General features: G+C 49.1%; 52 protein-coding genes, 1 pseudogene and 1 other annotated feature (2 of these 54 cut by a window edge). Of the genes and pseudogenes, 38 read left to right on the plus strand and 15 right to left on the minus strand.

The window, feature by feature from the left end; genetic code table 11:
• The 17 genes and pseudogenes from DR88_RS0126565 to DR88_RS31780 form a co-directional block, all read left to right on the plus strand.
• Window positions 1-243, plus strand: partial view of an arsenate reductase/protein-tyrosine-phosphatase family protein gene (locus DR88_RS0126565; RefSeq protein ID WP_071531382.1) — the 3' portion only. 192 nt of this gene lie to the left of the window's left edge; the window shows 243 of its 435 coding nt (coding positions 193-435); the start codon falls outside the window, past its left edge; the stop codon is at window positions 241-243.
• Between the two features lie 17 nt (window positions 244-260).
• On the plus strand, window positions 261-2429 hold the full coding sequence (locus tag DR88_RS04915) for a polysaccharide biosynthesis tyrosine autokinase (RefSeq protein ID WP_004149036.1): 2169 nt from the start codon (window positions 261-263) through the stop codon (window positions 2427-2429).
• 93 nt (window positions 2430-2522) lie between these two features.
• Window positions 2523-3950: an undecaprenyl-phosphate galactose phosphotransferase WbaP gene (gene wbaP / locus DR88_RS04910; RefSeq protein ID WP_025861883.1), complete on the plus strand. Its 1428-nt coding sequence runs from the start codon at window positions 2523-2525 to the stop codon at window positions 3948-3950.
• Window positions 3937-4959 carry a glycosyltransferase family 4 protein gene (locus tag DR88_RS28535; protein WP_004144164.1) on the plus strand — a complete coding sequence of 341 codons (1023 nt, stop codon included), beginning with the start codon at window positions 3937-3939 and terminating at the stop codon, window positions 4957-4959. Before wbaP ends, DR88_RS28535 begins: the two co-directional genes overlap by 14 nt.
• Before the next feature lie 39 nt (window positions 4960-4998).
• Entirely contained in the window at window positions 4999-6015 is a 1017-nt protein-coding gene (locus DR88_RS04905) for a cellulase family glycosylhydrolase (protein ID WP_004149030.1), read from the plus strand.
• A gap of 33 nt (window positions 6016-6048) precedes the next feature.
• Window positions 6049-7110: a glycosyltransferase gene (locus DR88_RS04900; protein WP_004149028.1), complete on the plus strand. Its 1062-nt coding sequence runs from the start codon at window positions 6049-6051 to the stop codon at window positions 7108-7110.
• A gap of 26 nt (window positions 7111-7136) precedes the next feature.
• A complete protein-coding gene (locus DR88_RS04895; RefSeq protein WP_004149026.1) occupies window positions 7137-8237 on the plus strand; it encodes a polysaccharide pyruvyl transferase family protein in 1101 nt (366 codons plus the stop codon).
• Complete coding sequence (locus DR88_RS28540) at window positions 8238-9398, plus strand: glycosyltransferase family 4 protein (protein WP_004149024.1); 1161 nt, start codon at window positions 8238-8240, stop codon at window positions 9396-9398.
• A 59-nt stretch (window positions 9399-9457) separates the two neighbouring features.
• Entirely contained in the window at window positions 9458-10885 is a 1428-nt protein-coding gene (locus DR88_RS28545; protein WP_004149023.1) for an oligosaccharide flippase family protein, read from the plus strand.
• Between the two features lie 45 nt (window positions 10886-10930).
• Complete coding sequence (locus DR88_RS04890; protein ID WP_004149022.1) at window positions 10931-12157, plus strand: hypothetical protein; 1227 nt, start codon at window positions 10931-10933, stop codon at window positions 12155-12157.
• Between the two features lie 218 nt (window positions 12158-12375).
• Window positions 12376-13530: a glycosyltransferase family 4 protein gene (locus DR88_RS04885; protein ID WP_004144157.1), complete on the plus strand. Its 1155-nt coding sequence runs from the start codon at window positions 12376-12378 to the stop codon at window positions 13528-13530.
• 561 nt (window positions 13531-14091) lie between these two features.
• Entirely contained in the window at window positions 14092-15498 is a 1407-nt protein-coding gene (gnd, locus tag DR88_RS04880; RefSeq protein WP_025861882.1) for an NADP-dependent phosphogluconate dehydrogenase, read from the plus strand.
• A 224-nt stretch (window positions 15499-15722) separates the two neighbouring features.
• The gene (locus DR88_RS04875; protein ID WP_004149020.1) at window positions 15723-17138 is read left to right on the plus strand and encodes a mannose-1-phosphate guanylyltransferase/mannose-6-phosphate isomerase; all 1416 of its coding nucleotides are present in this window, start codon (window positions 15723-15725) and stop codon (window positions 17136-17138) included.
• A gap of 22 nt (window positions 17139-17160) precedes the next feature.
• Window positions 17161-18531 carry an O9 family phosphomannomutase RfbK gene (gene rfbK / locus DR88_RS04870; RefSeq protein WP_004899416.1) on the plus strand — a complete coding sequence of 457 codons (1371 nt, stop codon included), beginning with the start codon at window positions 17161-17163 and terminating at the stop codon, window positions 18529-18531.
• 163 nt (window positions 18532-18694) lie between these two features.
• A complete protein-coding gene (gene ugd / locus DR88_RS04865; protein ID WP_004149017.1) occupies window positions 18695-19861 on the plus strand; it encodes a UDP-glucose 6-dehydrogenase in 1167 nt (388 codons plus the stop codon).
• Window positions 19862-20054: 193 nt separating this feature from the next.
• Window positions 20055-21062, plus strand: a complete 1008-nt coding sequence (locus tag DR88_RS04860; RefSeq protein ID WP_004144152.1) for an NAD-dependent epimerase — start codon at window positions 20055-20057, stop codon at window positions 21060-21062.
• Window positions 21063-21128: 66 nt separating this feature from the next.
• Window positions 21129-21209, plus strand: a pseudogene (locus DR88_RS31780) (hypothetical protein); the annotation flags it as partial.
• 422 nt (window positions 21210-21631) lie between these two features.
• On the opposite strand, the gene DR88_RS31075 reads toward DR88_RS31780, so the two are convergent.
• Complete coding sequence (locus tag DR88_RS31075; protein ID WP_032409012.1) at window positions 21632-21754, minus strand: small membrane protein; 123 nt, start codon at window positions 21752-21754, stop codon at window positions 21632-21634.
• 398 nt (window positions 21755-22152) lie between these two features.
• Window positions 22153-23157: an NAD-dependent epimerase gene (locus tag DR88_RS04855; RefSeq protein WP_004149013.1), complete on the minus strand. Its 1005-nt coding sequence runs from the start codon at window positions 23155-23157 to the stop codon at window positions 22153-22155.
• Window positions 23158-24232: 1075 nt separating this feature from the next.
• On the opposite strand from DR88_RS04855, the gene rfbA reads away from it, so the two are divergent.
• The 7 genes from rfbA to DR88_RS04820 all read left to right on the plus strand — a co-directional run bounded on the left by rfbA (window position 24233) and on the right by DR88_RS04820 (window position 32296).
• Window positions 24233-25000: an O-antigen export ABC transporter permease RfbA gene (gene rfbA, locus DR88_RS04850; protein ID WP_023287828.1), complete on the plus strand. Its 768-nt coding sequence runs from the start codon at window positions 24233-24235 to the stop codon at window positions 24998-25000.
• Window positions 25000-25740, plus strand: a complete 741-nt coding sequence (rfbB, locus tag DR88_RS04845; protein ID WP_002912371.1) for an O-antigen export ABC transporter ATP-binding protein RfbB — start codon at window positions 25000-25002, stop codon at window positions 25738-25740. Before rfbA ends, rfbB begins: the two co-directional genes overlap by 1 nt.
• A 15-nt stretch (window positions 25741-25755) precedes the next feature.
• Window positions 25756-27651 carry a DUF4422 domain-containing protein gene (locus DR88_RS04840; protein WP_032443983.1) on the plus strand — a complete coding sequence of 632 codons (1896 nt, stop codon included), beginning with the start codon at window positions 25756-25758 and terminating at the stop codon, window positions 27649-27651.
• A gap of 15 nt (window positions 27652-27666) precedes the next feature.
• Window positions 27667-28821, plus strand: a complete 1155-nt coding sequence (gene rfbD, locus DR88_RS04835; RefSeq protein ID WP_004149005.1) for a UDP-galactopyranose mutase — start codon at window positions 27667-27669, stop codon at window positions 28819-28821.
• Window positions 28818-29711 (plus strand): glycosyltransferase, encoded by an 894-nt coding sequence (locus DR88_RS04830; protein ID WP_004149004.1) that lies wholly within the window; start codon window positions 28818-28820, stop codon window positions 29709-29711. Before rfbD ends, DR88_RS04830 begins: the two co-directional genes overlap by 4 nt.
• Window positions 29712-30857 carry a glycosyltransferase family 4 protein gene (locus DR88_RS04825; RefSeq protein WP_025861879.1) on the plus strand — a complete coding sequence of 382 codons (1146 nt, stop codon included), beginning with the start codon at window positions 29712-29714 and terminating at the stop codon, window positions 30855-30857.
• A 122-nt stretch (window positions 30858-30979) separates the two neighbouring features.
• Window positions 30980-32296 (plus strand): glycosyltransferase, encoded by a 1317-nt coding sequence (locus DR88_RS04820; protein WP_004149002.1) that lies wholly within the window; start codon window positions 30980-30982, stop codon window positions 32294-32296.
• 103 nt (window positions 32297-32399) lie between these two features.
• Here the strand turns inward: DR88_RS04820 and hisIE are convergent, their stop codons facing one another.
• The 9 genes from hisIE to hisL form a co-directional block, all read right to left on the minus strand.
• Window positions 32400-32999: a bifunctional phosphoribosyl-AMP cyclohydrolase/phosphoribosyl-ATP diphosphatase HisIE gene (gene hisIE, locus DR88_RS04815; protein WP_004144136.1), complete on the minus strand. Its 600-nt coding sequence runs from the start codon at window positions 32997-32999 to the stop codon at window positions 32400-32402.
• The gene (gene hisF / locus DR88_RS04810; protein ID WP_004180497.1) at window positions 32993-33769 is read right to left on the minus strand and encodes an imidazole glycerol phosphate synthase subunit HisF; all 777 of its coding nucleotides are present in this window, start codon (window positions 33767-33769) and stop codon (window positions 32993-32995) included. The genes hisIE and hisF overlap by 7 nt, the downstream gene beginning before the upstream one ends.
• The gene (gene hisA, locus DR88_RS04805) at window positions 33751-34488 is read right to left on the minus strand and encodes a 1-(5-phosphoribosyl)-5-[(5-phosphoribosylamino)methylideneamino]imidazole-4-carboxamide isomerase (RefSeq protein ID WP_023341928.1); all 738 of its coding nucleotides are present in this window, start codon (window positions 34486-34488) and stop codon (window positions 33751-33753) included. The genes hisF and hisA overlap by 19 nt, the downstream gene beginning before the upstream one ends.
• Window positions 34488-35078, minus strand: coding sequence for an imidazole glycerol phosphate synthase subunit HisH (gene hisH / locus DR88_RS04800; RefSeq protein WP_008804113.1), 591 nt, complete (start codon window positions 35076-35078; stop codon window positions 34488-34490). Before hisH ends, hisA begins: the two co-directional genes overlap by 1 nt.
• A complete protein-coding gene (gene hisB, locus DR88_RS04795; protein ID WP_004149001.1) occupies window positions 35078-36145 on the minus strand; it encodes a bifunctional histidinol-phosphatase/imidazoleglycerol-phosphate dehydratase HisB in 1068 nt (355 codons plus the stop codon). The genes hisH and hisB overlap by 1 nt, the downstream gene beginning before the upstream one ends.
• Complete coding sequence (hisC, locus tag DR88_RS04790) at window positions 36142-37203, minus strand: histidinol-phosphate transaminase (protein ID WP_004149000.1); 1062 nt, start codon at window positions 37201-37203, stop codon at window positions 36142-36144. Before hisC ends, hisB begins: the two co-directional genes overlap by 4 nt.
• Window positions 37200-38504 carry a histidinol dehydrogenase gene (gene hisD / locus DR88_RS04785; RefSeq protein WP_004148999.1) on the minus strand — a complete coding sequence of 435 codons (1305 nt, stop codon included), beginning with the start codon at window positions 38502-38504 and terminating at the stop codon, window positions 37200-37202. The genes hisC and hisD overlap by 4 nt, the downstream gene beginning before the upstream one ends.
• 39 nt (window positions 38505-38543) lie before the next feature.
• On the minus strand, window positions 38544-39443 hold the full coding sequence (hisG, locus tag DR88_RS04780; RefSeq protein WP_004148998.1) for an ATP phosphoribosyltransferase: 900 nt from the start codon (window positions 39441-39443) through the stop codon (window positions 38544-38546).
• Window positions 39444-39490: 47 nt separating this feature from the next.
• Window positions 39491-39613, minus strand: a sequence feature (His leader region).
• Complete coding sequence (gene hisL / locus DR88_RS30000; protein WP_004899375.1) at window positions 39589-39639, minus strand: his operon leader peptide; 51 nt, start codon at window positions 39637-39639, stop codon at window positions 39589-39591. Its footprint overlaps the feature before it by 25 nt.
• Window positions 39640-39815: 176 nt before the next feature.
• Here hisL and DR88_RS04775 point away from each other — a divergent pair, with 176 nt between their 5' ends.
• The 4 genes from DR88_RS04775 (at window position 39816) to plaP (ending at window position 43217) form a co-directional block, all read left to right on the plus strand.
• Window positions 39816-40640, plus strand: coding sequence for an SDR family oxidoreductase (locus tag DR88_RS04775; protein ID WP_004152513.1), 825 nt, complete (start codon window positions 39816-39818; stop codon window positions 40638-40640).
• A 38-nt stretch (window positions 40641-40678) separates the two neighbouring features.
• Entirely contained in the window at window positions 40679-41569 is an 891-nt protein-coding gene (locus DR88_RS04770) for a LysR family transcriptional regulator (RefSeq protein WP_032443984.1), read from the plus strand.
• A 237-nt stretch (window positions 41570-41806) separates the two neighbouring features.
• The gene (yoeI, locus tag DR88_RS31785; RefSeq protein ID WP_096335043.1) at window positions 41807-41869 is read left to right on the plus strand and encodes a membrane protein YoeI; all 63 of its coding nucleotides are present in this window, start codon (window positions 41807-41809) and stop codon (window positions 41867-41869) included.
• Window positions 41859-43217 (plus strand): putrescine/proton symporter PlaP, encoded by a 1359-nt coding sequence (plaP, locus tag DR88_RS04765; protein ID WP_004148994.1) that lies wholly within the window; start codon window positions 41859-41861, stop codon window positions 43215-43217. The genes yoeI and plaP overlap by 11 nt, the downstream gene beginning before the upstream one ends.
• 182 nt (window positions 43218-43399) lie before the next feature.
• On the opposite strand, the gene DR88_RS04760 is transcribed toward plaP, so the two are convergent.
• Window positions 43400-43711 carry an ArsR/SmtB family transcription factor gene (locus DR88_RS04760; RefSeq protein WP_002912109.1) on the minus strand — a complete coding sequence of 104 codons (312 nt, stop codon included), beginning with the start codon at window positions 43709-43711 and terminating at the stop codon, window positions 43400-43402.
• Window positions 43712-43950: 239 nt separating this feature from the next.
• On the opposite strand from DR88_RS04760, the gene fusA reads away from it, so the two are divergent.
• Window positions 43951-46053, plus strand: coding sequence for an elongation factor G (gene fusA / locus DR88_RS04755; RefSeq protein ID WP_032443985.1), 2103 nt, complete (start codon window positions 43951-43953; stop codon window positions 46051-46053).
• 183 nt (window positions 46054-46236) lie between these two features.
• Window positions 46237-47600, plus strand: a protein-coding gene (locus tag DR88_RS30010) for an IS3-like element ISKpn1 family transposase (protein WP_085955203.1) whose coding sequence is annotated in 2 segments (ribosomal slippage) — window positions 46237-46705 and window positions 46705-47600 — 1365 coding nt in all. Because the reading frame shifts where the segments join, the coding sequence is not laid out codon by codon here.
• A 124-nt stretch (window positions 47601-47724) separates the two neighbouring features.
• On the opposite strand, the gene sbcB is transcribed toward DR88_RS30010, so the two are convergent.
• Window positions 47725-49149 (minus strand): exodeoxyribonuclease I, encoded by a 1425-nt coding sequence (gene sbcB / locus DR88_RS04740; RefSeq protein WP_004148991.1) that lies wholly within the window; start codon window positions 49147-49149, stop codon window positions 47725-47727.
• A gap of 180 nt (window positions 49150-49329) precedes the next feature.
• Between sbcB and dacD the strand changes: the two genes are divergently transcribed.
• The 6 genes from dacD (at window position 49330) to cobT (ending at window position 54941) form a co-directional block, all read left to right on the plus strand.
• Window positions 49330-50493 carry a serine-type D-Ala-D-Ala carboxypeptidase DacD gene (dacD, locus tag DR88_RS04735; protein WP_004153104.1) on the plus strand — a complete coding sequence of 388 codons (1164 nt, stop codon included), beginning with the start codon at window positions 49330-49332 and terminating at the stop codon, window positions 50491-50493.
• Window positions 50494-50669: 176 nt separating this feature from the next.
• Window positions 50670-51143, plus strand: a complete 474-nt coding sequence (sbmC, locus tag DR88_RS04730) for a DNA gyrase inhibitor SbmC (RefSeq protein WP_004144123.1) — start codon at window positions 50670-50672, stop codon at window positions 51141-51143.
• 98 nt (window positions 51144-51241) lie between these two features.
• A complete protein-coding gene (locus tag DR88_RS04725; protein ID WP_002911885.1) occupies window positions 51242-52300 on the plus strand; it encodes an FUSC family protein in 1059 nt (352 codons plus the stop codon).
• Window positions 52301-52467: 167 nt separating this feature from the next.
• Window positions 52468-52791 (plus strand): DUF496 family protein, encoded by a 324-nt coding sequence (locus DR88_RS04720; protein WP_002911883.1) that lies wholly within the window; start codon window positions 52468-52470, stop codon window positions 52789-52791.
• A gap of 314 nt (window positions 52792-53105) precedes the next feature.
• Entirely contained in the window at window positions 53106-53846 is a 741-nt protein-coding gene (cobS, locus tag DR88_RS04715) for an adenosylcobinamide-GDP ribazoletransferase (RefSeq protein WP_004144121.1), read from the plus strand.
• Window positions 53847-53873: 27 nt separating this feature from the next.
• The gene (gene cobT / locus DR88_RS04710) at window positions 53874-54941 is read left to right on the plus strand and encodes a nicotinate-nucleotide--dimethylbenzimidazole phosphoribosyltransferase (protein ID WP_004148988.1); all 1068 of its coding nucleotides are present in this window, start codon (window positions 53874-53876) and stop codon (window positions 54939-54941) included.
• A gap of 42 nt (window positions 54942-54983) precedes the next feature.
• On the opposite strand, the gene DR88_RS04705 is transcribed toward cobT, so the two are convergent.
• Window positions 54984-56093, minus strand: coding sequence for an adenosylhomocysteinase (locus DR88_RS04705; protein ID WP_004148987.1), 1110 nt, complete (start codon window positions 56091-56093; stop codon window positions 54984-54986).
• 198 nt (window positions 56094-56291) lie between these two features.
• On the opposite strand from DR88_RS04705, the gene DR88_RS04700 reads away from it, so the two are divergent.
• Window positions 56292-57023 (plus strand): HPP family protein, encoded by a 732-nt coding sequence (locus DR88_RS04700; protein WP_032444049.1) that lies wholly within the window; start codon window positions 56292-56294, stop codon window positions 57021-57023.
• A 21-nt stretch (window positions 57024-57044) separates the two neighbouring features.
• Here the strand turns inward: DR88_RS04700 and DR88_RS04695 are convergent, their stop codons facing one another.
• Window positions 57045-57434 (minus strand): tautomerase family protein, encoded by a 390-nt coding sequence (locus DR88_RS04695; protein WP_004175282.1) that lies wholly within the window; start codon window positions 57432-57434, stop codon window positions 57045-57047.
• A 115-nt stretch (window positions 57435-57549) separates the two neighbouring features.
• Here DR88_RS04695 and DR88_RS04690 point away from each other — a divergent pair, with 115 nt between their 5' ends.
• A protein-coding gene (locus DR88_RS04690) for a LysR family transcriptional regulator (protein WP_004148986.1) crosses the window boundary here: on the plus strand, window positions 57550-57671 show its start. Its footprint extends 835 nt past the window's final position; 122 of the gene's 957 nt are visible here — the first part of the coding sequence; the start codon lies at window positions 57550-57552; the stop codon falls past the right edge of the window.

The following is a 57671-nucleotide window of genomic DNA, read 5'->3' on the forward strand; positions in this document are numbered from 1 at the left end:
GGAAGGCAATTTACTCCTGCTCTAGGAGGGCAGTACGATTTAGTATTGGTAATGGAGCGTAGCCATCTAGAACAGGTTAGCCGAATTGCACCAGAAGTCCGAGGCAAAACTATGCTGTTTGGTCACTGGTTGGAAGGCAAAGAGATCCCAGATCCTTATCGTAAAAGCGACGAGGCATTTGATTCTGTATATCAGTTAATTGACATTGCCAGCCAGCGTTGGGCTGCCAAATTGAGTGGATAATTTTCAGGAAACACTGTATGACTTCAGTCACAACAAACAAACCGGCAACACCGGATTCTGATGAAATCGATCTGGGGCGCCTTATTGGTGAGTTGATCGATCATCGAAAATTAATTATTGCTATAACGACCGGGTTTACAGTACTTTCAGTACTTTATGCGCTATTAGCTACTCCGATCTACCAAGCAGATGCACTAATTCAGGTGGAGCAGAAACAGGGAAACGCGATCTTAAGTAGTTTGAGTCAGATGTTACCTGATGGCCAGCCGCAGTCAGCTCCGGAAATAGCCTTATTACAGTCTAGGATGATACTTGGTAAGACTGTGGATGATTTGAACTTACAGGCACAGGTAAGACCAAAATATTTTCCTCTTGTAGGCCGCGGTTTAGCACGAATTATGGGTGATAAACCAGGGAATATTGCTATTAGTCGCATTTATTTACCTAGTCGAGGTGATGATGAAAGTGCGCCAAAAGTTATTCTTACTGTGAAAGATGATAAACATTATCTGGTTGAGGGCGATGATTTTAGTGCTAATGGTACTGTAGGGACGTTACTTAATGAACATGGCATCTCTCTTTTAGTTAACTCAATTGATGCAAAACCGGGCGATAAGTTCACTGTTAGCCAGTTGACGAGATTGAAAGCTATTACTGATCTTCAGGAGATCTTTAGCGTTGCCGATCAAGGTAAAGACACTGGGATGTTGGAGCTAACATTAAGTGGAGATAATCCTGAGCTGATATCTCGCATACTTGATAGCATTAGCCAGAACTATTTGACCCAGAATATAGATCGGCAAGCTGCGCAGGATGCAAAAAGCTTAGAGTTCCTAAATGAACAATTGCCGAAAGTTCGTAGTGATCTGGATATTGCAGAAGATAAGTTAAATGCTTATCGCAAACAGAAAGACTCTGTTGACCTAACCTTGGAGGCTAAATCAGTTCTGGAGCAAATTGTTAATGTTGACAATCAACTTAACGGCTTGACTTTCCGTGAAGCGGAAATATCACAACTATATACCAAAGAGCACCCGACCTATAAAGCATTAATGGAGAAGCGACAAACACTGCAGGAAGAGAAATCCAAGCTCAATAAACGGGTGAGTAGCATGCCATCTACGCAGCAGGAAGTATTACGTTTGAGTAGGGATGTAGAGTCCGGTCGTGCTGTGTATTTACAGTTGTTGAATCGTCAGCAAGAACTAAATATTGCTAAATCAAGTGCTATTGGTAATGTGCGGATTATAGATAACGCAATAACTGAACCTGATCCCGTAAAACCCAAAAAAGTGTTGGTGGTTGCAATTGGCATTATTTTGGGCCTGTTTGTTTCGATCAGTCTAGTACTGGTAAAGGTTTTCTTACGTCGTGGTATTGAATCCCCTGAACAACTGGAAGAGATCGGTGTCAACGTTTATGCTAGCGTTCCAGTTTCGGAGTGGTTGGCAAAAAATAACCGTAAATCTAAGCAATTACGTAAGAATGAATCTGATGCTCTGCTCGCAGTAGAGAATCCGGCTGATTTGGCGGTTGAGGCCATTCGTAGTTTACGCACTAGTCTACATTTTGCGATGATGGAAGCCAAAAATAACGTGCTTATGATTTCCGGTGCTAGTCCTAATGCAGGTAAAACATTTATCAGCAGTAACCTAGCGGCAACTATCGCATTAACCGGGAAAAAAGTGCTGTTCATAGATGCTGACTTACGTAAAGGCTATGTATACAAAATGTTTGGCCGTAAGCAGGATAAAGGATTGTCAGAGATCTTAGCTGGACAAGTGGCTGCAGAAACAGTGATCGAAAAAGTTACTGGCGGTGAGTTTGATTATATCGGTCGTGGGCAAATTCCTCCGAATCCTGCAGAATTGCTCATGCATCCACGTTTTGAAAAATTATTAAAATGGGCAACTCAAGTTTATGATTTAATCATCATCGATACTCCACCAATTTTGGCTGTTACCGATGCTGCAATCATTGGTCGTTATGCTGGTACATCTTTATTGGTTGCACGCTTTGAAGAAAATACTGCGAAAGAAATTGAAGTTAGTATGAAGCGATTTGAACAAAGTGGTGTAATTGTAAAAGGCTGTATTCTAAATGGTGTCGTGAAAAAGGCTAGCAGCTATTATGGCTATGGCTATAACCATTATGGTTATTCTTATTCTGATAAAAAACACGATTAATTTTATACTCTGGACTCTATGCAATGTAGAGTCCACCTATTTTCTCCAGAATATTTCCCGCCCTTTTTATCTACCCGTGTCGATGAGGGAATTATGACGCATTTTTCAAAAAACGTAAGTTGTAGCGTGGCGTTGGCTTTGGCGGACTTCGTTAGCTTTGTGCTTTCGTTGTACTTGGCATTAGGAGTACTTTCGGTAACTCTACCTGATTTCCATCAGCGAGTTCCAAAAAACCAAATAGAGGGGTGGATTGGACTGCACTGGTTATTAGGGGCGTGTTGCGTAGTATGGTATGGTGTTCGTTTACGTCATTATTTTTACCGTAAAACTTTTTGGTTCGAATTAAAAGAGATATTACGTACTCTGGCTATTTTTGCAGTAATAGAAATGGCTGTGATGGCATTTGCCAACTGGTATTTTTCCAGGTATGCATGGCTTTTGACTTGGCTTTTTGCAGCTGCGTTGGTGCCTTTTGTAAGGATGTCAGTCAAATATGTGCTAAATACTTTTGGGCTTTGGATGCGTGATACCTGGATTATTGGTAGCGGGAAGAATGCACAGGAGGCATATAAAGCAATTAATAGTGAAAATAATCTGGGGTTAAATGTAGTTGGATTTATCAGCAATGCTGAGGATAATAAATTAGGCATGATGATTGATGGTATTCAAGTTATTCAGTCTGATACTACTTGGATAAAAAATATTGATAAAAGGGCACAGTTCATTGTTGCAGTTGAGTCCCACCAAAGTGATATCCGTAATAAATGGTTGCGCGAATTTATGATTCGTGGATATCGCTATGTATCGGTAATTCCAACTCTACGCGGTATGCCATTAGATAGCACTGACATGTCATTCATCTTTAGTCATGAAGTAATGATATTTCGAGTTCAGCAAAATTTAGCTAAATGGTCATCGAGAATTCTTAAGCGTACATTTGATATTGTTGGGGCTCTGGGAATAATTCTTCTTCTTTCGCCATTATTAATTTATATTAGTAGAAAGGTAAGAAAGGACGGCGGTACAGCTATATACGGGCATGAGCGTGTAGGTAAGGGTGGTAAACCATTTAAATGCCTCAAATTCCGTTCAATGGTTGTAAATTCTAAAGAAGTATTAGAAGAGCTGTTGGCAAATGATCCAGAAGTAAAAGCAGAATGGGATGCAACTTTCAAACTGAAAAACGATCCTCGCATTACTAGTATTGGTCATTTTTTACGTAGGACAAGTTTGGATGAACTTCCTCAATTGTTCAATGTGCTTAAAGGGGAGATGAGTTTAGTAGGGCCACGGCCGATCATTACAGCGGAGTTAGAGCGATATAACGATGAGGTCGACTACTATCTATTAAGTAAACCTGGGATGACTGGGCTATGGCAGGTGAGCGGGCGTAGTGATGTCGATTATGATACTCGTGTGTACTTGGATGCGTGGTATGTAAAAAACTGGTCTATGTGGAATGATATCGCAATCTTGTTCAAAACCATAAATGTTGTATTAAAAAAAGATGGCGCTTATTGACCTTTATTTTGTGAGAAAGAAAATGGGAAAAAAGAAAATATTATTTGATACTCGTTGGATAGGTGAGCATGGTATAGGTAGATTTGCTAAGGAAGTTAGAGACTCAAAATTAACTATACAGGACTTAAAACTACCATGGAAACCTACAAATCCGCTTGATACAATATTATTGACTATTTATTTAATTTTTAAAAAAGATATCTATTTTTCACCTGGATACAACGCGCCTTTTTTTTTCCTTAAACGATCTATAATCACGATTCATGATCTTAATCATATAGATATTCCTTATAACAGTTCCTTTCTTAAAAGAATTTATTATAAGTTTGTGCTTAAAAGAGCTTGCAGAAAAGCGTTATGTATACTAACCGTATCTGAATTTTCTAAGAAGAGGATTTGTGAATGGTCGGGTCGAAACGCGGATGAAGTTTTTGTAGTAGGAAATGGAGTGTCCAAAGAGTTTCTTATAAATCACCCAACACCCAAGAAAGAACAAATATTAATGGTTGGTAACAGGAAAAAACATAAAAATGAATTGAATGCACTAATAGCTTTTTATAAGTCAAATATACCCTCATCGGTTAAGCTAGTTTTTACAGGTTCTATTACCAATGAATTAGATATAATTATCGATCGTAACAGGCTTAGGGATAGGGTATCTTTTCTTGGTACAGTATCAAATACTAAACTTGCCGAGTTATATAGAGAATCCTTATTTTTGCTATTTCCTTCGTTATATGAAGGTTTCGGTCTCCCGATAGTGGAGTCAATGGCTTGCGGAACTCCAGTTATAATCTCTAATAGCACATCTTTACCTGAAGTTGCTGGAGGGGCTGCTATTATTGTAAACCCAGATGATGTAGAGGATATAAAAGATAAAATTGAAAAATTATATCATGATGCAGAACTTCAAAATAAACTTATCGAAAAGGGTCTTTTAAATATTGAAAGATATACTTGGGAAATGACTCGCAATAAATTTGAAACAATAATGAATAGATATATTTAACTTTGTTCATAAATAAAAATATATTTATGGAGAGATTAGATGAAAAAAATGTTGATAATACTCATAGCCGTTTTTAATCCGTGCTACTCCTTCGAATTAGGTATTGGAACACATTTTTCCTCTTATCCGGGGCAACCGGATAAATATCTTCGGCTCATCAAATCTTATGGTTTTACATCAATTAGAGATGACTATACGTGGAATAAAATTGAAGACGTCAAGGATGATTTTAATTCACGTGGTAAAATTGCTAAAGTTGATAAGGCTATAAATCAAGCTGCATCTTTCAATATAAATACTTTAGTCGTATTGGATTATGGTAATAAACATTATAACTCTAATTATTATCCAAATACTGAAGAGTCTTTAAACGCTTATAATAGGTATGTTGAATGGACAGCCAGACATCTAAAGGGGAAAGTAAAATATTATGAGATTTGGAATGAATGGACAATAGGTACAGGGATTAAAAAAGATGGGAAAATCCCACCATCGGTTGATGATTATTATAATTTAGTAAAACTAACCAGTGCCACGATCAGGAAAGAAGATCCTAATGCTATTATTCTGGCGGGGTCAATTAATCCATTATCCGATAAACCTAGATTTATCGGCGTAAGTGATGAGCAATGGATAACGGCTTTAATAAAAAAAGGGATGCTGGAGTATATAGATGGGATTTCATTACATCCATATTCATATGCTAATAGTTCGGAAAGTCTACGAACTGTTAAAGGAAATATAGATGCTATTGATTCTTTTCATGATAGGATTAAACTGATTTCGGGGAAAGAAATTCCTTTTTATATTACTGAAATGGGAGTGCCTACCCATTATGGCCATGGAGGAGTTTCACTTGATGAACAGAGTGATTTTATAAACGAGTATTCGCGTGAAGTAATGAATAGAAAATATATCAAAGGGCTTTGGTGGTACGACTTAATAAACGATGGTGGTAACATTTTAAATAAAGAAGATAATTTTGGTTTCTTCTATGAAAATTTATCTCCGAAACCAGTTATGCAGGATTTTAAAAAAAACCTCATATCTAAGTGAATGCTCATACCATGTATAGAAGGTGGTGATGCTGTGAAAAATGTATTATTTGTACTCCCTTTCTTAGGGTATACTGGGGCAGATAGGGTTATTTTTACTCTTTTAAATAACTTGGATAGAACAAAAATAAAGCCTTTTTTACTAGTGCACTCAGATAAAGAAGAAAAAAGTGGTCTGATTAAATATCTAAAGGATGACGTAACAGTAATATCTCTTGGGATTAACGGGAGGATTAGCCGGAACCTCCATAGAATAATATATGGTATGAGAAAAAATATTAAACTTTACAACATAGACACAGTTCTTATTAGTGATGGAACATCAAACGCGAGCATTTCGCCTTTTTTATTTTTATTTGGTGATGCTAAAATAATTGCAAGAGAATCAAATCTTCCTAGTCTGTTTGAGACGAAAAAGGTAGTTAGATTTCTATATAAAAATTTTTATAGTAATTATGATAGAATAATTGTCCAAAGTAACGACATGTACGATGACCTTACGAAGCAGATGAATATCTCAAGAGACAAAATTGTCAAAATAAATAACCCCTTAGATTATGATTTTATTATATCAAAATCACAAGAGAAATCCGCATATGAGATGCCGAGTAATAAAATAAATTTACTTGCAATTGGTAGGTTAACATATCAAAAGGGATTTGATTTGTTACTCGAAGGTATATCCAAGTTAAAAAATGACAAATATCATCTCACTCTAGTAGGACAAGGTGAGGATGATATGAAACTAAGAGACATTTGTAAAAGACTAGATATTATAACAAAAGTCACTTTTATTGATAAAACAGATAACCCATATGCATTAATGAAACAAGCCGATGTATTTATTTCAAGCTCAAGATGGGAAGGATATCCTAATGTTGTTATTGAGGCTTTAGCATGCGGATTACCTGTTGTTGCCAATGATTATCCCGGGGGTATAAACGAAATAATCAATGATAGTAATGGCTATATATGTGATATAAGAAATGATCTAGAAGAAAATCTTGAAAGTGCACTAAAATTAAGAAATGTATCTTATGATAAGAAAAAGATAGATGTCATCTTTAGAGCATATGAAGATACTATTATTTCCTAATTTAGACTAAATCTTTTTGGATTCATATGAAAAAACTAATCATAGTTAATGAAGTTTGTTCCGATAATATTGGTGATCATGCTATAAATTTAGGGGTGTTGAAGATATTAGATGAATATAATTTTAAGGGCATAAGTTATGGATTCGATGCTGAGAAAAAAAATGTAGGGCCTAAAATAAAAAAATCAAAGAAAGAATCTAGTTTCATTCGATTTTTAAAGTTTATAAAAAATAAAACATTGAAAAATAATAGATTTTATAAATATTCCCTGTGGCTTTTAAGGAATTATTCTAGGGTATCCAGTATAACTAAACAAAATAAAGGGCAAGCGATAATAATAGGGGGAGGCCAGTTGATCCAGTCTGGAGGAACTTTTGCTATTGCCATGTACACATGGACACTTTTTTCTAAGCTACGTAATGTAGATATATATATCATTGGTGTTGGGTGCGCTGAGCATTTTGATAGAATAGATCGGTTCTTGTTCAAGCGCTCGTTATCAAGAGCGAAGGGTATATTAGTCCGTGAAAAGAGTTCTATAAGTAAAATAAAAGATTTCTTTGATTGTGATGTAAGATATATTCCTGATCTTGCATATGCATTATTTAAACAAGATGATTATAACCACAAAAAAGACAATTTAGCCATTATAGGTTGCACTGCTTATTATGTTTATATGAAAAACATAAACGAATTGGGTCTGAAAGATATTATGACCTTTGAGCAATATATAAATGCTTGGATTTCAATTATTTTAGACGAATGTAATGAGCACAGAGTATTACTTCTATCTACTACCGTTGAAGACGCTGAGTTTAGTCGTATCGTGTATAACCAAATAAGTAAGAACTATATTCATTTATTGGATCGTATAATAATTAAAGATGAAGTGTTGCCTGTCCGTGAATATATTGAATTACTGAAAACTGCAAAAATAGTACGTTCTGGGCGCATGCATTCACTAATTCTTGGTCATATTAGTGGATGCAAATGTATTCCATATAATATAAATAAAAAAATAGAACATTTTTCGCATGAGTATTTGGACCATGATGCATCAAATATAAGCAAGAGTGTTTACAACTCATTTGGTAATGCATTTTCCGGTGATAAAGGGAGTAAGTAAATGATAATTATGGACTTAATGGCGACTCAGTCATCGCCTGAAGCTGCATTTCATGGTGGTGGTGAATATGCTAAATGTGTTTTCTATGCTGCAATTAAGAATGGGTATAAAGATTTCACAGGAATATATAATAATACTTTAAATCTTGATCCCGACATTACTTTTTTATGCAATCAGAATAATATAACATTAATACCCGTCTCTTCATCGGCAGAGTTGGTTAAAATCGTTAACTCTCATCCAGGTTCTATATTTTACTCTGCATTGCCGTATGCTTTAAATGGTATTGATACTTCAATCATTAACTTTATAATTACAATCCATGGCTTAAGAGAGCTTGAGTGTCCATATGATGAAGTTGTATGGGATTATACTCATGGTCTTAAAAACAAATTAAAAGTATTTCTGAAAAACTATGTATTCAAGTCATACTTCTTAGATAAAGTTAAAAGTAACTTTGAGAAAATAGCTGTAAAGAAAAATGTAAAAATATTTACAGTATCTAATCATTCAAAATATTCAATATTAAGTTTTTTTCCGACTATCGATAAAGATGATATTTTGGTTTTTAGAGCTCCATGTCCATTTGGACCGCATGAGCCAGAGTGTAAAAACCATAATCTTTTGTCTTTAGGTGGACGAAAATTTTTTTTAATGGTAAGTGGCAATCGGTGGCAGAAGAACATAGTTAGAGCTCTACGTGCATTAGATAACTATTTTGATAAAATAGCTGATTGTGATTTAAAAGTAATCATTACAGGTAGTAAATCACCATTAATAAAATTACGTAATGATAAACGCTTTATATTCATCGATTATGTCGAAGGAAGTACATTAGATTGGCTTTATAAGAATGCATTTTGTTTTATTTATCCCTCTTTAAATGAAGGATATGGTTATCCGCCATTACAGGCCATGAGGTACGGTACACCCGTAATTGCATCTTGCACATCAAGTATTCCAGAAGTATGTGCAGATAATGTACTATATTTTGATCCAAGGAATATAAGCGAAATCGAAAATCGAATTCTGCAATTATCTACAGATGGTGAACTTTATAATAAACTAGCTTTGAAGGGGAGCGAGCATTATAAAAAGATATTACAATCACAGGACAAAGATCTATCTAAATTACTAAGGGGTATTTTTGAGGCACGTTAATCTTTTATTTAAAAATATTTCCTTTATATTTTCAAAGTCTTTAATGATAATGGAAAGTTATGTCTAAAAACAAAACGTTGTCTGGAGGGGTTGCTTGGTTTTTCATTAGTAATCTATTTCCTGCTATAAGTGCTCTTTTAATATTTTCTTTAGCTTCAAGATTAATATCCCCATCAGAGTTAGGAACAGTAGCTCTAGCAACAACTATTGCTACGGTGCTTACTAGTTTATGTGCAGTAGGTTTCGGAGATGCATTAATTCAATGTAAAGAGATAACCAAAAGACATCTGAATACGGTTTTTACAGTATGCATTTGTGTTTCATTATTTGTCTATGTTATCTCTGTAACCTTGATTGAGACAATCAACCTAGATGCCTTTACTCATTTATTTAGGGTGGTTTATCCCTTAACTGCGTTTAAAATAATACTAGATTCTTGTGCAATCGTACCATTAAGTTATTTAACACGAACAATGGAATTTAAATCTATTGCATTAAGGACGATGTATTGCTCTCTTGCCTCTTTTATTTTATGTATCCCTATTCTTTATTACGGAGGAGGGGTGTGGGCAATTGTCGTCAGCCAATTGACGACACCAGCTGTAAGTTTTTTAATATTAATTAAAGCAGCCAATCTTAAATTAAGAGTTGCTTTTCATCGTAAGGAATTTAATGAATTAAAAAAATTTGGATTGACGTCAACAATTACTAAGTTGATTACGTCTATCAGTGTTGATAATCTCATGATTGGCTTTTATGGTAATGCAATTACCCTTGGTTTATATGCTTTTAGTCGACGTATTTTTGGAGTTATTTCTGACGTATTAAATAATGCCATTGCGAACGTTTCTTATCCTTTATATGCATCCAAACAAGATAATCTTAATGAGTTAAAAATCATTTTCCTAAAAACAACATTTCTTTCAGCACTTATCAGTTTGCCTGCATTTTGTGGTTTGATACTGATTTCGCCGTATCTGATTCCTATGGTTTTTGGTAATCAATGGGAGCCAGCTATCTCTGTTGTTCAAGTATGTAGTGCTATTGGTTTTATTTCCTGTATTGGTGCATTACAAATGTCATTGATAAAGGGATTAGGTCATACTTCTTGGATACTCAAGTATCAAATAGCACAACAAGTTTCAACTGCTATATTGGTACTGATTTTTGCAAAGGATGGAGCATATATAGTAATGTTAGCTATAGCAATAAAAACTTTTTCTATCTGGCCTTTTTCTATGCGCTATGTATCAAAAATATTGGGAGTAGGTATAGTCGATTATATGAGATACTTTGTTAAACCAATTTTAGCGGTTTCGGCAATGATTACAGTTTGTGTTATAATTGAATGTATTACAAAAGATTATGGCTCGTTAGTTATTCTGTTGAGCGTTATTTTAGGGGGCGTTATTTCCTATATATTAAGTGCCTTTTTATTGGCAAGAAAGGAAACCTTTGATTTTATAAAGGCAATTAAAAAAAGATAGTTTAATCAACGTGTTTAATTATTTTATATATAACGAGAGACCTTTATGTCCATCGATTATTTTGCGGATCGCTATAGAAATATAGCATTTAAATATAAGCATATATTATGCTTTTTATCTTTACTTTGTGTTGCGTTCGCAGTTTTTGATGGTTTTCGCGGGACGCAATATAAGCCTTACTTCCCATTTGCGTTTTTAAGAGACTTGTCTGTTTTTGTGGGGGGAGGGCTAGGTTTTTTTATAATCGCAAAAATTAAAATACAAAAAAGCTTTGCCTTATTGGTTTTTTTGCAGATTTTTATTTGCGCTTATTCATTTTTCACTAGTTTTTTGGTTTCAGATAAAGCCGTATTCGTTAGGCAATTGACTTTAGGTGGGGGCATTGGATTTTGGTCCAAAATGTTAAGCATGATTTGTATTTGTTTCCTTACATATGCTTATATTTACGTGTCCGGGAAAAAAGCTGTTGAAAAAATATTTAAGTGTTTTATTTATTGTTCATTTCTCTATTCGTTGCTCACCATTATATTGTATTTGTTTTTACCGTCTCTTTATGCATCCTTACCAAGGCAATGGTACGGTCGAATATCTATTGGTTATCCGACTCAAGATGTTTATGTTTTAGCTATTTCGCTAGTGTTACTTCTGGAGAATATATTAAACAAAACTCTTTCAATATTAATTTCTGCGGTAAATGTAAGCTGTATTATCATGCAGAACACATTTACAGGCTATATTCTTATTGTGTTCGTGTTTTTTATTTATTTTATCCGATTTGGTTTTTTTAGCAAGGCATTAATATTATCTTTAGGTTTCTTTTTGCTCATGTTTGTTTTTTATATCTATAAAAACTATGAGGTCTTTGGCAATTTTGGTGTTTTGATTAAGGTGAAGGCTGATTCACTTATTCTAGGCGGCACGGATGACCCATCTTTTTATTTAAGATTGCAGCAAATAGCAATGATGATGAAGTCGTTATTTTCAGACTGGATATTTGTATTATTTGGCTATGGAGGGATTGGTGGTTTTTCTGTTGAGTCGGGAGTATATTCAACTTTAGCATTTTCAGGAGTATTAGGCATTATAATATATGTGTTTACGATTCTATACTTCCTTTTTCTCTCGATTAAAAATAAAAGCTTCATCCTTTTTTCCATACCATCAATGTACATTCTTTCATCTTTTTCAATCAGCCCAATATATTTAATGTCTACATATTGGACTTTGGGTTTTTTAATAGCCTATCAATCTTTTGTTGATGAGGTTAAATAATGTTATTGTGTTTGCATTAGCAAAATTGTTGTTCTGCAAATCTTCTGATTTGAATTCCTATTTTCTATTTCAGAAGATGAATAAATTCTAAAATATGCGTGTTATTAATTTATTTTTATGAATGTATGTCATTTATGATCGTCCATATATCTTTGCACGGTGATGCTGGTTAAGACTTAGACATTTAATTAAATTATGGTAACTGAGATGGTGGTTATATGAAAACGGACATTAACATTGGTGTCGTGGCTGATTGGTTTATCACTTATGCTGGTTCAGAAAAGGTTGTCGCTGAGTTTTTAAGTTTATTTCCTAAATGCGAGCTTTACGCTGTTGTGGATTTTCTCTCTCAAGAGAATAAATTACATTTTCAGAATAAAGTAATAACAACTACTTTCATTCAAAACTTGCCTAAAGCACGTACAAAATACCAGTCATACTTACCATTTATGCCACTGGCAATTGAACAGCTTGATGTCTCTAAGCATGATGTAATACTTTCTAGTAGCCATGCAGTCGCTAAGGGCGTGCTTACAGGACCTGACCAACTTCACATAAGTTATGTTCATTCTCCTATTCGTTATGCATGGGATTTGCAACATCAGTACTTGAGAGAGGCTGGATTGAGTAAGGGAGTGAAAGCTCTCTTGGCTCGGTGGATATTACATAAAATAAGGATGTGGGATTCCCGGACTGCAAATGGTGTAGACCATTTCATTGCTAATTCTAATTTTATTGCGCGTCGTATAAAAAAAGTCTATGGCAGGAATGCGGATGTTATATATCCTCCTGTTGATGTCGACAACTTCACATTTCAAGAAGAGAAGGAAGAATATTATTTTACGGCATCTCGTTTGGTTCCGTATAAACGTATTGATTTGATTGTTGAGGCATTTAGTTGTATGCCAGGAAGAAAACTTGTTGTTGTCGGTGACGGACCCGAAATGAGAAAGATAAAAAATAAAGCAACAAAAAACATAGATATTCTAGGCTACCAGTCAAATGAGGCTATGCGGGAGTATATGCAAAAAGCAAAAGCATTTGTTTTTGCGGCCGAAGAAGATTTTGGCATTACCCCGGTTGAGGCCCAGGCGTGTGGAACACCTGTTATTGCCTTTGGTAAAGGTGGATCTTTGGAAACAGTAAGACCATATGGAGTAAGCAATCCTACTGGTATTTTATTTGAAAACCAAGATATACAATCTATAATTAACGGTGTTGATTTATTTGAACGTGTATGCGATGAAATTAGTCCTGGAGATTGTAGAAAGCATGCTGTAAAATTTTCCATTGATAGATTTCGTAATGAAATAAATGATTATGTTCTAGAAAAATATAACAAATTCTTAGATGCGAAAAAAATAAATTATTAATGTTTTCTGTAATGGAAGAATTAATTTGCATGCAATTATAATCTGAAGTTAAATTATTTCATTGAGGTTATATTTAATAGAATATACTTTCTTCACTCAAATACGTATGGATTTCATGACTGCCCTCTGCTTCATATTATAGTCGTAACCTATTTGTGGATGACTGATGAAATTGTTCTTTAGGGGGCGTGCGTGAAATGAATTAGCCGGTCAGAATATGGTGAGGGATTTAGTAATAATTAATGTGGTTACCCTTGTTGAGTTTTATTTTAACATATCAAGTTTCGTTTTTATTAATATCTATTAAAAATTGCAGCAATTTAATATGCTCAAGTTATTTATTCTGAGTGCCATTGAAAGTGTTTGGTGGTAATTTTTATTATCTATTTAAAAAAATATCTTGGAGTATACCCTTGATAAGACAAACTTGACGCTTAATTTTATTAAGCTATGAAAAAGCTAATTAGGGTATACTATACGTATCACCATCTTTGAGCTAACATAATGATCACATTTAAACTGCGAACGTTTCGCAGTGACCACACCAGACAGGAGTATGTAATGTCCAAGCAACAGATCGGGGTTGTCGGTATGGCTGTGATGGGGCGTAACCTTGCGCTAAACATCGAAAGCCGTGGTTATACCGTCTCCGTTTTCAACCGCTCCCGTGAAAAGACCGAGGAAGTGATTGCAGAAAACCCAGGCAAGAAACTGGTTCCTTATTACACAGTACAAGAATTCGTTAAATCCCTTGAAACACCACGTCGTATCCTGTTGATGGTGAAGGCCGGGGCTGGCACCGACAGCGCCATCGACTCCCTGAAGCCTTACCTTGATAAAGGCGACATCATCATTGATGGCGGCAACACCTTCTTCCAGGACACTATCCGTCGAAACCGTGAGCTGTCTGCCGAAGGTTTTAACTATATCGGTACCGGTGTTTCCGGTGGTGAAGAGGGGGCTCTGAAAGGGCCTTCCATCATGCCTGGTGGGCAGAAAGAAGCCTATGAGTTAGTTGCTCCGATTCTGAAGCAGATTGCTGCGGTTGCTGAAGACGGTGAGCCATGTGTGACCTATATCGGTGCTGACGGTGCTGGCCATTATGTGAAGATGGTTCATAACGGCATTGAGTATGGTGACATGCAGCTGATTGCTGAAGCTTATGCGCTGTTGAAAGGCGGTCTGGCACTTTCCAACGAAGAGCTGGCGCAAACCTTCACCGAATGGAACGAAGGCGAGCTGAGCAGCTACCTGATCGACATTACCAAAGATATCTTCACCAAGAAGGATGAAGACGGTAAATACCTCGTCGATGTCATTCTTGATGAAGCAGCAAACAAAGGTACTGGTAAGTGGACCAGTCAGAGCTCACTGGATCTTGGGGAACCTCTGTCTCTAATCACCGAGTCCGTATTTGCTCGCTATATTTCTTCTCTTAAAGACCAGCGTGTAGCCGCTTCGAAAGTACTGAGCGGTCCGCAGGCTCAGCCGGCCGGTGATAAAGCTGAATTTATCGAAAAAGTGCGTCGCGCGTTGTACCTCGGTAAAATCGTTTCCTATGCTCAGGGCTTCTCCCAGCTGCGAGCTGCTTCTGATGAATACAACTGGGATCTGAACTACGGCGAGATCGCTAAGATTTTCCGCGCTGGCTGCATCATTCGTGCGCAGTTCCTGCAAAAGATCACTGATGCTTATGCGCAAAACGCTGGCATTGCTAACCTTCTGCTGGCGCCATACTTCAAGCAGATTGCTGATGACTATCAGCAGGCGCTGCGTGATGTGGTGGCCTATGCCGTGCAAAATGGTATTCCGGTACCGACGTTCTCTGCCGCAATTGCCTATTACGATAGCTACCGTTCCGCTGTTCTGCCCGCTAATCTGATTCAGGCTCAGCGGGATTACTTTGGCGCGCATACCTATAAGCGTACCGATAAGGAAGGTGTATTCCATACCGAGTGGCTGGAATAATTTTTCCTGCAGTCAGGCCATTTGGCCTGACTGCTTAAATCTTCATACCTAATTTTATAAACTAGCTAAAATACTTCCTTCAGCAAATAATTAAAATATCTTATTTTCAAGCTTTTTTAAGAATTTGCCATATTTATTATCTTGTACTCCTATATTAGTCTGCTTCTGGCCTCAGTGATTTACTGGGTGTTAAATAACAGGGTTTTTAATTAAAGGAAATTAATATGTTACTTCCTGTGATAATGGCTGGCGGTACCGGCAGTCGTCTCTGGCCGATGTCTCGCGAGCTTTACCCGAAACAGTTCCTCCGGCTGTACGGGCAGAACTCCATGCTGCAGGAAACCATCTCCCGCCTCTCGGGCCTTGAAATGCATGAACCGATGGTCATCTGTAACGAAGAGCACCGTTTCCTGGTGGCTGAACAGCTGCGCCAGCTCAACAAGCTGTCCAACAACATTATTCTAGAGCCGGTCGGGCGCAACACCGCCCCGGCCATCGCCCTGGCGGCTCTTGAGGCCACCCGTCACGGTGAGGACCCGCTGATGCTGGTCCTCGCCGCCGACCATATCATCAATAACCAGCCGGTCTTCCACAACGCCATCCGTGTCGCCGAGCAGTATGCCGATGGAGGCCATCTGGTCACCTTCGGTATCGTGCCGAATGCCCCGGAAACCGGCTACGGCTATATCCAGCGCGGCGTGGCCCTCACCGACAGCGCCCACACCCCGTACCAGGTGGCCCGTTTCGTGGAGAAGCCGGACCGCGCCCGCGCCGAGGCCTACCTCGCCTCCGGAGAGTACTACTGGAACAGCGGCATGTTTATGTTCCGCGCCAAAAAATACCTCTCCGAGCTGGCCAAATTCCGCCCGGATATCCTCGAAGCCTGCCAGGCCGCGGTCAATGCCGCCGACAACGGCAGCGACTTCATCAGCATTCCGCATGACATTTTCTGCGAGTGCCCGGACGAGTCCGTGGACTACGCGGTGATGGAGAAAACCGCCGACGCGGTGGTGGTCGGTCTCGATGCCGACTGGAGCGACGTCGGCTCCTGGTCCGCCCTGTGGGAGGTCAGCCCGAAAGATGAGCAGGGCAACGTCCTCAGCGGCGACGCGTGGGTGCACAACAGCGAAAACTGCTATATCAACAGCGACGAGAAGCTGGTGGCGGCCATCGGCGTGGAGAACCTGGTGATTGTCAGCACCAAGGACGCCGTGCTGGTGATGAACCGCGAGCGTTCCCAGGACGTGAAGAAGGCGGTCGAGTTCCTCAAGCAGAACCAGCGCAGCGAGTACAAGCGCCACCGCGAGATTTACCGTCCCTGGGGCCGCTGCGACGTGGTGGTCCAGACCCCGCGCTTCAATGTCAACCGCATCACCGTGAAACCGGGCGGCGCCTTCTCGATGCAGATGCACCACCACCGCGCCGAGCACTGGGTCATTCTCGCCGGCACCGGCCAGGTGACGGTCAACGGCAAGCAGTTCCTGCTGACCGAGAACCAGTCCACCTTTATTCCGATTGGCGCCGAGCACAGCCTGGAAAACCCGGGTCGCATTCCGCTGGAAGTGCTGGAGATCCAGTCGGGGTCGTACCTCGGCGAGGACGACATTATTCGTATTAAAGACCAGTATGGTCGTTGCTAATTTTTTCGGGACAAAACGCAGAATGACACAGTTAACATGCTTTAAGGCTTATGACATCCGTGGTGAACTGGGCGAGGAGCTGAACGAGGACATCGCCTACCGTATCGGCCGCGCCTATGGCGAATTTCTGAAACCCGGGAAGATAGTGGTGGGTGGCGATGTGCGCCTCACCAGCGAGTCGCTGAAGCTGGCGCTGGCCCGCGGGCTGATGGACGCCGGCACCGACGTGCTGGATATTGGCCTGAGCGGCACGGAAGAGATTTACTTCGCCACTTTCCACCTCGGGGTGGACGGCGGCATCGAGGTGACGGCCAGCCATAACCCGATGAACTACAACGGCATGAAGCTGGTGCGCGAGAACGCGAAGCCCATCAGCGGCGACACCGGCCTGCGGGATATCCAGCGCCTGGCGGAGGAGAACCAGTTCCCGCCGGTGGACCCGGCGCGTCGCGGGACCCTGCGCCAGATTTCGGTGCTGAAGGAGTACGTTGACCACCTGATGGGCTATGTGGACCTGGCGAACTTCACCCGTCCGCTGAAGCTGGTGGTGAACTCCGGCAACGGGGCGGCGGGGCACGTGATTGATGAAGTGGAGAAACGCTTCGCGGCGGCCGGGGCGCCGGTGACCTTTATCAAGGTGCATCACCAGCCGGACGGCCATTTCCCGAACGGTATCCCGAACCCGCTGCTGCCGGAGTGCCGCCAGGACACCGCCGACGCGGTGCGTGCGCATCAGGCGGACATGGGGATCGCCTTTGACGGCGACTTCGACCGCTGCTTCCTGTTCGATGACGAGGCGTCGTTTATCGAGGGGTACTACATTGTCGGCCTGCTGGCGGAGGCGTTCCTGCAGAAACAGCCGGGGGCGAAAATCATTCACGACCCGCGCCTGACGTGGAACACGGTGGACATCGTGACCCGCAGCGGCGGCCAGCCGGTGATGTCGAAGACGGGGCATGCGTTCATCAAGGAGCGGATGCGCCAGGAAGACGCCATCTACGGCGGGGAGATGAGCGCGCACCATTACTTCCGCGACTTCGCCTACTGCGACAGCGGGATGATCCCGTGGCTGCTGGTGGCGGAGCTGCTGTGCCTGAAGAACAGTTCGCTGAAATCGCTGGTGGCGGACCGCCAGGCGGCGTTCCCGGCGTCGGGGGAGATCAACCGCAAGCTGGGGAATGCGGCGGAGGCGATAGCGCGCATCCGGGCGCAGTATGAGCCGGCGGCCGCACACATCGACACAACGGACGGTATCAGTATTGAATACCCTGAGTGGCGCTTTAACCTGCGCACGTCCAATACCGAGCCGGTGGTGCGTCTGAACGTTGAGTCCAGAGCGGATACTGCGTTAATGAATGCAAAAACCGAAGAGATTTTAGCTCTTCTCAAGTAATGCATTATCCATAATGGAAGCCATAGGGTCAGATTTTAATCGTATTATTGACCTTATGGCTTATTCTTGACATCCCACTGGTCAAAGCGTAAAACCGCCCACAGCAATATTTAAATTCGTGGCTATCCGCCATTACCCAGTTAACTGATTAAAGTGTAATCGAATGAAAATTACTATTTCCGGTACAGGTTATGTTGGTTTATCGAACGGTGTCCTGATTGCGCAAAACCACGAAGTGGTTGCTCTGGATATCGTACAGGCCAAAGTGGATATGCTTAACCAGAAGATCTCTCCGATTGTGGATAAAGAGATTCAGGAATATCTGGCAGAAAAACCGTTAAATTTCCGTGCCACCACGGACAAGCACGACGCCTATCGTAATGCCGACTACGTGATTATTGCGACGCCGACCGATTACGATCCCAAAACCAACTACTTCAACACCTCTACGGTGGAAGGGGTTATTCGCGATGTCACTGAGATCAACCCGAACGCGGTGATGATCATTAAATCGACCATCCCTGTGGGGTTCACCCGCGACATCAAAGAACGTTTAGGGATTGATAATGTTATTTTCTCTCCTGAGTTCTTGCGTGAAGGCCGTGCGCTGTACGACAACCTGCACCCGTCACGCATTGTCATTGGTGAGCGCTCTGCGCGTGCCGAACGTTTCGCTGACCTGCTGAAAGAAGGCGCGATTAAGCAGGATATCCCGACCCTGTTTACCGACTCCACCGAAGCGGAAGCGATCAAACTGTTCGCGAACACCTATCTGGCGCTGCGCGTTGCCTATTTCAACGAGCTCGACAGCTATGCTGAAAGCCAGGGGCTAAACAGCAAGCAGATTATCGAAGGGGTATGCCTGGATCCGCGTATCGGCAACCACTACAACAACCCGTCCTTTGGCTATGGCGGCTACTGCCTGCCAAAAGATACCAAGCAGCTGCTGGCGAACTACGAATCGGTCCCGAACAACATTATCGCGGCTATCGTCGATGCCAACCGTACCCGTAAAGACTTTATTGCGGATTCTATTCTTGCCCGCAAGCCTAAAGTGGTGGGTGTGTATCGCCTGATCATGAAGAGCGGGTCAGACAACTTCCGTGCCTCTTCTATTCAGGGCATCATGAAGCGCATCAAGGCGAAAGGTATCCCGGTTATTATCTATGAACCGGTGATGCAGGAAGATGAGTTCTTCAACTCCCGTGTCGTGCGCGACCTGGATGCCTTCAAACAAGAGGCGGATGTGATCATTTCTAACCGTATGGCGGAAGAGCTGGCTGATGTGGCAGACAAGGTTTACACCCGCGATCTGTTTGGTAATGATTAGGATTTTTAACCTTTAGCTGGATGAGAGTATCTCCAGCCAAATTTTATATGAAATTGGATTCCATTGATGTTAATTAACCTATGGGCTTGGTTATAAAGTTAGTTATTTACGGCTAATGAGTTTTCTCTGGTGATATAAACTAATTTTGTAGAACATCAATGCTGCCAATCGAGTATTTATCAGGAGTTCAAGTATGAAATTTTTAGTCACAGGTGCGGCTGGTTTTATTGGGTTTCATGTCAGCAAACGCCTTTTGAATGATGGGCATCAAGTTGTTGGGATTGATAACATTAATGATTATTATGATGTAAAGTTAAAAGAATCTCGTCTTGAACAATTAGAATCTCCCTCTTTTACTTTTTACAAGTTAGATCTCGCTGACCGTGATGGTATGTCTAAACTTTTCGAAACGGAGCAGTTTGAACGTGTTATCCATCTTGCGGCTCAAGCGGGTGTACGTTATTCTCTCGAAAATCCATATGCTTATGCAGACTCCAATTTAACGGGCTATCTGAATATTTTGGAAGGTTGCCGTCACAATAAAGTGCAACATCTATTATATGCTTCATCCAGTTCTGTCTACGGTCTAAACCGTAAAATGCCATTCTCAACAGATGATTCAGTCGACCACCCCGTTTCGTTGTATGCTGCCACAAAAAAAGCTAATGAGCTGATGGCACATACTTATTCCCATCTGTACAGCATCCCAACGACAGGACTGCGTTTCTTTACGGTCTATGGTCCCTGGGGCCGTCCGGACATGGCGTTATTCAAATTCACGAAAGCGATGCTGGAAGGGAAAAGCATTGATGTTTATAACTACGGTAAAATGAAGCGTGATTTTACCTATATAGATGATATTGTCGAAGCTATTGTTCGTATCCAGGATGTAATCCCTCAGCCTGATCCTGAATGGACAGTCGAGGAAGGATCTCCGGCTACCAGCTCCGCGCCATATCGGGTCTACAACATTGGTAACAGCTCACCGGTGGAACTGATGGATTATATCAATGCATTGGAGCAGGCATTGGGATTGGAAGCGAAGAAGAATATGATGCCTATCCAGCCGGGTGATGTGTTGAATACCAGTGCCGAGACACAAGCTCTCTATGAAACTATCGGTTTTAAACCGGAAACGCCAGTACAGCAAGGTGTTAAAAACTTTGTAGATTGGTATAAAGAGTACTATCAATATAACTAGTTTATTGGAAGGGGGGGATAGAAACGTTTTCGCGCCTCCCTCATACCGACAGCAAGTAGCGGATGTATCATTTCCAACCGTATGTTGGAAAAGCGGGCGGATGTTGCGGACAAGGTATACACCCGCGATCTGTTTGATAACGATTAATTCTGCCTGTCTGACCCTGGCGGTTCCCTGCCGCCAGTATGCTTCTTTATCTCCCCGCTCTATCCCTCACTACGCGTATTTCTCGCACATTCAGATTAACCTCAATAAATTGTGATGGACATTACGATCTTGTACGAAACCCGTTGCGGGCGCAGAACAGGTCCGATAAGTTAAACTTACCTTGTGAAGAGCTACCGTCACTGTGATGTAGATGCCGGAGATAAGCGCCGGGAGGTAAAACAAAGCCTGCAACGCAGGCTTTTGTTATTTCTGTGTGCAGGGAAAATGATGAGCATGGCCAGCCAAGAGTGCTTTTCTCATGCCTTTATGCCATGGCAAATCACAGAATGAATAGTCATTCTGTCATAAAGTTATTTTATCTCTTAATATTATCTTAATGTCATTGTAATATGAAGCCAGCCTTACCACTTACGTTTATTAAACGTCAGTTTCGTTTTTTTTCTGTCTTTTAAATAAGAAATTAAAAAATAAACGGAAATAGCAAGTAGTATGGCAGCCACCACTAAGAAAAATAGGTTTTCCATAATATCTACCACATAGCGTATGTTGATTAAATTATTAGCTTGATAAGCAATGCGCCAGTTTTGTTCTGTAGCATGGCTTGCTCTAACATATCCTGGATTTAGGAAAATTCCTACAGAGTGTAATGTTTTTTATTACTCAGTATTTCATGCTACTTTTTCGATTGGAAACGGCATGGATACAGCCGAAGTGCAGTACTGTGGCATGTGGAGATTTGCTTTTTTAACAAAGGCTGGATGAAACTGGTTTCAGTTAGGCCAACTAAAGGGTAAAAAATATGCTATAGCATAAAATATTATATATAACGTAATGCAGCTGCAGTTGATTCACATAACGTAAGAGTATGCAGAGTAGCTGCAAGAAGTTGCCGCAACCTGACGATTGCGGCAGGGCAGGGGGATTAGATCTGATAGTAATCCTTGTACCACTCCACGAAGTTCTTCACGCCTTCCTTCACTGACGTTTGCGGCTTAAAACCCACCAGGTCATACAGCGCTTGGGTGTCTGCGCTGGTGTCCAGCACATCGCCCGGCTGGATCGGCATCATATTCTTCTTCGCTTCCATTCCCAGCGCCTCTTCCAGGGCGGTGATGTAGTCCATTAGTTCCACCGGTGAGCTGTTGCCAATGTTATATACCCGATACGGCGCGGAGCTGGTGGCCGGGGAACCGCTCTCAACGGTCCAGTCGGCATTGGCCTGCGGGATCACATCCTGCACCCGAACCACCGCCTCGACGATGTCGTCGATATAGGTGAAGTCGCGCTTCATTTTGCCGTAGTTGTAAACGTCGATACTTTTTCCTTCCAGCATCGCTTTCGTGAACTTGAACAGCGCCATATCCGGGCGACCCCACGGACCATACACTGTAAAGAAGCGCAGCCCGGTGGTCGGGATGCCGTACAGGTGAGAATAGGTGTGCGCCATCAGCTCATTAGCTTTCTTGGTGGCGGCATACAAGGAGACCGGATGATCGACGGAATCTTCGGTGGAGAACGGCATTTTACGGTTGAGGCCGTAAACCGAGCTGGAGGAGGCGTACACCAGGTGTTTCACCTTGGTATGACGGCAGCCTTCCAGAATGTTCAGATACCCCATCAGGTTAGCGTCTGCGTAGGCATACGGGTTTTCGAGTGAGTAGCGCACACCGGCCTGGGCGGCCAGGTGGATCACGCGATCAAATTGCTCTGTGGCGAACAGCTTTGCCATACCTTCACGGTCGGCCAGATCCAGCTGCTGGAAATGGAATGCCGGAGAAGCCAGGCGATCCAGACGGGCCTGCTTCAGGCTGACGTCATAATAGTCGTTCATGTTGTCGATTCCGACAACATCATGCCCTTCATTCAACAGGCGCTGCGCGATATGGAAGCCGATAAAACCTGCGGCACCAGTGACCAAAAACTTCATATTTTTCCTCCGGGGTGTGGATATCCCGTTCTACATAAGTGCCGATTTTACACTGGCTTGCGGTTGGGATCACTTGGTTTACCATGACAAGATATGCAAGTACCTGTAAACAGCGGCGTCAGAGAGTAAATGTCATGTAATTAATTATCATTCGCGAAAGACATTAAGACATTCAGAAGTTGAAAATAATATAAAACCCAATATAAACAATGGGTTGGGTGTTTGCTTCGGTATTATCGAGTATTACGAGGTTTAGACGCGGTCTGGCCTCGTAGAGTAAAGATGGTTACTTTAGTTTGCCCGGTGTGTTTGTTTGCCGAGAGCTCATTTAGCGATAATGCCATGATATCGTCTAAAGTGTGTCCATTTTTACATTGAAAAAGCCATGCACCGGATTTTTACTTTAATTCCTTACTTGCAGAGTTATAATACGCTGCCGTTCTATTTAGCAGACTTAGGTATTGCTTGATAAATCATCACCAAAAGTAAATCAGTAAGTTGGCAGCATTACCCAAAAGTTGTTATTAATATGCAAGAAATTATTTCAGAATTTCATGCTGTCCTTAGATGGTTCTTTTGCATGTAAGGGCGTGATGAGCAGGCGAGGGGAGTGCTACGCCAGGCATGCTGCTTGCGGAAATGAGAAAGTCCTGATAGCTAACGGAGAAGGGAAACGCCAGAGTAAAGCCTTTTTGTAGCTAAGGTAACGAGATGCATGGCTGTACTAAACAGTAATGCCATCTGCAGTGCGGTTTGAACGGATGTGAGTGCTAAAAACTCGGTGGATCACGCATTTTGGTTGCGATAGCCAATGGCGGTAGCGTGGAAGAAAACATAAGGTGATTTTTTAATTTATTGAATTAAAAGGGTTTTTATCGTTTATGGCTGGGGTGTCGCTTGCGCTTCCGTTCAAATCATTGGTTGCAGTCGATGAATGGCAGCTGACCTGATAAACTTTGCCCGCAGCACAAAGCAGTCAGTTTCTCGATGGTTGAGCCTGACAGGATCGGCGAGGTAGACCTGGTATGACTAACTCATTCAGTGGATATTTGCAGAATAATTTATGAGTATAAAGATGAAGTACAATTTAGGGTATTTATTTGATTTACTTGTTGTGATAACAAATAAAGATCTAAAAGTGCGCTATAAGAGCAGCATGCTAGGCTATTTATGGTCAGTAGCAAATCCATTGCTTTTTGCCATGATTTATTATTTTATATTTAAGCTGGTAATGAGAGTACAAATTCCAAATTATACAGTTTTCCTCATTACCGGCTTGTTTCCGTGGCAATGGTTTGCCAGTTCGGCCACTAACTCATTATTTTCATTCATCGCTAACGCTCAAATTATCAAGAAGACAGTTTTTCCCCGGTCCGTGATTCCGCTAAGTAATGTGATGATGGAAGGCTTGCATTTTCTTTGCACCATCCCGGTTATTGTTGTCTTTCTTTTTGTTTATGGCATGTCGCCGTCCTTGTCCTGGGTTTGGGGTATACCTCTCATTGCTATTGGCCAGGTGATTTTCACCTTTGGTGTTTCAATCATCTTTTCAACGCTGAACCTGTTTTTCCGTGACCTGGAGCGCTTTGTAAGTCTGGGGATTATGCTGATGTTTTATTGTACGCCGATTTTATATGCGTCTGATATGATTCCGGAAAAATTTAGCTGGATAATTACCTACAATCCGCTAGCGAGTATGATTCTTAGTTGGCGTGATTTATTCATGAATGGGACTCTTAATTATGAGTATATTTCTATACTCTATTTTACGGGAATCATTTTGACGGTTGTCGGTTTGTCTATTTTCAATAAATTAAAATATCGATTTGCAGAGATCTTGTAATGCACCCAGTTATTAACTTCAGTCATGTTACAAAAGAGTATCCTCTGTACCATCATATTGGCTCAGGAATCAAAGATTTAATTTTCCATCCGAAACGCGCTTTTCAGTTGCTGAAGGGGCGGAAATATTTAGCTATCGAAGACGTATCCTTTACAGTTGGCAAAGGTGAGGCTGTTGCCCTGATTGGACGTAATGGGGCAGGAAAGAGTACCTCTCTTGGTCTGGTTGCCGGCGTGATTAAGCCAACTAAGGGAACCGTCACCACTGAAGGACGGGTGGCATCGATGCTTGAACTCGGCGGAGGATTTCATCCGGAACTTACCGGGCGTGAGAATATTTACCTGAATGCTACTCTGCTGGGCCTTCGACGTAAAGAGGTCCAACAACGTATGGAACGTATTATTGAATTTTCGGAACTGGGAGAATTCATCGACGAGCCCATCAGAGTATATTCAAGCGGAATGCTAGCTAAGTTAGGTTTTTCGGTCATCAGTCAGGTTGAACCGGATATTTTAATTATTGATGAAGTTCTGGCAGTAGGTGATATCGCTTTTCAGGCTAAATGTATTCAGACCATCAGAGATTTTAAGAAAAGAGGCGTGACGATACTGTTTGTTAGCCACAATATGAGTGACGTTGAAAAAATCTGCGATAGAGTCATCTGGATCGAAAATCATAGACTCAGAGAAGTGGGGTCTGCCGATCGAATCATTGAACTGTACAAGCAAGCAATGGCTTAATCATTGGGTAATATAATGAACAATAGCGTTAAAATCTATACCAGCCACCATAAGCCTAGTGCTTTTCTTAATGCTGCAATTATCAAACCTCTGCATGTCGGCAAAGCTAATTCTTGTAATGAAATTGGTTGTCCAGGAGATGACAGTGGCGATAATATTTCTTTTAAGAATCCGTTTTATTGCGAACTAACTGCGCATTATTGGGTTTGGAAAAACGAAGAGCTGGCAGACTATGTCGGTTTCATGCACTATCGCCGTCATCTTAATTTTTCCGAAAAACAAACTTTTTCTGAGGATACCTGGGGGGTCGTGAACCATCCATGCATTGATGAAGAATATGAGAAGATCTTTGGATTAAACGAAGAAACAATTCAACGGTGTGTCGAAGGTATTGACATCTTGCTGCCAAAAAAATGGTCTGTCACTGCGGCGGGAAGTAAAAATAATTACGATCACTATGAACGAGGTGAATACTTACACATTCGTGATTATCAGGCTGCCATTGCCATCGTTGAAAAACTATATCCAGAGTATAGCACGGCAATAAAAACATTTAATGATGCCAGTGATGGCTATTACACAAATATGTTTGTCATGCGCAAAGATATTTTTGTTGACTATTCTGAGTGGCTCTTTTCCATTCTGGATAATCTCGAAGATGCCATCTCGATGAACAATTATAATGCCCAGGAAAAACGCGTTATTGGGCATATAGCTGAACGGCTGTTTAATATTTACATAATTAAGCTGCAACAAGATGGTGAGCTTAAGGTAAAAGAATTACAGCGTACCTTTGTCAGCAATGAAACATTCAATGGTGCACTGAATCCAGTTTTTGATTCTGCGGTTCCAGTGGTTATCAGTTTCGATGATAATTACGCAATCAGCGGTGGCGCATTAATTAATTCCATTATCCGACATGCGGACAAAAATAAAAATTATGATATCGTCGTACTCGAAAACAAAGTTAGCTATTTGAATAAATCCCGGTTGGTAAATCTAACCTCTGCTCATCCGAATATTTCTCTTCGTTTTTTTGACGTTAATGCCTTCACTGAAATTAACGGTGTGCATACCCGAGCGCATTTTAGCGCATCAACGTATGCCCGTCTTTTTATTCCTCAACTGTTCAGACGATACGATAAAGTCGTATTTATTGATTCGGATACCGTTGTAAAGGCAGACCTGGGTGAACTGCTTGATGTCCCTCTGGGCAACAATTTAGTTGCAGCGGTTAAGGATATCGTCATGGAAGGTTTTGTAAAATTTTCTGCAATGTCGGCATCAGATGATGGCGTTATGCCGGCAGGCGAATATTTACAAAAAACCTTAAACATGAATAACCCTGATGAATATTTTCAGGCAGGGATTATTGTTTTTAATATCAAACAAATGATCGAAGAAAATACTTTTGCTGAATTGATGCGTGTATTAAAGGCAAAAAAATACTGGTTCCTCGACCAGGATATCATGAATAAAGTATTCTACTCTCGAGTCACATTTCTGCCATTAGAGTGGAACGTTTATCATGGTAATGGCAACACGGATGATTTCTTCCCTAATCTTAAGTTTGCAACGTATATGAAATATTTAGCAGCTCGCAAGAAGCCTAAAATGATTCATTATGCGGGTGAGAACAAACCATGGAATACTGAAAAAGTTGATTTTTACGACGACTTTATTGAAAACATCGCTAACACTCCATGGGAGATGGAAATCTATAAACGTCAGATGTCGTTAGCGGCTTCGATTGGTTTAACCCATAGCGAGCCGCAACAACAAATCTTGTTCCAGACCAAAATCAAGAACGTATTGATGCCTTATGTTAATAAATATGCACCAATAGGCACGTCAAGAAGAAACATGATGACTAAATATTATTATAAAGTACGCCGTGCTATTCTTGGATAATAAAAGAGACAACAGATGAAAAGTAAAAAAATATTGATCGTAGGTGCTGGCTTCTCTGGTGCAGTTATCGGTCGCCAACTTGCTGAGAAGGGACATCAAGTCCATATTATCGATCAGCGTGATCACATTGGGGGGAATTCCTATGATGCACGCGACTCTGAAACGAATGTGATGGTACATGTTTATGGACCCCATATTTTCCATACTGACAATGAAACAGTGTGGAACTATGTCAACAAGCATGCAGAGATGATGCCCTATGTGAACCGGGTTAAAGCGACAGTTAATGGTCAGGTATTTTCCCTGCCTATTAATTTGCATACTATCAATCAGTTTTTCTCAAAAACTTGTTCGCCTGATGAGGCCAGAGCGCTCATTGCTGAGAAAGGGGATAGCACTATTGCTGATCCACAAACTTTTGAAGAGCAAGCGTTACGCTTTATTGGTAAAGAGTTATATGAGGCCTTTTTTAAAGGCTATACGATTAAACAGTGGGGGATGCAACCCTCGGAACTGCCGGCATCTATTCTTAAACGTCTTCCTGTTCGTTTTAACTATGATGATAATTATTTTAACCACAAATTTCAGGGTATGCCGAAATGTGGTTATACGCAGATGATTAAGTCCATTCTCAATCATGAGAATATCAAGGTTGACTTACAGCGGGAATTTATCGTTGAAGAGCGAACTCATTACGATCACGTATTCTATAGCGGTCCATTAGATGCGTTTTTTGGCTACCAATATGGCCGTCTGGGCTATCGAACATTAGATTTTAAGAAGTTTACCTATCAGGGTGATTACCAGGGATGCGCAGTGATGAACTATTGTTCTGTTGATGTGCCCTATACTCGCATCACTGAACATAAATATTTTTCTCCCTGGGAACAACACGACGACTCTGTTTGTTATAAAGAGTATAGCCGTTCTTGTGAAGAAAATGATATTCCTTACTATCCTATTCGCCAGATGGGAGAGATGGCCCTTCTTGAAAAATACTTGTCACTGGCCGAGAATGAAACCAATATCACTTTTGTCGGTCGTCTTGGAACCTACCGTTACCTCGACATGGATGTGACCATCGCCGAAGCATTGAAAACGGCAGAAGTCTATTTAAATTCACTCACTGAAAATCAGCCAATGCCTGTGTTTACGGTTTCTGTACGATGAAATATACGGCATTGATAGTGACATTCAATCGTCTCGGCAAACTGAAAAAAACCGTTGAAGAGACCCTCAAACTTGAATTCACTAATATTGTTATTGTCAATAACGGGTCCACGGATGGGACCCAAGCCTGGCTTTCGTCAATTGTTGATACACGAGTCATTGTATTAACCCTCACCGAGAATACCGGTGGGGCGGGGGGCTTTAAAACCGGTAGTCAGTATATCTGTGAACAGCTGGCAAGTGATTGGGTATTTTTCTACGATGACGATGCTTACCCCTATCCAGACACGTTGAAGTCCTTTTCACAGCTGGATAAGCGGGGATGTCGGGTATTTAGTGGACTGGTGAAAGATCCGCAAGGAAAACCGTGTCCGATGAATATGCCGTTCTCGCGTGTACCAACCTCCCTTGGCGACACTGTACGCTATTTACGCTACCCTGGAGAATTTATCCCGGCAGCTAATCGTTCTATGTTCGTACAAACGGTTTCATTTGTAGGGATGGTCATACATCGTGATCTGCTCACGACCAGTCTTGACCACATCCATGAACAGCTCTTTATCTACTTTGATGATCTTTACTTTGGCTATCAGCTATCATTAGCTGGTGAGCAAATTATGTATAGCCCGGAGTTGCTTTTTTATCATGATGTGAGTATTCAGGGCAAACTTATTGCACCTGAATGGAAGGTTTACTATCTATGCCGTAATTTGATCCTGTCGAAGAAAATATTCCAGAAAAATGCCGTGTATAGCAATTCAGCGATAGCGATACGCATCCTAAAATATATATTAATCCTGCCATGGCAACGTCAAAAATATTCCTATATGAAATTTATTCTTCGTGGAATTTCACATGGCATAAAAGGTATTAGTGGTAAGTATCATTAAGTGGGCATAGCAATGAGAAAACTGTGTTATTTCATAAATTCGGATTGGTACTTCGATTTACACTGGATCGATCGTGCCATCGCCTCCCGTGATGCAGGTTATGAGATTCACATCATCAGCCATTTTATTGATGACAACATAATAAATAAATTCAAAACATTCGGCTTTATTTGCCATAATGTTACTCTTGATGCTCAATCTTTTAATGCATTAGTTTTCTTTCGTACTTACCATGATGTGCAAAAAATTATTAAAAATATAAAACCGGATCTCTTGCATTGCATCACTATCAAGCCATGTTTGATTGGTGGTGTGCTCGCGAAGAAATTTAATCTGCCGGTCATCGTAAGTTTTGTTGGGCTTGGAAGAGTATTTTCTTCAGACAGCATGCCTTTAAAATTATTACGGCAGTTTACTATTGCTGCATATAAATATATTTCCAGTAATAAGCGCTGTATATTTATGTTTGAACATGACCGTGACAGAAAAAAACTGGCTAAGTTGGTTGGACTCGAAGAACAACAGACTATTGTTATTGATGGTGCAGGCATTAATCCAGAGATATACAAATATTCTCTTGAACAGGATCACGATGTCCCTGTTGTATTGTTTGCCAGCCGTATGTTGTGGAGTAAAGGACTGGGCGACTTAATTGAAGCGAAGAAAATATTACGCAGTAAGAATATTCACTTTACTTTGAATGTTGCTGGAATTCTGGTCGAAAATGATAAAGATGCAATTTCCCTTCAGGTCATTGAAAATTGGCATCAGCAAGGATTAATTAACTGGTTAGGTCGTTCGAATAACGTTTGCGATCTTATTGAGCAATCAAATATCGTTGCTTTGCCGTCAGTTTATTCTGAAGGTGTTCCGCGAATTCTTCTGGAAGCATCTTCTGTGGGTCGCGCTTGTATTGCTTATGATGTCGGTGGTTGTGATAGCCTTATTATTGATAATGATAATGGAATTATTGTTAAAAGCAATTCACCTGAAGAGTTGGCTGATAAACTTGCCTTTTTGCTTAGCAATCCTAAAGCACGCGTTGAAATGGGTATTAAAGGACGTAAGCGTATTCAGGATAAATTCTCGAGTGGGATGATTATTAGTAAAACGCTAAAGACTTATCATGATGTGGTTGAGGGATAGTTGTCGATCAAACGGTTATCCTTTTTTATTAATTGCCAGATATTGTTTCTTTACCATCAAATTTTTTTTGAAGTATATTATTAACTAAAATTACTGTAACGTGTCACTCGGGAGGCGATCAAATGTCTGAAAGATCTTCAAGTGCACTGGTCTCTGTTGTGATACCTGTGCACGATGCTGCAGAATATATATCTGATACGCTAAGTTCCATTTTATCGCAATCGTTACAGGATATTGAAGTCATCATTATTGATGACAATTCAGCTGATGATACGTTAAAGCTACTGCAGTCCTTTGCCGCTAATGACTCGCGAATACGTCTTTTGAATAATTCGCAGAATATCGGTGCAGGTGCATCACGTAACATGGGCTTAAAAATAGCAAGTGGCGAATATATCATTTTTCTTGATGATGACGATTATGCCGATGCTAATATGCTCAAACGGATGTATGATCATGCTGCATTGCTGCAAGCCGATGTGGTTATCTGCCGATGCCAGTCTTTAGATCTACAAACCCATTCATATGCACCTATGCCATGGTCTGTGCGCGTAGATTTACTCCCCCAAAAAGAACTATTTTCATCAGATGAAATTACTCATAATTTCTTTGATGCATTTATCTGGTGGCCCTGGGATAAGCTTTTCCGTCGCCAGGCTATACTGGATACTGGGTTACAATTCCAGGATTTAAGAACGACTAATGATTTATTTTTTGTTAGCGCTTTTATGCTACTTACCAAAAGAATGGCGTTCCTGGATGAGATCTTGATTTCTCATTCCATTAATCGCAGTGGTTCATTATCGGTGACCAGAGAGAAATCATGGCACTGTGCTCTTGATGCGTTACGTGCCCTCTATTCATTTATTGACTCAAAGCACTTGTTGCCTTCACGTGGTAGAGACTTTAATAATTATGCAGTGACTTTTCTTGAGTGGAATTTAAATACGATTTCTGGTCCGGCGTTTGATTCTTTATTCACTGCTTCACGCGAATTCATCGCCTCATTGGATATTGATGAAAGCGATTTTTATGATGATTTTATCAAAGCGGCACACTATCGCCTGATTCGGTTAACGCCGGAAGAGTATCTTTTCTCGTTAAAAGATCGGGTATTACATGAGCTTGAATCCTCTAATTTATCTTCAGAGAAGTTGCAAGCCAGTATTGCTTCTCAGGATCAAGTTCTTAAAGCCAGGGAAGAAGAAATTGATGAGCTAAGAGCGTCCGTTGCACAGAAAAAAGAACGTATTGATAGGTTGGTCCAGCGAAATGCATATTTAGAGACTGAGTATCAGAAACAGCAAGATCAATTAACTAAACTACAAAATGAATTAAATAACGCTGCTCAACGTTATTCAGCCCTTATTTCATCATTGTCATGGAAAGTTACAAGACCTTTAAGGTTAATCAAAGCGTTAATCACGAGGAAAATGTAATATTTTTATCAATACTTCATGCTTATTTTAGTTGCAGAGAAATACTCCTGATTAACGAGCAAAGTTATGCAGGGAGGCATATTAACACCTCCCTTTGCTATTATTACCTATGCCGTGCTCTTAAATTATCAATCACTTCCCCGAGATCCAGCCCCTGGTCCTGCAGCAGCACCAGCAGGTGATACATCAGGTCCGACGCCTCATTCTTCAGCTCGAAGCGGTCGTTCACGGTGGCGGCCAGCGCGGTCTCCACGCCTTCTTCCCCCACTTTCTGCGCAATACGCTTGGTGCCGCTGGCATACAGCTTCGCCGTGTAGGAGCTCTCCGGGTCGGCGTGTTTACGCTCGGCCAGCAGCTGCTCCAGCTGATAGAGGAACAGCCACTGGTGGCCGGTTTCGCCGAAGCAGCTGGTGGTGCCTTTGTGGCAGGTCGGCCCGATCGGGTTTACCAGCACCAGCAGCGTATCGTTGTCACAGTCCGGCGTGATGCTCACTACATTGAGGACATGGCCCGAGGTTTCACCCTTGGTCCACAGCCGCTGCTTGGTGCGCGAGTAAAAGGTGACCTTGCCGGTGGCTTCGGTTTTCTCCAGCGCCTCCTTGTTCATGTAGCCGTGCATCAGCACTTCGCCGGATACGGCGTGCTGCACGATGGCCGGCATCATGCCGTCCGTTTTTTCCCAGTCCAGCTGTTCAGTCAACATACCCTTATCTCCACGCCCTGTGCCGCCAGGTACGCTTTCAGTTCGCCAATATTAATAATCTGTTTGTGGAATACCGAGGCCGCCAGCGCGCCGTCAACGTCGGCGTCGCGGAAGGCTTCGAGGAAGTGTTCCATAGTGCCCGCGCCGCCGGAGGCGATCAGCGGGACGTGGCACACCGCGCGAACCTTCGCCAGCTGCTGCAGGTCGTAACCGTTGCGCACCCCGTCCTGGTTCATCATATTGAGAACGATCTCGCCTGCGCCGCGCTTCTGCACTTCCTCCACCCAGTCGAGGGTTTCCCACTGCGTCACCCGGGTGCGGCTCTCATCGCCGGTATACTGGTTGACGTGATACTTGCCGGTCTCTGCGTCAAACCAGGTATCAATCCCCACCACGATACACTGCACGCCAAAGCGGTCGGCAAGGCGGGTGATCAGCGTCGGGTCGGCGAGAGCAGGGGAGTTAATCGAGATCTTATCGGCGCCGAAGGAGAGGATCTGCGCCGCGTCTTCCAGCGACTTGATCCCGCCCGCCACGCAGAAAGGAATATCAATCACTTCCGCTACCCGCGACACCCAGCTCTTGTCGACCACCCGACCGTCGCTGGAGGCGGTGATATCATAGAACACCAGTTCGTCGGCCCCTTCGTCGGCATAGCGCTTGGCCAGCGGGACGATGTCGCCAATGATCTCGTGATTACGGAACTGCACGCCTTTCACTACCTGGCCGTCGCGGACGTCGAGGCAGGGGATTATCCGTTTTGCCAGCATTGAATGGCCTCCGTTACGTTGAATTTACCTTCCAGCAGCGCGCGACCGACAATCACGCCGCGCACCCCGGTGCCGCGCAGGGCGGCAATATCATTGAGATCGCCGATGCCGCCGGATGACTGAAACGCCACCTGCGGATAGCGGGCGCAGACTTCCTCGTACAGCGAGACGTTAGAACCCGCCAGGGTGCCGTCGCGGGAGATATCGGTGCACAGCACATGCTGCAGGCCGACCGGCAGATAGCTCTCCACCAGCTCCTCCAGCGTCACGCCGGAGTTCTCCTGCCAGCCGCTGACCGCCACCTGCTTATTGCCGTCGGCGTCGATACGCACGTCGAGGGCCAGCACCAGCCGTTCTGGGCCAAAGCGTTTGAACCAGCCTTTCACTTCCTCCGGGGATTTCACCGCGGTGGAGCCGACCACCACGCGGTCGACGCCGGCCTCAAGCAGGGCCGCGACATCCGCTTCGGTCCGCACACCGCCGCCAACCTGTACCGGGACGTCAACCCCGGCGACCAGCGATTTCAGCAGCGGGATCTGGCGCTTCGCCGGATCCTTCGCCCCGGTCAGATCGACCAGGTGCAGGACTTCCGCTCCCTGAGCGGCATAGGCCTGCAGGCGCGGCAGCGGATCGCTGCCATAGTCGCGCTGCTGGCCGTAATCGCCCTGATGGAGACGAACGACGGTGCCGTCGATTAAATCTAAAGCAGGAATAATCATCACATCTCCAGGAAGTTTTTCAGCAGCTGCGCCCCGGCGCTCCCGGAGCGCTCCGGGTGAAACTGCACGCCAAAGAAGTTATCTTTCTGCACCGCGGCGGTGAACGCCTCGCCGTAATTGCACTGGGCGATGGTGTACGGGTTGACCGGCATGGCGTAGCTGTGCACGAAGTAGAAATACGCGCCTTCTTCAATGCCGCGGAACAGCCGATCGCCAGCTTTGGCATACACCCGGTTCCAGCCCATGTGCGGCAGCGGCAGACCGTGGTCGGTCATCTTCGGCACCTCTTCTTCGATAATGCCCAGCAGATCGACGCCGTTGTTCTCCTCGCTGCGCTTGCCGAGCAGCTGCATGCCCAGGCAAATCCCCAGCACCGGCTGGGTACAGGCTTTGATCAGGTCGATCAGATCCCGGTCGCGCAGCTGATCCATCGCCGCCTGGGCGGTGCCGACGCCGGGAAGAAAAAGTTTATCGGCACGCAATACCACTTCCGGATCGCGGCTGACCACCGGCTCATAGCCGTGGCGGCCAATCGCCGATTTCACCGAATTGAGGTTGGCGCAGCCGGTATCAAGGATCACCACATTCATTACAGCACCCCTTTGGAAGACGGCAGGGCATCGCCCTGGACGCGGATCGCCTGGCGCAGCGTACGGCCAAAGGCTTTGAACAGGCTCTCCACGCGGTGGTGATCGTTCTTGCCCTTGGTTTTCAGGTGCAGGGTCACCGCCATGGTGAAGGAGAGCGAGCGGAAGAAGTGTTCCACCATCTCGGTGCTCAGATCGCCGACGCGCTGATAGGTGAAGTCCGCCTTATACTCCAGGTGCGGACGGCCGGAGATATCCAGCGCGCAGCGGGCAAGACACTCGTCCATCGGCAGCACGAAGCCGAAGCGGTTGATGCCGCGCTTGTCGCCAAGGGCCAGCTTCAGGGCTTCGCCGAGGGCCAGTCCGGTATCTTCCACCGTGTGGTGGTCGTCGATGTACAGATCGCCGCCGACGTTAACCTCCATGCGGAAGCCGCCGTGGGTGGCGATTTGGTCGAGCATATGGTCAAAAAAGCCGACGCCGGTGTGGATCTTGCTGCCGCCTTCGCGGTCCAGCCACACTTTCACATCCACCTGGGTCTCTTTGGTGATGCGCTCGACGTGGGCATAGCGGTCGCGGCGGGTCAGTTGCTCGCAGATGGTCGGCCAGTCGAGCGTCTCGCGGTCATAGCGCAGACCGGTAATTCCCATGTTATCCGCCAGCTCAAGGTCGGTGGCCCGGTCGCCAATCACATAGCTGTGGGATTTATCCAGCACGCCCTCTTCCAGCCACGGCAGCACCAGCTGCGTTTTTGGCTTGCGGCAGGCGCAGTTGTCGCCCGGGAAGTGCGGACAAATCAGCACCTCTTCAAAGTTAACGCCCTGCGAGGCGAAGATCTGCATCATCAGGTTGTGCGGGCCATCAAATGCTTCCTGCGGCAGACTGTCGGTTCCCAGGCCATCCTGATTGGTGATCATCACCAGCTTATAGCCTTCCTGCTGCAGCTTAAGCAGCGCCGGGATCACCTGCGGCTCAAACGCCAGCTTGTCGAACCGGTCCACCTGGAAATCCTCCGGCGGTTCGGAAATCAGGGTGCCGTCACGGTCAATAAAGAGATACTTCTGGGTCATACATTCTCCGCAGTCAAGGCGTCAATCACGCGCTGGCTCTCGGCACGGGTACCGATAGTGATACGCAAACAGCCGCTTAGTGAAGGTTGTTTATTCTGGTCACGTAAGATAATGCCCTGATCCCACAAAGATTTAAACACTGCGCTGGAGGCGGTTATCCGCGCCAGCACATAGTTGGTCTCGGAATCGAAGACCTGCTCCACGCAGGCGATGCCGCGCAGCTGTTCCACCAGGTAGCGGCGCTCGTCAAGGATCTGCGCCACGCGCTGGCGCATCGCGGCGATCCCCTCCGGGCTCAGGGCCTGGGCGGCGATATCGGCCACCGGCGTGGAGAGCGGGTACGGGGCGATCACTTTCAGCAGCACGTTGATCACCTCGGCGTTGGCGAGTGTGAAGCCGCAGCGCAGGCCGGCGAGGGCGAAGGCTTTGGACAGCGTGCGCAGCACCACCAGGTGCGGATAGTCGCTGAGCCAGCCGGCCAGCGTCGCCTGCGGGCAGAATTCAATATAGGCTTCGTCGGCCACCACGATGGCTTTGCCGCGGGTCATCTCCAGCAGGTCGCGCATCGACTGCGGGTCGATAATCTGCCCGGTCGGGTTGTTCGGGCTGCAGACGAAGACCACCTTCACGCCGTCCAGCCGCGCTTCGATGCCCGGCAGGTCGAGCTGCCAGTCGGCCAGCGTCGGCACGGTGCGGCACTCGACGCCGATGGTTTCGGCGCTGACGCTGTACATGCCGTAGGTCGGCGGGCAGTAGAGCACCGCGTCTTCGCCGGGCTCACAGAAGGCGCGGATCAGCAGCTCGATGCCTTCGTCGGCGCCGCGGCTGACCAGCACCTGCTCCGGTTTGACCTCGGCGTAGCGGGCATAGCTCTCAATCACGGCCTTCGGCTGCGGCTCCGGATAGCGGTTTAGCGTCTGTTCGGTAAGCTGGAAGGCCACGGCAGTAGGGAATTCGTTGGCGTTGAGCCAGACGTCGCCTTTGCCGCCCAGCCGGCGAGCGGATTGATACGGGGTCAGCGCGCGGACGTTGGCGCGGGCTAAATCTTCAATGCTCATGCTTGCTCCTTCAGGGCGGCAACGCGCAGCGTTACGGCGTTTTTGTGGGCGTCAAGGCGCTCGGCGGCGGCCAGGATCTCAATCGTTGAGGCGAGGGCGGCAAAGCCGTCGCGCGACAGCTCCTGCACGGTCATCCGCTTCTGGAAGTCGGCCAGACCGAGGCTTGAGCAGGTGGCGGTGTAACCATAGGTCGGCAGGACGTGGTTGGTGCCCGAGGCGTAGTCGCCCGCGGATTCCGGTGACCAGTCGCCAAGGAAAACGGAACCGGCGCTGGTGATGTTGTCCACCAGCTCGCGGGCCTGACGGGTCTGAATGATCAGGTGCTCCGGGCCGTACAGGTTGGAAATAGCCACGCACTGCGCCAGATCGCGGGCCACGATGATCCGGCTGGCGGAGAGCGCCACACGGGCGGTTTCCGCGCGCGGCAGGGCGGCCAGCTGGCGTTCCACGGCTTCGGCGACGCGGCTGCCCATGTCGGCGTCCGGGGTCAGGAGGATCACCTGCGAGTCCGGGCCGTGTTCCGCCTGCGACAGCAGGTCAGAGGCGACAAAGTCCGGGTTGGCGCCGCTGTCGGCGATCACCAGCACTTCCGACGGGCCGGCCGGCATGTCGATGGCTGCGCCGTCCAGACGCTGGCTGACCTGGCGTTTGGCTTCCGTGACGTAAGCGTTGCCCGGGCCAAAGATTTTATCTACCTTCGGCACCGACTCGGTACCGAGGGCGAGGGCGGCGATGGCCTGGGCGCCGCCGACGTTAAAGATGGTTTTTACGCCGCACAGCTGCGCGGCATAGAGGATCTCATCGGCAATCGGCGGCGGCGAGCAGAGCACCACCTGCTGACAGCCGGCGATGCGCGCCGGCGTCGCCAGCATTAGCACCGTGGAGAACAGCGGCGCTGAGCCGCCGGGAATGTACAGTCCGACGGAGGCGATAGGGCGGGTGACCTGCTGGCAGCGCACCCCCGGCAGCGTTTCGACATCCACCGCCTGCAGCTGTTGCGCGTTGTGGAAGGTCTCAATGTTTTTCACCGCTACCGCCATCGCCTGCTTCAGCTCATCGCTGAGGCGCTCGCCGGCGGCGGCGATCTCCGCCTCGCTCACCTGCAGTGCGGCGACGGTGGTTTTATCAAACTTCGCGCTGTATTCGCGCAGCGCCGCGTCGCCGTTGGCTTTGACGTTATTCAGGATCTCCGTCACCGTTTTACTGATGCTGTCGGAGGCGGAAATTGCCGGGCGCGTTAAGAGTTGCTGTTGTTGGTCTGCGCTACAGCCGTTCCAGTCGATGATTGTGTTGAAGCTCATGATTGTATTCCCCTGTGTGTCCTGTGACCGGCTGGCCGATTACTCCATCATTTTCTCAATCGGCAGCACCAGAATGGAGCTGGCGCCCAGCGCCTTCAGTTTTTCCATGGTCTCCCAGAACAGGGTTTCGCTGCTGACCATGTGCATCGCCACGCGCTGCTTGTCGCCTGCCAGCGGCAGAATAGTCGGCCGCTCGGCGCCCGGCAGCAGGGCAACCACTTCTTCCAGGCGTTCGGTCGGGGCGTGCATCATGATGTATTTCGACTCGCGGGCCTGAATCACGCCCTGAATACGGGTCAGCAGGCGGTCAATCAGCTGCTGTTTGACGTCGGCCATTTCGCCGTCGCGCTGGATCAGACAGGCTTTGGAGCGGTAGATCACTTCCACTTCGCGCAGGCCGTTAGCTTCCAGGGTGGCGCCGGTGGAGACGAGGTCGCAGATAGCGTCGGCGAGGCCGGCGCGCGGCGCCACTTCCACGGAGCCGTTCAGCAGACAGGATTTAAAGGAGATACCTTTTTGATCGAGGTAGCGCTTCAGCAGGTGCGGGTAAGAGGTGGCGATACGTTTGCCGTCCAGCGCCGCCGGGCCGTTCCAGGCTTCATCCACCGGAGTCGCCAGCGACAGGCGGCAGCCGCCGAAGTCGAGACGGCGCAGGGTGAAGTAGCGCGGGTCTTCGCCCTGGGCGCGGCGGCTGAGCAGCTCTTCTTCCAGCACGTTTTCGCCGATAATGCCGAGGTCGACAACACCGTCCATCACCAGGCCCGGGATATCGTCATCACGCACGCGCAGAATATCGATTGGCATATTTTCCGCCAGCGCAATCAGACGCTGGGTGTGCAAATTGACTTTAATGCCGCAGCGGCTGAGTAATTCGCGTGAATCTTCGCTTAAACGGCCTGATTTCTGAATAGCTATGCGTAAACGGGTGTTGTCTAACATTGTTCTTTTCCTCTGAATACCTGTCTGAATCTGTCCGAATTTGGTCCAAAAAAAAGCCCCCGGAAGTGAATCTTCCGGGGGCTCTCTGCGCGTTCATGCACCACTGGAAGATCCAAACGTCTTCCAGCACACATCGCCTGAAAGACTAGTCAGGATGATGGTGATGATGGTGGTGTTTAAATTGAACGCGGTTCATAAAAATTCTCTGTGAATGACTATGCATTTGATGTCCTTTAACCTAAACCACTTCCGCCGCAGAAAGCAAGGGCTTTTTTCTATCATTAATTCATTTCATATTGAGCGAAGAAATTGTCAGTTGCCGCTGGCTGGCGTAGCCTGTAATCAGCACAGCGAAAGAGTCAGGAGCCTGGGATGAAAAAGGTCGCGATAGTCGGTTTGGGATGGCTGGGGATGCCGCTGGCGCTGTCGTTGACGGCGCGAGGCTGGCAGGTCACCGGCAGTAAAACTACGCAGGATGGCGTGGAGGCGGCGCGGATGTGCGGGATCGACAGCTATCCGCTGCGCCTGGAGCCGCAGCTGGTCTGTGATACCGAGGACCTCGACGCGCTGATGAACGTCGATGCGCTGGTGATCACCCTGCCGGCCCGGCGTACCGGGGCAGGGGAAGGGTTTTATCTACAGGCGGTGCAGGAGATCGTCGATACCGCGCTGGCGTACCATATTCCGCGGATCGTCTTCACCAGCTCCACCTCGGTGTATGGCAACGTCAACGGTACGGTGAAGGAGAATTCCCCGCGTCTGCCGCAAACCGCCAGCGGACAGGTGCTCAAGGAGCTGGAGGACTGGCTGCACAACCTGCCGGGGACGTCGGTAGATATTCTGCGCCTGGCCGGGCTGGTGGGGCCTTCCCGCCATCCGGGACGTTTTTTCGCCGGCAAGTCGGCGCCGGATGGCCAGCACGTGGTCAATCTGGTGCATTTGCAGGATGTGGTGGCCGCTATCGAACTGCTGCTGCAGGCCCCGAAGGGCGGGCACATCTATAATCTATGTGCGCCCCGCCATCCGGCGCGCGGCCTCTTTTATCCGCAGATGGCCCGCGAGCTCGGTCTGCCGCCGCCGGTGTTCAGCGACAGCCCGGACGGCGGCCAGGGCAAGATTGTAGATGGCAATCGTATCTGCAATGAGCTGGGGTTTGAGTACCAGTACCCCGATCCGCTGGTGATGCCGATGGAGTGATCCGCCAGCGGTGATTCGCATACCGTAAGGGGGTAGCGATGAAACCACTGCTGGATGTCCTCGTGATCCTGGATGCCCTGGAAAAAGAGGGGAGCTTTGCCGCCGCGTCGGCAAAGCTCTTTAAAACGCCCTCGGCGCTGAGCTACACCATTCACCGCCTGGAAAGCGATCTCAATATTCAGCTGCTCGACCGCAGCGGCCATCGCGCGCGCTTTACCCCCAGCGGACAGATGCTGCTGGAGAAAGGGCGGGAGGTGCTGCATATCGCCCGCGAACTGGAGATCCGGGCGGTTAAGCTGCAGCAGGGGTGGGAGAATAGCCTTCGTCTGGCGGTGGACAGCACCTTTCCCGTGGCGCTGCTCTCGCCGCCAATCGCTGCATTTTATCAACAACAGCCGCTGACCCGGCTGCACTTCACGCTGAACCCCTCCCTGCTGGACTGGCGGCCGCTGACTGACGGGCAGGCCGATCTGCTGCTGGGGGCGCTCGGCGAACCGCCGCCGCTGAGCGGTTATGACTATCTCCCCCTCGGCGAGCTGGAGCTGCTGCTGGTCGTTGCTCCACAGTATCCGCTGGCGCGACACCGCGCACCGTTGAGCTGGCGAACCCTGCGCCGTTACCGGGCGGTGGCCACCGGCGAGGGCGGGGCGCTACTCAGCGATCAGGAGACCCTGACGGTGTGTGACGCCGCGGGGCAGCTGGCGCTGCTGCGCCTGGGGCTGGGCTGGGGGTGCCTGCCGCGCTATCAGGTGCAGGGTCTGCTGGACAGCGGCGAGCTGGTCTGCATGACCGTGCGCGGGCTTTCGCCTCGTCAACGCGCGTGGATCGCCTGGAATGACGCCACCTGCGGTTTGGCTGGCAAATGGTGGCGGGAAACGCTATTAGCAAATAGTGCTATTTTTACAATTTATCATACGGAAACCGTATAGATATTAGCACGTTAAAAATTATGCTTACGCAATGAACTTCATAACATCTTGTCAACGCCGTTGAATTTGTTGCAAAATATGCGGCCTGAAAACCAGAGACTAGCCGACGCTTTTTTTTAAAGTGTCGGTTATTTTTTTGGTCGAAAGACACATCATTCAATACCAAGAGGCCGGGCTTCGTACCGGATAGATATTTACTAAAAACCGACAGTCGTTGTCGCTGAGGAATAGAAAGAAATGGGGCAATTTTTTGCTTACGCGCTGGCGTTCACCGTAAAAGGGGATAACTATGTCGCATAACGCTACTCCAAATACCTCTCGCGTGGAATTACGTAAAACGCTTACGTTAGTTCCGGTTGTAATGATGGGCCTGGCCTATATGCAGCCGATGACGCTGTTCGATACGTTTGGTATCGTCTCTGGTATGACCGACGGTCACGTGCCGACGGCCTACGCCTTTGCGTTAATCGCTATCCTGTTTACTGCCCTGAGCTATGGCAAGCTGGTACGTCGTTACCCTTCTGCCGGCTCGGCGTATACCTATGCGCAGAAATCCATCAGCCCGACCGTTGGCTTTATGGTGGGTTGGTCCTCGCTGCTCGACTACCTGTTCGCGCCGATGATCAACATTCTGCTGGCGAAAATCTATTTTGAAGCGCTGGTGCCTTCGATTCCGTCGTGGGTGTTTGTTATCGCGCTGGTCGCCTTTATGACCGCCTTTAACCTGCGCAGCATTAAATCCGTGGCCAACTTCAACACCGTGATCGTGGTGCTGCAGGTGGTGCTGATTGCCGTTATCCTCGGCATGGTGATTTATGGCGTGTTTGAAGGCGAGGGCGCCGGTACGCTGGCCAGCAGCCGTCCGTTCTGGTCCGGTGACGCGCACGTGATCCCGATGATTACCGGGGCGACGATCCTGTGCTTCTCGTTTACCGGTTTCGACGGCATCAGCAACCTGTCTGAAGAGACCAAAGATGCAGAGCGCGTCATTCCGCGCGCGATCTTCCTGACCGCGCTGATCGGCGGCCTGATCTTCATCTTTGCCACCTACTTCCTGCAGCTGTACTTCCCGGATATCTCGCGCTTTAAAGATCCGGATGCGTCACAGCCGGAAATTATGCTCTACGTGGCAGGTAAAGCCTTCCAGGTTGGCGCGCTGATCTTCTCCACCATCACCGTACTGGCGTCCGGTATGGCGGCGCACGCTGGCGTGGCGCGTCTGATGTACGTTATGGGCCGCGACGGCGTGTTCCCGAAAAGCTTCTTCGGCTACGTGCACCCGACCTGGCGCACTCCGGCGATGAACATCATCCTGGTCGGCGCGATTGCGCTGCTGGCGATTAACTTCGACCTGGTGATGGCGACGGCGCTGATTAACTTTGGTGCGCTGGTGGCGTTTACCTTCGTTAACCTGTCGGTGATTTCCCAGTTCTGGATCCGTGAGAAACGCAACAAGACGCTGAAAGACCACTTCCAGTATCTGTTCCTGCCGATGTGCGGCGCCCTGACCGTTGGCGCGCTGTGGGTCAACCTGGAAGAGAGCTCGATGATTCTGGGCCTGATCTGGGCCGGTATCGGTCTGGTCTACCTGGCCTGCGTGACCAAAAGCTTCCGCAACCCGGTGCCGCAGTACGAAGATGTGGCCTAAGGAATAGCGTGATGTAAATAAGAAAAGCCGGAGGGAAACCTCTGGCTTTTTTTTCGTCTGCGCCGGTTCGACATCGAGGCCTGATTTTTTTGCAGGGCGGCGCTTGCCGGGCCTGGGGGACATAAGCTGACGGGAGGCCGCCGTAGGCCAGGTCAGGCGCAGCCGCCACCCGGCAGAAGAGCTTATCCTGCCTGCACCATAACTTTCAGCAGCGTATCCAGCAGGCCGGGAAAACGGGCGTCCAGATCTTCCCGGCGCAGCGAAATCATGTTCTCCCGTCCCTGAGGCCGTTGCCAGATCACACCGCTGTCGCGCAGGACGCGCCAGTGGTGGGTCATGGTGGACTTGGCCACCTCCTCCTGGCGCAGGGCGTTGCAGCTCAGCTCGCTGCCGTCGGCCAGCGTACGAATGATCTCCAGTCGCAGCGGGTTTCCGAGCGCGGAAAGGACATTTTCCAGGCGAATTTGTTCTCGTTCGGGGTGATTGGCGATCATAATAATCCTGTGTCGGCGGTGGCGCGGCGCATGGTAGCCGCAGCCCATATCGGCGGCTGGCGGCTACTATACCCAAACTCCGGTTCTGATACCACGCGCGCCGCCGCAACCTGCCCAATCGTAATGATAGCAAAAATAGTTCGAATATACTCGTACAGTTGTACTATGATAGACGCAGTTAAATGAACTGCGGATCATTCCGACCGCAGACTGACCGTCAAAACGACTAAGGACGCATCATGCCCCGACCCATCCCTCTCGAACGTTATCGCAACATCGGTATCTCCGCGCATATCGATGCCGGTAAAACCACCACCACCGAGCGCATCCTGTTTTATACCGGGATGAGCCATAAGCTGGGTGAAGTACACGATGGCGCGGCAACCACCGACTGGATGGCCCAGGAGCAAGAGCGCGGGATCACCATTACCTCGGCGGCGGTAAGCTGCTTCTGGCCGGGGATGGACCGCAGCTTCGAGCCGCACCGGATCAATATCATCGACACCCCTGGGCACGTGGATTTCACCATTGAGGTGGAGCGTTCCATGCGCGTGCTCGACGGCGCGGTGATGGTGTATGACTCCGTCGGCGGGGTGCAGCCCCAGTCGGAGACCGTCTGGCGCCAGGCGAATAAATACCACGTTCCGCGGCTGGCCTTCGTCAACAAGATGGACCGCCCGGGGGCGGACTTCTTCCGCGTGGTGCAGATGATGATCGACCGCCTGAAGGCTAACCCGGTGCCGATTGTCATCCCCATTGGCGCTGAAGAGCATTTCACCGGCGTCGTCGACCTGGTGAAAATGCGCGCCATCCTGTGGGATGACGCCACCCAGGGCATGACCTTTAGCTATGGGCCAGTCCCTGACGATCTGCTGGCGACGGCGCAGCAGTGGCGGGAGAAAATGGTCTCGGCGGCGGCGGAAGCCAGCGATGAGCTGATGGATAAATACCTGGAAACCGGTGAGCTGGACGAGGCGGAGATCGTCGCCGGTCTGCGCCAGCGCACGGTGAAGGGCGAAATCCAGGCGGTGCTCTGCGGGAGCGCCTTTAAAAACAAAGGCGTGCAGCGCATGCTCGACGCGGTGGTGGAGCTGATGCCGTCGCCGCTGGATATTCCGGCGATACAGGGCATTGATGAGAAAGGTCAGCCGGCGGAACGCCATCCGAGCGACGATGAGCCGCTGTCGGCGCTGGCGTTCAAACTGATGACCGACCCCTACGTCGGCCAGCTGACCTTTATCCGCGTCTACTCCGGGACGCTGAAGAAAGGCGATGCGGTGTGGAACCCGGTGAAGGGTAAGAAAGAGCGCATCGGGCGTATCGTGCTGATGCAGGCCAACGACCGCCATGAAGTTGACGAACTGCACGCCGGAGATATCGCGGCCTGCGTTGGGCTGAAGGATGTGACCACCGGTGATACGCTGTGTGATCCGGATGCGATCATTACCCTCGAACGGATGGAGTTTCCGGAGCCGGTGATTTCGCTGGCCATCGAGCCGAAGACCAAAGCGGACCAGGAGAAAATGGGCATCGCGCTGCAGCGGCTGGCGGCGGAAGATCCGTCGTTCCGTCTGCATACCGATGAAGAGTCCGGCCAGACGATTATCTCCGGCATGGGCGAGCTGCATCTGGAGATCATTGTCGACCGGATGAAGCGCGAGTTTGGCGTCGAGGCCAACATTGGTCGTCCGCAGGTCACCTACCGTGAAACCCTGCGCAAGAAAGTGATGGACGTGGAAGGCAAATTTGTGCGCCAGTCCGGCGGCAAAGGGCAGTACGGGCACGTTGTGCTGACCCTGGAGCCGCTGGAGCCGGGCAGCGGTTTCGTCTTCGAGGACGCCACCAAAGGCGGCGTGGTGCCGCGCGAGTACATCCCTTCCGTGGAGAAAGGGCTGCGCGAAGCGATGGGCACCGGCGTGCTGGCGGGTTATCCGGTGGTTGACGTGAAAGCGACCCTGACCTTTGGGTCGTACCACGACGTGGACTCCTCGGAGATGGCGTTCCGCATGGCGGCGATCTTTGGTTTCCGGGAAGGCGCGCGCAAAGCGGATCCGGTGATCCTTGAGCCGGTGATGCACGTCGAGGTGGAGACGCCGGAAGAGTACGCCGGGAATATTATGGGCGATCTCTCTTCCCGTCGCGGGATGGTGCAGGGGATGGAAGAGCGCTTCGGCAGCCAGATCATCCGCGCCGACGTGCCGCTGGCGGAGATGTTTGGTTATTCCACCACGCTGCGCTCGATGTCGCAGGGACGGGCAACCTACAGTATGGAGTTCCACCATTACGCGGAAGCGCCGCGTAATGTGGCGGATGAAATCATCGCCAGCCGCGCGAAAAGCTAAGCAACGTTCCCGGGTGCGACGCGAGGCGTCTTACCCGGGCTACTCTGGTACCAGCGCCCAGGCCCGGTAAGGCGAAGCCGCCACCGGGCAAAAAGGTAAGCACGAACTGGGGACGCAATGCCCGGCGGCGCTGCTGGACTGCACCCCAAAAGTTGGACACCCAACTGAGTAAGGTGCAATTTTATGGCTAAACCAAAGTATTCCCCTGAAACAAAACTGGCTGTGGTTAATCATTATTTGTCCGGTAAAGACGGAGAACAGAGTACAGCCGACCTTTTTGGTATTGAAAGAACATCTGTCCGTCGCTGGGTCAGGGCATGGCAGTTCCACGGTGCAGAAGGCCTGACTGCAAAAAATAATCATTATTCCGATGAATTTAAACTCGTGGTCGTCCGGGCGGTTATCAGTGACCGCCTGACGATGCGTGAAGCGGCTGCCCGGTTTAATCTCTCCGCAGAAATACTTGTCCGGCGCTGGCTCGACGTGTACAACGATGCCGGAGCGGAAGGTCTTTTAAACATGCAATGCGGACGGCCCGGACAAATGACAAAGCCAAAAAATATCCCACCACTGACAGATAAAGAGCTGGAAAAACTCTCCCCCGAAGAACTCAGGGCCGAACTGCGTTATCTGCGGGCAGAGAATGCCTATCTAAAAAAGTTGAAAGCCTTGGTTCAGAGCGAAAAAAATGGCAAAAAGCCCTGATAATCAGTGAACTAAGGCATGAACACGCTCTGCGGGACCTTCTGCGGGCGGCCGGTATGTCCCGTAGCACGTGGTATTACAATATGAATGCACTGAAGCAAGGGGACAGGTATGCGGGTCTTAAAGAGAACATCAGGAAGATATACCACTATCACAAAGGTCGTTATGGCTACCGCAGGATCACGCTCGCACTGAGAAAACAGGGGCTGCGGATAAACCATAAAACAGTGCAGCGGCTGATGGCAGAACTGTCACTCCGGTCTGTGATAAGGGCGAAAAAATATCGTGCCTGGAAAGGGAGAACGGGCGAGGCCGCGCCCAATATCCTGAGCCGGAACTTCGGTGCGTCAAAAGCCAACGAAAAATGGGTAACAGATGTGACAGAGTTCCCGGTACAGGGAAAAAAGCTTTACCTGTCGTCAGTTCTCGATCTGTTTAACCGGGAGGTTATCGCCTACAGCCTGTCGGAAAGGCCGGTGATGGAGATGGTGAATACGATGCTGGACGGTGCGTTCCCGAAGCTCAGACCGGGAGATGCTCCGCTGCTGCACTCGGATCAGGGCTGGCATTACAGGATGAGGAGCTATCAGGAACGTTTAAAGGCGCATGGGATGACGCAGAGTATGTCGCGTAAAGGAAACTGCCTGGATAATGCAGTGATGGAAAACTTCTTCGGGACCCTGAAATCGGAGTGTTTTTATCTGAGGGAGTTCAGGAGTGTCAGTGCGCTAAGAAAAGCCGTAGAGGACTATATCCATTACTACAACAACGAGCGGATAAGCCTGAAATTAAAAGGCCTGAGTCCGGTAGAGTACCGAACCCAGGCTCTGAGAGCCGCTTAATATGAACCATCCAACTTTATGGGGTCAGTCCATGCGCTTGCGCGGGCCTACGGTCAGGCGTCCTCCCCGGTCATCGTTTGTAGTCCGGGTAAGGAGTTAGCCGCAACCCGGGAATTTCAGCCAATCAGACAATATCCTGTGCGTACTGCCACAGCGCCTTCAGCTGCGCCAGCTTCTCTTTATCATCCGCATACTGCTGATACAGCATCTGCAGCTCATCGGCATAGGCCTGCAAAAAAGCCGGCGTAAACACCTGACGACGGTGCTCTAACCAGCGCTGCTGCTCATGTTCATCGAGCGTGCCGGGGAAGTTGCGCGCCCGGTAGTTAAACAGCAGGCGTTCGATACGCTGGTCGGCGAAGGTGATATCCAGCGCCGGCAGATTGCGCGGTTCGGTTTCCAGCACGATTTTCATCGCCGAGCGGTCGGCATCGCTAAAGAACCCATTGTACAGCTGGGCGTCGACGTTTTCGGACGGCACGAAGGGTTCGGCTTCGGCATAGACCGCCACTACCTTCTCGCGCACCTGCGGATTCGCCCGCAGCAGCTGGGCGTTCTCCAGACAGCGCTGAATAGAGATCCCCAGCCGGTCAGCATCCTGCGGGCGCAGGGTATTGGCCTGGGCCAGTACCGGACATTTATTAAGATGCACCAGCTTAATCGGCGCCGCCGGCAGATCGCCAAGCTCGGCGCGCGGGGTGTAAAGCCGCTCGCGCAGGGCATCGGCATCCAGTTCCAGCAGCGGCGCCATATCGCCCGCCAGATCGACCATAATCACCGCATTGCGGTTTTCCGGATGCCAGGCCAGGGGCGCCACCAGGCTGGTGTTGCCGCGCGCGGCGCCAAACATGCCGGAGACATGCACCAGGGGCTTCATCTGCGGCACGTCGATAAGCGTCGCCAGCTTGCGCTTATTGCGGTGGCTGTAGAGATAATCAAACAGCCGCGGCTGCCGGGTTTTCACCAGCTTCGCCATGGCGATGGTGGCGTATACGTCGGCCATCGCGTCATGGGCGTTCTGGTGTTCAATACCGTTGGCGACGGTCAGATGTTCAAGCCGGAAGCTCGGCAACCCTTCGTCATTCTCCGGCCAGGCGATCCCTTCCGGGCGCAGGGCATAGCAGGCGCGCATCACGTCGAGCAGATCCCAGCGCGAGTTATCGTGCTGCCAGCTCCAGGCATAAGGGTCATAGAAGTTGCGATAGAAGATATTCCGCGTCACTTCGTCATCAAAGCGCACGTTGTTATAGCCGACGATACAGGTTTGCGGCACCGTGAACAGAGCGTGGATGCGGCGGGCAAATGTGGCCTCATTATCCCCTTTGGCCAGCGCTTCCTGCGGCGTGATCCCGGTGATCATCACCGCCTGCGGCTGCGGCAGGTAATCGTCAGCGGGTTTGCAGTAAAACACTTCGGGCTCGCCGAGCACATTCAGCTCCGCGTCGGTGCGGATGGCGGCGAACTGCGCCGGCCGGTCGAGGGAAGGGCTGGTGCCGAAGGTTTCATAATCGTGGAATAAAAATCCGGGCTGGTTGACGCTATCTTGCATAGTCTGTTCATTATCCGTGGTGGCGTGCGACCGGTATGGTAAACGATTTGCCCGGTCATCAGAAGGGTCGCGGCAAGCAACTTCCTCTGCTGTGTCATATTTTCTTGCAATTAAACCCTGATATGAAACGCGAAGTTCCGTAAAAAGGACGGCGGATCTGTAAATCTAGAGGATATGCCGTTGAAAGGCCGTTTGTTTATTGCTGTATCTTTGCTCGCTTCGAGCGTTTCCTGCGCATTTGCCGTCGACTTACCTGCTACGGTCGCGCCGCCTTCCATTCAGGCTGGCTCCTGGGTGCTGATGGATTACACCACCGGTCAGGTCCTGACCGCGGGTAACGAACATCAGCAGCGTAATCCTGCCAGTCTGACCAAACTGATGACCGGCTACGTGGTCGATCGCGCCATCGACAGCCATCGTATCACCTTTGACGATATCGTCACCGTGGGTAAAGACGCCTGGGCGAAGGGCAACCCGGTGTTCGACGGGTCATCGCTGATGTTCTTAAAGCCAGGGGATCGCGTCAGCGTTCGCGACCTCAGCCGCGGGCTGATTGTCGACTCCGGTAACGACGCCTGCGTCGCGCTGGCCGACTATGTCGCCGGCGGCCAGCCGCAGTTTGTCGCCCTGATGAATCAGTATGTCGAAAAACTGCACCTGCGGGACACCCATTTCGAAACCGTCCACGGCCTCGACGCTCCGGGCCAGCACAGTTCGGCCTATGACCTCGCGGTGCTCTCGCGGGCGATTATTCATGGCGAACCAGACGTCTACCACATGTACAGCCAGAAAAGCCTGACGTGGAACGGGATCACCCAGCAAAACCGTAACGGTCTGCTGTGGGATAAAACCATGAACGTCGATGGCCTGAAAACCGGCCACACCTCGGGCGCCGGGTTCAACCTGATCGCCTCGGCGGTGGATGGCCAGCGCCGGCTGATCGCCGTGGTGATGGGGGCGGACAGTCCGAAAGGCCGCGAGCAGCAGGCCGCTAAACTGCTGCACTGGGGGCAGCAGAACTTCGACACCGTGCAGGTGCTGCAGAAGGGGCAGAAGGTCGGCACCGAGCGTATCTGGTACGGCGATAAAGAGCAGATTAAGCTCGGCACCGATCAGGATTTCTGGTTAGCCCTGCCGAAGGCGGAAGTGTCGCGCATTAAAGCGAAATATGTGCTGGATAAGAAGGATCTTGAGGCGCCGATCGCCGCCAATCAGCGGGTTGGCGAGATTTCACTGTATGACGGCGACAAGGTGGTGGGGCACTATCCGCTGGTCACCCTCGAAAGCATCAATAAAGGCGGAGTGTTCTCGCGAATGAGCGATTACCTGCATCACGAGCTGTAACCACGCCAACCGCCTCTTTGCAGGCGGTTTTTTTTCGTCTGTCGCTCGTGCTGGCGGGGCGCCTGTTTTTACAGCAGTGTGGTGGCGACTCTGTGAATTCGCGCACATACTGAGGGGGGATCTCCTGTTAAATTAACTGTATATTCATACAGCAATTTATCTCCAAAGGAGGCAAGATGAACTACAGCATCACCACCCTCGGCAAGAAAACCATCGCCGGTTTCCATCTGGTCGGGCCCTGGGATCACACGGTCAAGCAGGGGTTTGAGCAACTGATGATGTGGGTTGAGAACCACCAGGTGCCCGCCCGCGAATGGGTGGCCGTCTACTACGATAACCCGGAGGAAGTGCCGGCGGAAAAACTGCGCTGCGCGACAGCGGTCGCCGTGGATGAGGATTATGTCATTCCCGCCAACAGCGAAGGGGTGATCCTGGCGGCGATTGCCGGCGGGGATTACGCCTGCGCCCGCGCGCGGGTGGTGGATTACGACTTCGCCACCCCGTGGATGCAGTTTTTTGACAGCCTGCAGCAGAGCACGGCGTATCGCATCGCCCCCCAGCCCTGCTTTGAGGTCTATCTTAACGACGGCAACCACGACGGCTACTGGGATATCGACATGTATGTTCCCGTTGAGCGCGTCGCGTCGTAGCGGTTTACCCCTGGTCCGGACAAGGTTTTTTACATTCCCGGCATGCTCCGGGCGAAAAAGCAGTTACAATTGGCCTTTTCGTTTTGCCGGAGAGGGTTGTGCGCGCTGATAAATCACTCAAGCCATTTGAGATCCGCTTGTATCGCCATTATCGGGTGGTGCATGGTGTGCGGATTGCGCTGGCCTTTGTGCTCACCTTTTTGCTGGTGCGGCTGCTGAACGTGCCTGAGGGAACCTGGCCTCTCATCACTCTGGTGGTGGTGATGGGGCCGATCTCCTTCTGGGGTAACGTCGTGCCGCGGGCGTTTCAGCGTATCGGCGGCACGATCCTCGGTTCGGCGCTGGGGCTGGTGGCGCTGAAGCTTGAGCTCATCTCTCTGCCGCTGATGGTCCTCTGGTGCGCGGCGGCGATGTTCCTCTGCGGCTGGCTGGCGCTGGGCAAGAAACCCTATCAGGCGCTGCTGATCGGCATTACTCTGTCGGTGGTGGTCGGGGCGCCGCCCGGCGATATGCATACCGCGCTGTGGCGAAGCGGCGATGTGATCTTCGGCTCGCTGCTGGCGATGCTGTTTACCGGCATCTGGCCGCAGCGGGCGTTCATCCACTGGCGCATCCAGATGGCCAGCTATGTCACCAACTTTAACCGCCTCTACCAGGCCGGCTTCTCGCCAAATCTGGTGGATCGACCGCGGCTGGAAAAGCATCTCCAGCAGGCGCTGAACGACGTGGTTAAAATGCGCGGGCTGATCACCCCCGCCAGCAAAGAGACGCACATCCAGAAGGCGATCTTCGAGGCTATCCAGACCGTCAGCCGCAACCTCGTCTGCATGCTGGAGCTACAGATCAACGCCTGGTGGGCAACGCGTCCGGGTCACTTCGTGATGCTCAATGCGCACACCCTGCGGGAGACGCAGCAGATGACCCAGCAGACGCTGTTGTCCATCGCCCACGCGCTGTACGAAGGGAACCCTCAGCCTGTGCGCGCCAACAATGAAAAGCTGACTGAGATCGTCCTCGAACTGCGCCAGCTGCTGAAAGAGCAGGGTGATGACGGCCTGGCGGAAACCCCGGTCCATGGCTATGTTTGGCTCTCAATCGAACTGGCGCGCCAGCTGGAGCTGCTCTCGCATCTGATCTGCCGCGCGTTGCGCAAATAAACACCAGATGCACCGGGTAACCACATGGGTTGTTTCGATTCAGCAGCGTTTAGGGTTATGATAAACGCAAAGGAAAAAACATTGTCATCAGCGGCTGCTAGCAGTTATGTTAGCCCTATAACGCAGTCGCTTTACGAATCCGAATCTCAATTATTAGGGGTGTAAAAATGGAAACAACTAAGCCTTCTTTCCAGGACGTACTGGAGTTTGTTCGTCTGTACCGTCGTAAGAACAAACTGCAGCGTGAAATTCAGGACGTTGAGAAAAAGATCCGTGATAACCAGAAGCGCGTTCTGCTGCTGGACAACCTCAGCGACTACATCAAACCGGGCATGAGCGTGGAAGCCATCCAGGGCATCATCGCCAGCATGAAGAGCGATTACGAAGATCGCGTTGATGATTACATCATCAAAAATGCCGAGCTGTCCAAAGAGCGCCGCGACATCTCGAAAAAACTGAAAGTGATGGGCGAAGCCAAAGTCGAAGGCTAAACCCTGCCGGTCCGGCGGCGGTCAGCGTCGCCGGGCTGTTCCGCGTTTCCCTCTCTTCCCTGCTTTTTTCTGCGAAAACTTTGTTCCGGCAACTGCCTCTCCTCACCGACACTTTGCTATACTGGCCCGCGAAAAACGTATTGATATCGGAAAGGTTTCTCTCATCCTGGCCGGGCATCTGACGCAGCGGCGTCAGGGCGATATCTCAACACCTCTCACCTCTCCGACGATCGATTCGCCAGAAGACAAACTCAGGTGCTGACCGGGCGCGACAGAACTCTTCCGCTGCTTTCGCCGACAGGAGTCAACCTCACGTGATTAAGTCATTCTTTGCTGCACTCTCGTTTATCAGCCGCCTGCCGGTCCCGGCGCGGTTATCTCAGGGCCTGGAGATCGAACAGTACCAGCGCAGTATCGTCACCTTTCCGCTGGTCGGTTTACTGCTTGGCGCCATCGCCGGCGCGGTGGCGCTCCTCCTGCAGCCGTGGTGCGGCGTCCCGCTGGCGGCGCTGTTCGGCGTGCTGGCGCTGGCGCTGCTCACCGGCGGATTCCATCTTGACGGGCTGGCTGATACCTGCGACGGCATTTTCTCCGCCCGCACCCGCGATCGGATGCTGGAGATCATGCGCGACAGCCGGCTGGGCACCCACGGCGGGCTGGCGCTGATCTTCGTGCTGGTGGCGAAAGTGCTGGTGGTTGGCGAGCTGCTGCTGCGTGATATCCACCCCATCGCAGCCCTGGCGGCGGCCTGCGCCGTCGGTCGCGGGATGGCGGTGCTGCTGATGTATCGTCATCGCTATGCGCGGGAAAAGGGGCTGGGCAATCTGTTTATTGGCAAAATTAGCCTGCAGCAGACGCTGGTGACGATGGCGATGGCGATCGCGCTGGCCACCGCCCTGATGGGGCTGCAGGGGCTGCGCGCCGCGCTGATCACCCTGGTGCTGATCTGGGGTCTGGGATGGGCGCTGAAGCGAACCCTCGGCGGGCAGACCGGGGATACCCTCGGGGCGGCGATTGAGCTGGGCGAATTACTCTTTTTACTGGCGCTGCTGTAAGGCCTGACGCCAACGGTGAGGAACAGAATGGAAACACTTTCGGCGTTACTGGCTGCCATTCCGCAGCCCGATGTGGCGGGCATGGCGCGCGCTCAGCAGCATATTGATGGCCTGTTAAAGCCGCCCGGCAGCCTTGGCCGTCTGGAGACGCTGGCGGTACAGCTGGCCGGTCTGCCTGGCTTGCAGGGGCAGTTGGCGCTGGCGGAGAAAGCGATTGTGGTCATGTGCGCCGACCATGGCGTCTGGCATGAAGGCGTGACCCCTTCGCCGCAGGGGGTGACGGCCATTCATGCCGGCAATATGGTGCGGGGCAACACCGGCGTCTGCGTGCTGGCGGCGCAGGCCGGGGCCAGGGTGCAGGTAGTGGATGTCGGCATCGATGCCGACCCGCTGCCGGGCCTGATTAACCTCAAAGTGGCCCGCGGTAGCGGGAATATCGCCCGGACGGCGGCCATGAGCCGCCAGCAGGCGGAGACGGTGCTGCTGGCCAGCATGCAGCTCACCCGCCAGCTCGCTGCCGACGGGGTGAAAGCCTTCGGCGTCGGCGAATTGGGAATGGCCAATACCACCCCGGCCGCAGCGACGATCAGTGTCCTGACGGGCAGCGAGCCTGACGCGGTGGTGGGCTGTGGGGCCAATCTGCCGCTGGCGCAGCGGGGCCATAAGGTGGCGGTGGTGCGCCAGGCGATAGCCCATAATCAGCCGAACCCGGCCGACGGGCTGGATGTCCTGGCGAAGGTGGGGGGTTACGATCTGGTGGGCATGACCGGGGTGATCCTCGGGGCGGCCTCCTGTGGCCTGCCGGTGGTGCTGGATGGCTTCCTCTCCTATGCCTCTGCCCTGGCCGCCTGCCGCATGGCCCCGTCGGCGCACCCTTATCTTATTCCTTCACACCTGTCGGCGGAGAAAGGAGCGCAGATCGCCCTCGACGCGCTGGGTCTGCGGCCGTATCTCGATATGGACATGCGCCTGGGAGAGGGCAGCGGCGCCGCGCTGGCGATGCACCTGCTGGATGCCGCCAGCGTGATGTATAACCAGATGGGAACGCTGGCGCAGAGCAATATTGTGTTGCCCGATAGCGCGCCGTCATCCTGATGGTAAAGCGCATCGTCCCGCGATGGGGGCGATGCGCCGGGTTTACAGGGCCAGCTGCCAGACCGCCTGGGGTAGGAGATAAACCTTCGCCGGGGCGCGCATGCCGTCGGTGACAATATGGCGGATGCCGCTGGCCATCACCGCGAGGGTGACGTCAAAGGCGTTCAGGCTGTCGCCGAAGCCAGCGGTCAGATTGAGCATTGAACCATTGGCCAGCAGATAGACGGTTTTGTCGGCCATGCGGTAGGCGTTGATATACGGCATCACCTCTTCCTGGGGGTACTGGCGCAGGTACTCGCCGTCGATCTCTTCCGCCACGTGGCCGACGTTAAGGATAAATACTCCCGCTTTCGCCCGGTCCAGCGCCTGGCGATTAACCACGTTTTTACCGCCTGTCGCTGTGGCCACCACGTCCGCCGAGGCGATTGCCTCCTGGAGGTCCACCACGTGCCAGCCGTCGTAGGCCGCCTGCAGACGGCGGGCAGGATCGATCTCCGCCACCATCACCTGACCGCCAAAAGCTTTTGCCGCCGCCGCGACGCCCTGGCCGACCAGGCCGTAGCCGATCACCAGCACTTTTTTCTCATGCAGGGTGAGGTGAGTGGTCTGGAAGAAGGTGTGCCAGGCAGTGAGACCGACCATATGGCGGTTGTGCAGCCCCTCTTTGACCGGCAGATCGTCCCAGTTAAAGATCGGATAGCCTGGCTGAATATCCCCCAGCCGATTGACGCCCGAGCCGGTGGCTTCCAGACCCGCCACGATGTTCCCAAACTCGCCGCGCTGGTGGAGCAGGGTGGTGATATCGGCGCCCATCTCGCACAGGTGAGTGGGCTGCCAGGCAATCGCTTTTTCCCATGACTGTTGCCAGTCGGCATCGCTCATATTGCGCCACGCGCAGGCCTCGGCGCCGCGCTCCACCAGCCAGGCCACCACGTCGTCCTGCACGGTGGTGGGGTTACAGGTGGTTAAAAAGACCTGAGCGCCCTTGTCGAGGATCCCCTGCACCAGCGGGATCATTTTCATGTCGAGGTGCATACAGCAGGCCAGACGCACGCCGCTGAGGTCGGGCAGCGCGGCGACCTGACGCAGGGTACGCGGCATATTCTGGCTGGCCCATGCCACTTCTTTCGCTAAAGAGATTTTATTATTCACTGGGTTATGACCTTCAATTCGCAAAAGGGGTATCCCCCTGACCGAAAAGGGATTCTATCAGCCCCCGCGAGAATTCACAGCACAATGCCGTCGGACATCGCCGCCCGCGCTATCCCCTGCGAAAGACAGGGTTGTTAATTTAAGGTTAAAAAAAGAAAATAAAATATAAGTAATTCCTATGATTTGAGCGATGAAGCGATGTTGAGTGTTATTCCTGTGGGGATATTTTCACGGCTGCGGATTTTCCTTGGCCGCCTGAAGCCGCACGCGCTGCCGGTGGCCCGCCGGCATATCGTGCTGGGATCCATTGGCGCCGGCACCGGACTGGCGGTGACCAGCATGTTCAGCCACTGGCTGCTCGGCGAAGTCAATCTGTGGTTTATTGCCCCGATGGGGGCCTCGGCGGTACTCCTGTTTGGCGTACCGAGCAGCCCGCTGGCGCAGCCGTGGTCGATTGTCGGCGGCAACGTGCTGTCGGCGCTGATCGGCGTCACGGTCGGTATGCTGGTCCCCGATGCGGCGCTGGCCTGCGGTCTGGCGGCGGCTCTGGCCATCGCCGGGATGTATTTTCTGCGCTGTCTGCATCCCCCCGGCGGCGCGGTGGCCCTGACGGCGATCCTCGGCGGCGCCGGGGTGCACAGCGAAGGCTATCACTTTGTGCTGACCCCGGTGCTCCTCAACTCGCTGATGCTGGCGCTGCTGGCTATTGTGTTTAATAACCTGGTTGGCCGCCGTTATCCGCATCCGCTGGCGGCAGAGGAGGTCAAATCCAGGGCGGTGCCGCTGGGTATTTCGGTCACCCGGGAAGATATTCACGCCGCGCTGCTGGAAGGCCAGTTCCTCGACATTGATGAAGACGATGTCCAGGAGTTGCTGGAGAATATCGAGCAGCAGGCGCGGCAGCGTATCGCGACGGCAGCCCGCCGCTAAGGGCGTACTGCGGGCTGCGGGTTACAGATCGCCGGTAAGATACTGCGCGACCCCGCGGCCAAAGCTCCAGTCGCCTTTCTGGTTACTGATAATCGACACCATCAGATCATCGCCGCTCAGGCCGCAGTGTTCCGCCAGCTCCTCCTGCAAAATGGCGAAGAAGCGCTGCTTCTGCGCCTCGCTGCGCGGGCTGGTATAGACCCGCACCACCACCAGATCCCGCGTGCGGGTCAGTCCGAGGCCGGTATCTTCAATCACCATATGGTGGGCTTTGTTTTCATGAACAATCTGGTAACGGTCGCGTTCTGGTACCTCGAAGGCGCGTAGCACGGCGCGATGGGCGGCATCCAGCAGGGTTTTGACCTCCTGTTCCGTACGGCCTTCAATCAGGTCAAATGTCAGTAATGGCATGCAGGTGCTCCTTATCGTTAGGGAATAATGATGGGCTCAACAAGATGCTAGCCGATGCCGCCGTCGGCAAAAACCGCTATAGTTGAATACATTGTTTTTACTGGTGAACAATCACATGAGCGAGAGTCGTCCGGAGAGTTACTGGCCCCATCTGTACTGGCTGACGGTGCTGGAAGAACAAAAAAGCTATACCCGGGCCGCGGAAAAGCTGGGGATCAGCAAGTCGGCTATCAGCCA

The sequence above is a fragment of the Klebsiella pneumoniae genome, from assembly GCF_000742135.1.
Lineage (GTDB): Bacteria > Pseudomonadota > Gammaproteobacteria > Enterobacterales > Enterobacteriaceae > Klebsiella > Klebsiella pneumoniae.

Coding starts and splice junctions, on each gene's coding strand:
- DR88_RS04915 (WP_004149036.1), top strand. CDS start 261: ATGACTTCAGTCACAACAAACAAACCGGCAACACCGGATTCTGATGAA.
- wbaP (WP_025861883.1), top strand. CDS start 2,523: ATGACGCATTTTTCAAAAAACGTAAGTTGTAGCGTGGCGTTGGCTTTG.
- DR88_RS28535 (WP_004144164.1), top strand. CDS start 3,937: ATGGCGCTTATTGACCTTTATTTTGTGAGAAAGAAAATGGGAAAAAAG.
- DR88_RS04905 (WP_004149030.1), top strand. CDS start 4,999: ATGAAAAAAATGTTGATAATACTCATAGCCGTTTTTAATCCGTGCTAC.
- DR88_RS04895 (WP_004149026.1), top strand. CDS start 7,137: ATGAAAAAACTAATCATAGTTAATGAAGTTTGTTCCGATAATATTGGT.
- DR88_RS28540 (WP_004149024.1), top strand. CDS start 8,238: ATGATAATTATGGACTTAATGGCGACTCAGTCATCGCCTGAAGCTGCA.
- DR88_RS28545 (WP_004149023.1), top strand. CDS start 9,458: ATGTCTAAAAACAAAACGTTGTCTGGAGGGGTTGCTTGGTTTTTCATT.
- DR88_RS04890 (WP_004149022.1), top strand. CDS start 10,931: ATGTCCATCGATTATTTTGCGGATCGCTATAGAAATATAGCATTTAAA.
- DR88_RS04885 (WP_004144157.1), top strand. CDS start 12,376: ATGAAAACGGACATTAACATTGGTGTCGTGGCTGATTGGTTTATCACT.
- gnd (WP_025861882.1), top strand. CDS start 14,092: ATGTCCAAGCAACAGATCGGGGTTGTCGGTATGGCTGTGATGGGGCGT.
- DR88_RS04875 (WP_004149020.1), top strand. CDS start 15,723: ATGTTACTTCCTGTGATAATGGCTGGCGGTACCGGCAGTCGTCTCTGG.
- rfbK (WP_004899416.1), top strand. CDS start 17,161: ATGACACAGTTAACATGCTTTAAGGCTTATGACATCCGTGGTGAACTG.
- ugd (WP_004149017.1), top strand. CDS start 18,695: ATGAAAATTACTATTTCCGGTACAGGTTATGTTGGTTTATCGAACGGT.
- DR88_RS04860 (WP_004144152.1), top strand. CDS start 20,055: ATGAAATTTTTAGTCACAGGTGCGGCTGGTTTTATTGGGTTTCATGTC.
- DR88_RS31075 (WP_032409012.1), bottom strand. CDS start 21,754: ATGGAAAACCTATTTTTCTTAGTGGTGGCTGCCATACTACTTGCTATT.
- DR88_RS04855 (WP_004149013.1), bottom strand. CDS start 23,157: ATGAAGTTTTTGGTCACTGGTGCCGCAGGTTTTATCGGCTTCCATATC.
- rfbA (WP_023287828.1), top strand. CDS start 24,233: ATGAAGTACAATTTAGGGTATTTATTTGATTTACTTGTTGTGATAACA.
- rfbB (WP_002912371.1), top strand. CDS start 25,000: ATGCACCCAGTTATTAACTTCAGTCATGTTACAAAAGAGTATCCTCTG.
- DR88_RS04840 (WP_032443983.1), top strand. CDS start 25,756: ATGAACAATAGCGTTAAAATCTATACCAGCCACCATAAGCCTAGTGCT.
- rfbD (WP_004149005.1), top strand. CDS start 27,667: ATGAAAAGTAAAAAAATATTGATCGTAGGTGCTGGCTTCTCTGGTGCA.
- DR88_RS04830 (WP_004149004.1), top strand. CDS start 28,818: ATGAAATATACGGCATTGATAGTGACATTCAATCGTCTCGGCAAACTG.
- DR88_RS04820 (WP_004149002.1), top strand. CDS start 30,980: ATGTCTGAAAGATCTTCAAGTGCACTGGTCTCTGTTGTGATACCTGTG.
- hisIE (WP_004144136.1), bottom strand. CDS start 32,999: ATGTTGACTGAACAGCTGGACTGGGAAAAAACGGACGGCATGATGCCG.
- hisF (WP_004180497.1), bottom strand. CDS start 33,769: ATGCTGGCAAAACGGATAATCCCCTGCCTCGACGTCCGCGACGGCCAG.
- hisA (WP_023341928.1), bottom strand. CDS start 34,488: ATGATTATTCCTGCTTTAGATTTAATCGACGGCACCGTCGTTCGTCTC.
- hisH (WP_008804113.1), bottom strand. CDS start 35,078: ATGAATGTGGTGATCCTTGATACCGGCTGCGCCAACCTCAATTCGGTG.
- hisB (WP_004149001.1), bottom strand. CDS start 36,145: ATGACCCAGAAGTATCTCTTTATTGACCGTGACGGCACCCTGATTTCC.
- hisC (WP_004149000.1), bottom strand. CDS start 37,203: ATGAGCATTGAAGATTTAGCCCGCGCCAACGTCCGCGCGCTGACCCCG.
- hisD (WP_004148999.1), bottom strand. CDS start 38,504: ATGAGCTTCAACACAATCATCGACTGGAACGGCTGTAGCGCAGACCAA.
- hisG (WP_004148998.1), bottom strand. CDS start 39,443: ATGTTAGACAACACCCGTTTACGCATAGCTATTCAGAAATCAGGCCGT.
- DR88_RS04775 (WP_004152513.1), top strand. CDS start 39,816: ATGAAAAAGGTCGCGATAGTCGGTTTGGGATGGCTGGGGATGCCGCTG.
- DR88_RS04770 (WP_032443984.1), top strand. CDS start 40,679: ATGAAACCACTGCTGGATGTCCTCGTGATCCTGGATGCCCTGGAAAAA.
- plaP (WP_004148994.1), top strand. CDS start 41,859: ATGTCGCATAACGCTACTCCAAATACCTCTCGCGTGGAATTACGTAAA.
- DR88_RS04760 (WP_002912109.1), bottom strand. CDS start 43,711: ATGATCGCCAATCACCCCGAACGAGAACAAATTCGCCTGGAAAATGTC.
- fusA (WP_032443985.1), top strand. CDS start 43,951: ATGCCCCGACCCATCCCTCTCGAACGTTATCGCAACATCGGTATCTCC.
- sbcB (WP_004148991.1), bottom strand. CDS start 49,149: ATGCAAGATAGCGTCAACCAGCCCGGATTTTTATTCCACGATTATGAA.
- sbmC (WP_004144123.1), top strand. CDS start 50,670: ATGAACTACAGCATCACCACCCTCGGCAAGAAAACCATCGCCGGTTTC.
- DR88_RS04720 (WP_002911883.1), top strand. CDS start 52,468: ATGGAAACAACTAAGCCTTCTTTCCAGGACGTACTGGAGTTTGTTCGT.
- cobT (WP_004148988.1), top strand. CDS start 53,874: ATGGAAACACTTTCGGCGTTACTGGCTGCCATTCCGCAGCCCGATGTG.
- DR88_RS04700 (WP_032444049.1), top strand. CDS start 56,292: ATGTTGAGTGTTATTCCTGTGGGGATATTTTCACGGCTGCGGATTTTC.
- DR88_RS04695 (WP_004175282.1), bottom strand. CDS start 57,434: ATGCCATTACTGACATTTGACCTGATTGAAGGCCGTACGGAACAGGAG.